The 41,756-nt window shown below is 60.6% G+C and carries 29 protein-coding genes and 2 pseudogenes (1 of these 31 only partly in view); 8 read left to right on the top strand and 23 right to left on the bottom strand.

Features of this window, described 5'->3' with window-relative positions; translation table 11 throughout:
• The 3 genes and pseudogenes from AC0L18_RS05855 to AC0L18_RS05845 form a co-directional block, all read right to left on the bottom strand.
• Window positions 1-1,489, bottom strand: a pseudogene (locus tag AC0L18_RS05855) (OmpA family protein); the annotation flags it as partial.
• 7 nt (window positions 1,490-1,496) lie between these two features.
• Complete coding sequence (locus AC0L18_RS05850; RefSeq protein WP_473491005.1) at window positions 1,497-2,159, bottom strand: hypothetical protein; 663 nt, start codon at window positions 2,157-2,159, stop codon at window positions 1,497-1,499.
• A 600-nt stretch (window positions 2,160-2,759) separates the two neighbouring features.
• Window positions 2,760-2,914 (bottom strand): annotated as a pseudogene (locus AC0L18_RS05845) (IS110 family transposase); the annotation flags it as partial.
• Between the two features lie 160 nt (window positions 2,915-3,074).
• On the opposite strand from AC0L18_RS05845, the gene AC0L18_RS05840 reads away from it, so the two are divergent.
• Window positions 3,075-6,041, top strand: coding sequence for a trifunctional glycosyltransferase/class I SAM-dependent methyltransferase/polysaccharide deacetylase (locus AC0L18_RS05840; protein WP_473491003.1), 2,967 nt, complete (start codon window positions 3,075-3,077; stop codon window positions 6,039-6,041).
• Between the two features lie 38 nt (window positions 6,042-6,079).
• On the opposite strand, the gene AC0L18_RS05835 is transcribed toward AC0L18_RS05840, so the two are convergent.
• From AC0L18_RS05835 to AC0L18_RS05815, 5 genes are all read right to left on the bottom strand, one after another.
• Window positions 6,080-6,760 (bottom strand): peroxiredoxin-like family protein, encoded by a 681-nt coding sequence (locus AC0L18_RS05835; protein WP_473491002.1) that lies wholly within the window; start codon window positions 6,758-6,760, stop codon window positions 6,080-6,082.
• 19 nt (window positions 6,761-6,779) lie between these two features.
• Window positions 6,780-10,079 carry an ATP-binding protein gene (locus AC0L18_RS05830; RefSeq protein ID WP_473491162.1) on the bottom strand — a complete coding sequence of 1,100 codons (3,300 nt, stop codon included), beginning with the start codon at window positions 10,077-10,079 and terminating at the stop codon, window positions 6,780-6,782.
• 287 nt (window positions 10,080-10,366) lie between these two features.
• The gene (locus AC0L18_RS05825; RefSeq protein ID WP_473491000.1) at window positions 10,367-11,752 is read right to left on the bottom strand and encodes a hypothetical protein; all 1,386 of its coding nucleotides are present in this window, start codon (window positions 11,750-11,752) and stop codon (window positions 10,367-10,369) included.
• 102 nt (window positions 11,753-11,854) lie between these two features.
• A complete protein-coding gene (locus AC0L18_RS05820; protein WP_473490999.1) occupies window positions 11,855-12,379 on the bottom strand; it encodes a GNAT family N-acetyltransferase in 525 nt (174 codons plus the stop codon).
• A 74-nt stretch (window positions 12,380-12,453) separates the two neighbouring features.
• Window positions 12,454-13,278 carry a hypothetical protein gene (locus AC0L18_RS05815; protein ID WP_473490998.1) on the bottom strand — a complete coding sequence of 275 codons (825 nt, stop codon included), beginning with the start codon at window positions 13,276-13,278 and terminating at the stop codon, window positions 12,454-12,456.
• Between the two features lie 187 nt (window positions 13,279-13,465).
• Between AC0L18_RS05815 and AC0L18_RS05810 the strand changes: the two genes are divergently transcribed.
• Window positions 13,466-14,881 carry an adenylate/guanylate cyclase domain-containing protein gene (locus AC0L18_RS05810; protein WP_023797974.1) on the top strand — a complete coding sequence of 472 codons (1,416 nt, stop codon included), beginning with the start codon at window positions 13,466-13,468 and terminating at the stop codon, window positions 14,879-14,881.
• A 51-nt stretch (window positions 14,882-14,932) separates the two neighbouring features.
• On the opposite strand, the gene AC0L18_RS05805 is transcribed toward AC0L18_RS05810, so the two are convergent.
• The 8 genes from AC0L18_RS05805 to AC0L18_RS05770 all read right to left on the bottom strand — a co-directional run bounded on the left by AC0L18_RS05805 (window position 14,933) and on the right by AC0L18_RS05770 (window position 25,936).
• Window positions 14,933-15,412, bottom strand: a complete 480-nt coding sequence (locus AC0L18_RS05805; RefSeq protein WP_128173712.1) for a class I SAM-dependent methyltransferase — start codon at window positions 15,410-15,412, stop codon at window positions 14,933-14,935.
• Window positions 15,413-15,621: 209 nt separating this feature from the next.
• Window positions 15,622-16,803, bottom strand: a complete 1,182-nt coding sequence (locus AC0L18_RS05800) for an ABC transporter permease (RefSeq protein WP_473490997.1) — start codon at window positions 16,801-16,803, stop codon at window positions 15,622-15,624.
• Window positions 16,800-17,798 (bottom strand): ABC transporter permease, encoded by a 999-nt coding sequence (locus AC0L18_RS05795; RefSeq protein ID WP_473490996.1) that lies wholly within the window; start codon window positions 17,796-17,798, stop codon window positions 16,800-16,802. Before AC0L18_RS05795 ends, AC0L18_RS05800 begins: the two co-directional genes overlap by 4 nt.
• Before the next feature lie 2 nt (window positions 17,799-17,800).
• Window positions 17,801-19,699 carry an ABC transporter substrate-binding protein gene (locus tag AC0L18_RS05790; RefSeq protein ID WP_473490995.1) on the bottom strand — a complete coding sequence of 633 codons (1,899 nt, stop codon included), beginning with the start codon at window positions 19,697-19,699 and terminating at the stop codon, window positions 17,801-17,803.
• Window positions 19,696-21,591, bottom strand: a complete 1,896-nt coding sequence (locus tag AC0L18_RS05785) for an ABC transporter ATP-binding protein (RefSeq protein WP_473490994.1) — start codon at window positions 21,589-21,591, stop codon at window positions 19,696-19,698. Before AC0L18_RS05785 ends, AC0L18_RS05790 begins: the two co-directional genes overlap by 4 nt.
• A gap of 165 nt (window positions 21,592-21,756) precedes the next feature.
• Complete coding sequence (locus AC0L18_RS05780; RefSeq protein ID WP_473490993.1) at window positions 21,757-23,097, bottom strand: adenylate/guanylate cyclase domain-containing protein; 1,341 nt, start codon at window positions 23,095-23,097, stop codon at window positions 21,757-21,759.
• A 205-nt stretch (window positions 23,098-23,302) separates the two neighbouring features.
• Window positions 23,303-24,646, bottom strand: coding sequence for a nucleotide sugar dehydrogenase (locus AC0L18_RS05775; protein WP_473491160.1), 1,344 nt, complete (start codon window positions 24,644-24,646; stop codon window positions 23,303-23,305).
• A gap of 111 nt (window positions 24,647-24,757) precedes the next feature.
• Entirely contained in the window at window positions 24,758-25,936 is a 1,179-nt protein-coding gene (locus tag AC0L18_RS05770) for a DUF3095 domain-containing protein (RefSeq protein WP_473491158.1), read from the bottom strand.
• Between the two features lie 73 nt (window positions 25,937-26,009).
• Between AC0L18_RS05770 and AC0L18_RS05765 the strand changes: the two genes are divergently transcribed.
• A complete protein-coding gene (locus AC0L18_RS05765; protein ID WP_473490992.1) occupies window positions 26,010-27,098 on the top strand; it encodes a glycosyltransferase family 4 protein in 1,089 nt (362 codons plus the stop codon).
• Window positions 27,095-27,880, top strand: coding sequence for a polysaccharide deacetylase family protein (locus tag AC0L18_RS05760; RefSeq protein ID WP_473490991.1), 786 nt, complete (start codon window positions 27,095-27,097; stop codon window positions 27,878-27,880). Before AC0L18_RS05765 ends, AC0L18_RS05760 begins: the two co-directional genes overlap by 4 nt.
• Here AC0L18_RS05760 and AC0L18_RS05755 read toward each other — a convergent pair.
• The 3 genes from AC0L18_RS05755 to AC0L18_RS05745 all read right to left on the bottom strand — a co-directional run bounded on the left by AC0L18_RS05755 (window position 27,860) and on the right by AC0L18_RS05745 (window position 32,316).
• A complete protein-coding gene (locus AC0L18_RS05755) occupies window positions 27,860-28,714 on the bottom strand; it encodes an MBL fold metallo-hydrolase (RefSeq protein WP_473490990.1) in 855 nt (284 codons plus the stop codon). The two genes, AC0L18_RS05760 and AC0L18_RS05755, sit on opposite strands and share 21 nt — an antisense overlap.
• A gap of 135 nt (window positions 28,715-28,849) precedes the next feature.
• Window positions 28,850-29,299: a cyclic nucleotide-binding domain-containing protein gene (locus AC0L18_RS05750; protein WP_091594718.1), complete on the bottom strand. Its 450-nt coding sequence runs from the start codon at window positions 29,297-29,299 to the stop codon at window positions 28,850-28,852.
• Between the two features lie 302 nt (window positions 29,300-29,601).
• Window positions 29,602-32,316, bottom strand: coding sequence for an ABC transporter transmembrane domain-containing protein (locus AC0L18_RS05745; RefSeq protein ID WP_473490989.1), 2,715 nt, complete (start codon window positions 32,314-32,316; stop codon window positions 29,602-29,604).
• A 29-nt stretch (window positions 32,317-32,345) separates the two neighbouring features.
• On the opposite strand from AC0L18_RS05745, the gene AC0L18_RS05740 reads away from it, so the two are divergent.
• On the top strand, window positions 32,346-32,837 hold the full coding sequence (locus AC0L18_RS05740) for a hypothetical protein (RefSeq protein WP_287219930.1): 492 nt from the start codon (window positions 32,346-32,348) through the stop codon (window positions 32,835-32,837).
• Entirely contained in the window at window positions 32,779-33,453 is a 675-nt protein-coding gene (locus AC0L18_RS05735) for a methyltransferase domain-containing protein (protein WP_473490988.1), read from the top strand. Before AC0L18_RS05740 ends, AC0L18_RS05735 begins: the two co-directional genes overlap by 59 nt.
• Before the next feature lie 91 nt (window positions 33,454-33,544).
• On the opposite strand, the gene AC0L18_RS05730 is transcribed toward AC0L18_RS05735, so the two are convergent.
• The 4 genes from AC0L18_RS05730 to AC0L18_RS05715 all read right to left on the bottom strand — a co-directional run bounded on the left by AC0L18_RS05730 (window position 33,545) and on the right by AC0L18_RS05715 (window position 38,524).
• Window positions 33,545-34,735: a glycosyltransferase family protein gene (locus tag AC0L18_RS05730; protein WP_473490987.1), complete on the bottom strand. Its 1,191-nt coding sequence runs from the start codon at window positions 34,733-34,735 to the stop codon at window positions 33,545-33,547.
• Window positions 34,732-35,976 (bottom strand): glycosyltransferase, encoded by a 1,245-nt coding sequence (locus tag AC0L18_RS05725; RefSeq protein WP_473490986.1) that lies wholly within the window; start codon window positions 35,974-35,976, stop codon window positions 34,732-34,734. The genes AC0L18_RS05730 and AC0L18_RS05725 overlap by 4 nt, the downstream gene beginning before the upstream one ends.
• A gap of 1 nt (window position 35,977) precedes the next feature.
• Window positions 35,978-37,192, bottom strand: coding sequence for a glycosyltransferase family protein (locus tag AC0L18_RS05720; RefSeq protein ID WP_473490985.1), 1,215 nt, complete (start codon window positions 37,190-37,192; stop codon window positions 35,978-35,980).
• 465 nt (window positions 37,193-37,657) lie between these two features.
• Window positions 37,658-38,524: a helix-turn-helix domain-containing protein gene (locus AC0L18_RS05715; protein ID WP_473491157.1), complete on the bottom strand. Its 867-nt coding sequence runs from the start codon at window positions 38,522-38,524 to the stop codon at window positions 37,658-37,660.
• Window positions 38,525-38,754: 230 nt separating this feature from the next.
• Between AC0L18_RS05715 and melA the strand changes: the two genes are divergently transcribed.
• Window positions 38,755-40,227 (top strand): alpha-galactosidase, encoded by a 1,473-nt coding sequence (gene melA, locus AC0L18_RS05710; protein ID WP_473490984.1) that lies wholly within the window; start codon window positions 38,755-38,757, stop codon window positions 40,225-40,227.
• 225 nt (window positions 40,228-40,452) lie between these two features.
• Window positions 40,453-41,756, top strand: the 5' portion of a protein-coding gene (locus tag AC0L18_RS05705) for an ABC transporter substrate-binding protein (RefSeq protein WP_473490983.1). 781 nt of this gene lie beyond the right edge of the window; the window shows 1,304 of its 2,085 coding nt (coding positions 1-1,304); it begins with the start codon at window positions 40,453-40,455; its stop codon lies beyond the right edge, outside the window.

Raw genomic sequence — 41,756 nt, 5'->3', positions numbered from 1 at the left:
CATAGGCCTGCCAGTGCTCCGCCGCGCGTGCTTCGGGGCTCACATCACGAACCTTGGAGATGTCGAATACCGGTCCGCCTGCCGAAAGCTGTCGGGCCGCTGCGCGTGCCCGATCTATCCAGGTGTCAGGAGCCTCACCCTCGGCAACGATGCGATCCTCGACGATCGAAAGCCGAACCGATTTCGGCGGGGTCAGCGACGCCGTTAGCCGCTTCAGCACGAATTCCGGATCAAGGCTCTGATAGAATTGCCACTGTGAATGAACGCGGGCGGGATCGACCTGCGTTCCGGACAGCAGCGACTGCGGGTCGGCGGCAAGCGGGTCTCTCAGGCCGGCAATATAGAATTGGCCATCGCGCATCTTTTGTTCGGCAACGATGATGCCCGGCTGGGTACTCAGCCGCGACACATAGGCCTGCCAGCGTTGCCCGGATTGCCAGGAAAGAAAGAACCAACCGCCTGCTGGAATCAAAACCAGCAGGACTGCAGCCACCACCAGCCACGGAAATCCCTGGTTTGAGTCCTCCTGCTTCAGTTCAACGCAGGATTGCAACTGCGTCTCTATGCCGACCAACTGCGAACTGTCGCCGTCAAACTGCTCTAAAGCCTGGGAGTATTCATCATGGATGCGAAACAACACATCGCGAACGATTTCATGTAATTCCTCTGGCGGATTTCCCCGGATCACCGCGACCAAGGTCGCAAACGGTCCAACTTCCGACCAGAGCCGAAGCTCCCCGAAACGGATAGTGTCCAGGCCGCTCTGTTCTTTCTCGTTAAATGAGTCCTTCACAAAATCTTGAATTGCACTAAGCATCGAAGAAATGAGTTGAGGATCTTCGCTCGTTGCGTTATCGGCAGTTACATGCGCGATCAAAATCCCGGAATTGCGGTTGATAAGAAAGACATGCTCTACACGGTAGACAAGAGAATGCTTAAGAACAACTTCTGAGAAGCTTGCACCCGTTCTCCAAGCTTCAAATCTCCACTTCAGCCCGTGCCAGGTAAATATATGTCTTAAAGTTTCATTCAGCGACTGAAAGGTCTGATCGATCTTTTCCCCGATCGACTTGCGAATTGCCGGCAGAAACACCGGGTATAATATATCCGTAAGCGTGCGCGGGCTCTTCTGGATGGACCGCTGCACGGCCCTCTCGACAGCTGGCGCAAGGGCCTCGCCGAGTTGCGCATGAGGCGCACGTGCGGCTGCACTGGGGAGAACACCCCCCACTGCAGCCGCAAGCTGCTCAGGTTCGTCGAGCAGGTGCGCAACTCGTGAAAGCTCCGAAATTTCGCGGCCGACCAGCAACTGGCGCAGCGTCTCCATGCGAGGATCGGCGGTTGGAACTCCGTAGAGACGCGCACGATAGTCCGGATCGACGTTCCGGGCAATTTCGACCAAAAGATTAGCCAGAGCCTCGCGATCAATCTCTGGATCGTTCGAAGCTGCTCTTTGAGGAAGGCTGATTGGGTCGACGGTCGACGTCAAGTTCCGATCAACTCACTTTCCAGTTGCGTTCCGAGTTGTGCTTGCTGCCGACGGGATCCTGATTTAGACATTTTGCAACCTCGACAAACAGGCCGGCCAAAAGATTTCGGTCGGTCTTGACGTTGCTGAGATCGGAAAACATTTTCTCAATCAGCATCTGAATGCTTTCATTCTTTTGCTTGATTTCCTCACGCAGCAATTGATCGCTTCGATTTATCCGGTCCGCGACTTCGCGCTCAAGCTCGCTCAATTGATCCGACAACGCGCGCACCTGCTTTTCAAGCGCCTGATTTTGCTCGCGAAGATTCCGGTCAATCTCCTTGTCGGCCTCGGCTCGTGCATCTTTTTCGTTCCGCAATTGCGCCGCGAGCGATTCGACCTGCTTTTTTGCATTTGACTCGTACATTTCAAGATTGCGCTTGGCCTCGGATTCGACATCCTTGAAGCGCTGCAAGAACCGTTCTTCAAGCTTGGAAAAACGGCGGTCGTAGTCCTGCATCTGGTTGCCGAACAGCAGATCACGTATCTTGTCGACACCTACAGCGTCGCCGGAGACGCCGGCCTCTCGGGCCTGGACCCCCATGAAGGCCAGCCCGTTTCCATCTGCATTACCTATCAGATTTTCGTCCGCTTTACTTGCTGAAGCGGTACTCGAAGATTCCTTAGCCATCCTTATGCCCCTTCATTTGAACACCTGCCACAGTGCAAAACTCAAAAACGCCCAAACATGTCAGCAAAATAGCCGGCTCGCAAGCCGGAATCTTCTTGCCTTAAGCCAATTCGTGGGTCCCTTTTACATCTCTTGACTAGCGGCAAATGAACGGGTTCCGAGTTACGTCGCTCGCACATCTCTTCGTGATAGCAGGCACAACCGGCTAATCTAATCGACCATTTGACGCAATCTACTATAGAAATGAGTAATACAATGTCAATCTATAGCTACTGGGAACTCAATTAAGTAGCGCATATTCATTAGAAGTATCTAAAGTAGCCGGTCTGGCGGTGCACATACTGTCTCGCACCCGGCTGTATACTGCGACGATCAGCTTCCGGTGCGGGCCCAACGGTAGAAGGAAGGTCTTGTTTCGCACGGAGAATGGCTGTTCGAGAATGCACCTCGGAATCGAGGCGTTTCGATCGATAGCAGGGGAGCAATAGTCCCAATCACTGCAGTCATTCACACCAACGCTTCAGTGGGCTTGCATCTATTGCGTCCCGATTGCAAAAGACGTCAGGTTGCCATAGCTATTGCACGATGCCAGGGACCGCAGCTCGTGGTCATGGCGCCGACTCCGGGGATCGACGACATGAGTATGCGGCACGCTTGGCCTTGACGTCCCTCTGCGACAGCTGGCGCCCAAGCTCGGCGGCACGGATGCGAATGCTGCGCCCGGCTTCCAACATCGGTAGCACGACAGGAGCAAGCTCGCTCTGCAGCCAAATGGCGGCGTCGCGGCGGCTCGGAAGCGTTCGCAGGAGACTGTTTGGACGCAGTGTCGCTGAGGACCTTTTCCTTTGGCAGGAAATCGCCGGCTATGTTTCGGGACTCTTGTTCTGCCTTCGAATCAGGCGCGGGTAAGACGGCGTGGCGCATAATCCCTTGGTTTCAATCGTGGTTCCTGCGCACAACGCGGAGGTAACGCTGCCGCGCGCACTCGATTGCCTTGTCGATCAGGAAATAGTGGATTGGGAGGCGATCGTCGTCGACGACGTCTCCACGGACGCTACCGCCGCGATCATCGCCGGCTATGTGGAGCGCGATGCCCGGTTTCGGACGTTGAGCGCTTCTGCGTATAGCGCCGCCGGCGCGCGCAATAGCGGGATTTCGACAGCGCGCGGACGCTGGCTCATGTTCCTGGATGCGGACGATTGGGTGGACGCCGGCTTCCTTGCGAAAATGCTGGCCGCACTTGAAGCCGCGCCCGATGCGGTCACCGCCTATTGCGGTTCCCGGCGCGTGATGCCCGATGGCGAACTCACCCCGTCGAGCATCCCGACGGAGGTTGCGATCCAGCCCTTCGAAACATTCGCGCGCCGTTGCCCCATCCGCACTCACGCGCTGCTCGTCGACCGGAAGACAATTGTCGAGTTGGGCGGCTTCGATGTTTCGTTGCGCACCTGCGAGGACTGGGATCTGTGGCAGCGTCTGGCACGTCTAGGCAAACGTTGGGTGATGGTCGACGAACCGCTCGCTTTCTATCGGACCAGTCCCAACTCGCTCACCCGCAATTCGACACAGATGCTGGCCGATGCGGAAATCGTGATCGCCCGCGGCTTTTCTCCTGATCCCAGGGTCAAAAAGCCAGCATCGGCTCACGCCAATGGTGCGATCGAAACGAACGGCCGCACCGCTTCCGAAGCACTCGCGTGGTTCGCGTTGTGGAACGCCGCGTCGGATTGCGGCAGCGGCCGCCGCTCGATCAGCCCGCAGACCCTGCGCGCGCTCCCGGCAGGACGTAAGTGGGCGCGTGAGATCGCCAAGGTGGCCTTCGATGGCCTTATGGTAGAAAGCCTATCGGTGCCAGCGCAATTGGCCGCCAGATGGGACAGGTTCGGCGGCTCCCTCACCGAGTTGATCACCGAACTCGGCAAGGTCTGGGACGATCCCGTCGCGGGTCGCCGCGTCCAGTATCACCTTGAGGAAATGCTTCTCGACTTCGACGATCTTGCCGCGCCGCGCCGGCTGGCGCGGACGCTTGGAATTCGCGTCGATATTCGAAATCCGACCTCGATCGAAGTTCCGGAAGGAATCGATCAAATTTATGCCTATCTGATGATGGATAGCCAGATCGAGGCTGTCGTGCAGTTCGGCGTACTCGGGAAAGTGACAAGGCGCCATTGGATTGAATTGATCCAGAATGTCGTGGCCGCTGAGCGGCTTGTAGACAGTGCGGCAAGGTTTGCGAGACGATCGCCTGTACCGCAACAGGCCGCCGGCGCCGACACGTCAAACACGCTCGCAGCCGAGGCATTGTCAGCCACAGCTGAACGCGGACCCGATCCGGACAGCCACTTTGGCAAACTCGCGCGGTTGGCCGCGGAAGCGCGGAGGCTGGTTCGGTCGAGCGCCGAAGCTGCGGCGCTTCCTGCGGCGCCGCGCCGCGCACGGCCCAGGCACGACATGGATCGCACGTCGTTCTGGAATGGCTATTTCGCGACCGAGGATCCCTGGAACTACGGTTCCTCCTATGAGCAGGAAAAATATGAGCGGCAGCTCGAAATTCTGCCTGCCGGCCCGATCGGACGAGCGCTTGAGCTGGCCTGCGCGGAGGGGCACTTCACGCGGCAGCTGGCGCCGCGAGTAAGCCATTTGACCGCAACCGACATCTCCGCCGTAGCTATCGGGCGAGCGCGCGCGCGATGCAGCGATCAGCCGAATGTCGAGTTCGGCGTATTGGACTTTTGCGCGGACACGCTGCCTGGTGAGATGGACCTGATCGTCTGTTCGGAAGTGCTCTACTATCTGGATGATCTCGCCGAGCTGCGGCGCTTCGCCAAAAAAATCGTTGAGGCATTGGCGCCTGGCGGCAGTTTCATCAACGCACACGCATTCGTCTTACGTGACAATGTTGAAAGGACCGGCTTCGACTGGAACACATTCGGTGCACAAGCGATCTCAGAGACGCTGGCAGGGACCGAAGGTCTCGTCCTCGATCAATCGATCCAGACCGAGCTCTATCGCGTAGACCGCTTCCGCCGCCAGTCACCGGACGAGGCGGCGACGGAACCGATGATTGATCATGCGCCAATCCGCGCGCGCCTCGAAATCGGGGTCGCGCGAAATATCGTCTGGGGCGGGGCGCGGGCCCTGCGCCGCGACGTTGCGCGTAGCGAGCGGCGGCAGCGTATCCCTGTCCTCATGTATCACAGCGTCGCCGACGAAGGTCCGGCCGCGCTCGCCCGTTTTCGGCTCGCGCCCGCCGCATTCCATGGCCAGATGGCATGGCTGCGCGCCAATGGCTTTCACGCCATCATGTCCGAGCAGCTGGAACGGTTCATCGCCAACCGTCAACCTGTCGCCGGCCGCCCAGTGCTCATCACCTTCGACGACGGCTTCCAGAACTTTGCCGACCATGCCTGGCCGATCTTGCGGGCCAACGACCTGACCGCGGAAGTGTTCCTGGTGACGGACCTGGTGGGGGAAAGTGCACTGTGGGACGCCGACAGCGGCCCGCCGACGCCGCTTATGGACGCCGGCACGGTGCGACGTCTCGCCGCCGAAGGTGCGTTCTTCGGAAGCCATCTGGCGACGCATCGCGCCATCGATGGTCTGTCGAGTTCTGACCTGGCCGCCGAGCTCCTGCGCTCTCGCATGTTCATCGAACGGTGGACCGGTCGGCCAACCACGGCGTTCGCGGCACCCTTCTCTGTCACCGACCGACGGCTTGGCCGGCTGGCCAAGGAGTGCGGCTATCGGATCGGCTTCGGCGGCAGACACGGGCCGGCGGACCTCGATTGCGATCCCATCGACCTTCCGCGCTTCGAAATTCGCGGGGATCGCTCACTCGATGACTTTGTTGCCAGGGTCGAGGCGGTGCTCGAAGAGCGGTGAACTTGTCAGTGTCCCGCCTGTTTACCTCGTTCGCTAGTCTATTGGGCGACTTGGGAAACGGCTGACATCAGCTCCTGCGGGTTTGGCGCCCCAAACATGTATCGCCCACCCTCTGGAATCTCGGTGAAGCTCCAGCGGACGATCCCCTGCCGGTCCAGCAGGAACTGACCGACCAGTTGTCCGTGTCCGGTTGCGATCATCTGCTCGTCGGCTTCGGTCAGTTCGTAATGGTCCCTCTTGTTGAGGAGTTCGCTGGCCGCAATAGGATCCATAGGACCAGGCAACTCGCCTGGTATGTCGACCCGCATATCCTTTGCCGCTGCCATCGAGACCTTGTACGGCCAGTTCGTCTCGTTTTCGGTGAATTCGAGATTGGGCAGTCCAAAAGCACGATGTGATGCGCGTTCAGGGTCGGAGGCCGCAAGCAGATTCGGCATCGGGTGGTAGCGGAAATAGAGACGCGCCCGTTCGATCGGCGTGTTGACCACCGTCAGGCTCTCCACGCCCTTTTCGCGCAGCTCCGGATCAAGCCGCGCCTGGGCGGCGATATGGCGCCGGCAAAACGCACAATGCAGACCTCGAAACAGGCCGACCAGCACCGGCTTTTGTCCGCGAAAGTCGTCAAGCGCGATCTTGCCTTCCTGGGTAATGGCGTCGAGTACCACGTTCGGCGCACGGTCGCCCGGTCGAAGCGGTACCAAGTCGCTACGCGCGGACATTTCCAACCTCCGACCCCGGTTAATCGAGAAAAGGCAGCACCACAAGCGCTTCCGGGTCGAGCCCGTGCTGGGCGCATATACCCTGCGCCAAGGAAAAGTAGCGTTCGGCCTCGGCCAGATTGTCGAGGTCGAGATTGAGCGTTGCGAGACCATCATAGCACGGAAACAGCAGTTGGGGTTCGCCCGTTTCGCGGGCTACGTCCAGTGCTTCGTGGAACAAGCCAACCGCTAGTTCCGGATGGCCGTTGCACTGGTGGATCTGCCCAAGCACGATCAACGGCACCGGCAGGTGCTCGCGCTGGTCGAGCGCCCGGTCGATCTCGATGGCCTTCTCGGCAGCAGGCACGCCCTCCGTTGGACAGCGATCCGTGAAAGTACAACAAGCGACCGCCAGATTGGCGAGGAGGCGCGCCTGGAAACCCAAATCACCAATATGGCGCGCCACTTCAAGACCGCGCCGACAGACCTCCATCGCCTGTGCGGGATCGATGGTCGTGTAAAGCACGCCCAGATTGGTGTAACCGCGGCAGGCCGCGCCCAGCAGACCGGCGGCTTCGGCCAATTCAATGCTACGCTCAACCTGACGCACGGCTTCACGGTTTCGCCCAAGGCGAGCCAGCGCGACAGCCTTGGTATTAAGTGCCTCGGCGGTCACAAGGGTGGCATCACACCCTACCTCGGAGACATGCTCCGTCGTCAGAGAGCGTACGCAATCCAGCGCCGCGTCTGCCCATTTTGCCGCGAGAGCGTGATCTCCGCTACGGAACGCCTGTCGGCCACGTTCTTGCCAGAGATGCGCCTGCTCGATCGGGGCATCCGCTCCATCGAGGAGCGCTGCCGCTTCAGCATAGCGGGATTCTGCGTTGTCCCGCTTGCCGACGTCCCAGAGCAGCCGACCCATCTTTCGCAAAACGCGCGCCGACGCGACACGATTGGCTGACTCGCGGTATGCCTGCAACACCGTTTCGTAGTGGCGGTGCGCGATCTCGCGGCGGCCCATCGGCCCGCTCAAATCGGCAATGCGCTCTGCAATTTCCAGTTTGAGCGGTGTTTGCCCGATCGCGCTCAACGCAGTCAGTGCTCGCTCGTAGAAACGAAGTGCGTCGTCGTTGGCGTATATCATGCGAGCGCGATCGCCCGCCGCCTGCAGGTAATGCGCGCCTCTCTCCCGCTCGGCGCTCTGTGCGAAATGATGACCGAGCACGGTCAAATCCTCGAGCCGTTCCGGCTTGTCGCCGCACAATTGCTCCAAGGCAGCACCGACCCGCCCGTGGATGTCGGTCCGGCGTTGCAGGAGCAAGTTCTGGTAGATCACATCCTGCAGCAATGTTTGCGTAAAGCGGTAGCTTTGCGACGAGACCGAGCCTGATCCGGCAACTTCCTCGATGATTTCCGCATCGCAAAGCAGTTCGCAGCCGGCTTCCAGCCGGCCGGGGTCGGACGTCACGGCTTTCAGAACTGTGGCATCGAAGCGCGGGCCGATGACCGCGGCTTCCTGGGCCAACCGGCGCACCTCTTGGGGCAGCCGGTCGACGCGAGCAAGCAACATCGCCTGGATAGTGGCGGGAATGCCGGTTGCGACTTCGCCTGCCGCAGTCCGCCATCGCTGGCCCTCGCGCATCAGTACGCCGCGATCGATAAGGCCGCGGACGATCTCCTCTACAAAGAGGGGGTTGCCACCCGCGCGCTCGAGGATCTGGTCGAGAAGCCCTCCTGCGGAGTTTACCCAGCTTTCGCCGAAAAGCGCCGCCAGCAGGCTGCGACCTTCATCATTGTTGAGCGGCGAAAGCCTGAGCGCTGTGTGACTGACCCGGCTTGAGCCGAGCTGGTCGTTGTCCGGCGCCGGACGATGCGTGACCAGCAACATCAAGCGCGTCCGTTCCAACCTGTCCATCACGAAACGTAGTGCCTCGAGCGACACGGCGTCGGCCCAGTGCAGGTCTTCGACGACAATCAACAGCGGCGACAACGCAAGCCGCCGTTCGATGATTGTGCGGACTGCGTAGAGAATTTGCCGCCGCAGCTGCTCGGGCTCGACATGCTGCAAGGTGGCATCGGGGTCGCCAAGGCCGAGCACATGGTAGAGCAAAGGCATCAGCCGCTTCGCCTCCTCGCCCTCCAGGCCGAGATTCGCAAGCAAGCCTGCGAGCTTCCCCCGCATTTCGTCCCCATTGTCGTTCTGCATCATCCCGGCAGCGCTGCGCACCACTGCGCCCAAGGCGCCAAATGATTGTTCGCCCAGCGGTGAGCACGTGGCCAGCCGCACGGCGACGTTGCGAAAACGATCCTCGTCGCCGACGCGGGCGACGAACTCCTTCACCAGCCGCGATTTCCCGATACCGGCTTCTCCGACGAGGCGGACAAGTTGGGCCGAGCCGCCGCACGCCTGGTCAAGGCTGGCCAGCATTCTATTGAGCTCGGCACCACGACCTATCATCGGCGCACTGAGGCCGAGCACCTCGAGCCCACGTGCTGCACGCGGCGCCGCAAGCGGTGCATCCAGCCGATGGACGAGCACACTGCCAGCCTTGCCGCGAAGCACGACATCACCCAGCGACTCGTAAGAGAAGGCATGCCGGGTCAGCCTGTGAGTGAGCTCGCCTACCAGCACCTCACCCGGTGCGGCCAGCGATTGCAGGCGTTGCGCCGTATTCACTGTATCGCCGGTCACCGAATAGGATTTGGCCGTGCCGACGCCAAATCCGCCAGTGACGACCGGACCAGTGTTTATGCCGATATGGAGTGACAGAGGCGGGCCGGAGTGGCGGGTGCTTTCGCCGAGCCGCGCCGTCCGGGCGATCATGTCGAGAGCGGCGCGAAGCGCACGTTCCGGATCGTCCTCATGCGCGACTGGCGCACCGAACAAAGCGAGCAGTGCATCGCCGATGAATTTGTCGACGAAACCACCAAAGTTTCGCACGGCCGCCGTCAATTCCTTGAACAGTTCGTTCTGCAGCGCTTGCATGACCTCGGGGTCGAGCTGCTCGCTGAGTGTCGTGAAGCCGCAAAGGTCGGCGAACAGGACCGTTACCGTCCGGCGATCGGCGTCAGAGACGGGATACAGCCCATCTTCGCTTTCGATGTTCGGAAGCAGCGACGGATTTCGAGAAGGCTGCACAATGGTCCGGCTTGGCGTCGGAGCAGGCCGTTCGACGGCTTTTGCGGGCGCCCCGACGCTTGCCCCACATTTCGGACAGAACTCGAAATCAGGTGCGCAGCGGTAGCCGCAACTGGCGCATGGCACGGGCTGGCGCCTGCCACACCTCGGACAGAAAGCGTAACCGCCCTCAACCTCGAAACCGCAGCCCGAGCAGTCCATCGAACAAGACCTCACTAGGGGCCGTGACGGCGTGATCTCGCTACGCACTTCACGGCCAAGGTTCACAAGAATGAACCGATAGCCGTCGACCAGCAAGCGGCAGCGCAAATTGGCATCGAGCGATCCGTGTGGGTCCGGTGGCATAGCGCTGCCGATCGAGGCGGAAGCCGTCGTCGAAATCCCGAAAGGCATCAGCGTCAAGGAAGCGGCCGGATCAGACGCCAGAGGCTCACCGATAGATCGCCGTCGCTTGCGGTTGCGCACCGGAAAATCAACCTGAAGTAGGCTCAGTTCGCCTTGATCTCTGCCTGGCCGATCTTGCGCCATCGGGCGTTTTCGCGAACCAGCTTCAGGTCGTCGGTCGCCTCGGCAAACGTCCGCAAACGGTATTGCCGGAGCAGGTCCGGGAAGACCGCCCCTTCCGGCAGGCCGGCAAGCTGCTCGCGGACCGAGATCTTTTCGTCGATGACCCGCATGCCCCAGGCATTTTCCCGAACCTGCAACTCCGCAGCCAGATCGCGCTCTTCCGGCGCGTTTTCATCTAGCGCAGCCAGCAGGATCGAGTGGAAAAGCGCTACATAACCAATCTGTCTCAGGCCGCCCACAACCCGCACGCGCGGCAATATGGCAAGGACCAGGAACATCAGGAACAAGTTCGGCAGCAGCATGCCGTCCAGCAGCGCCTGCCTGAGATGCGGTCGCTCGAACGGGATGGAAAGACCATGCGGCCTGCCAGGCTCGATCAGGTGCCCGTTATCGAGGACGAGCTTGCGCACGCGCTCCTCGCGGATACCCCAGAAATAGGCCGTGGCATTGGGCAGGAACCTGCCAAATGGGCTCGATGCGGCTGCTTGCAAGGCACGTTCGAGACGCTGGCGCCTTGCGGGCTCAAGGAGCAGCCTGGAAACAAGGCTGCCGTCATTTTCCAGATGACGCGCCATGGCAGCCGCGGCGAGCCGATCATCGATGAAAATCGGCTGTGCCATGCCGGAACGATCCCAATCGGCGACCAGATCCTCGTTGAGGGCCGTCAGCGCATCGGCGGCGGTTCCAAACACCTTCTGCTGGCTGGCAAGCAGTGTGCCCAGCCAGCGGCTGGCATCCGTTTCGTCGCCCACCGCTTCGAGCGCGCGCTTGTTGAGGGTGACGGGACCGGCCACGCAGGCGCTTTTGCGGCACAGTTTGTGGCGCCCCATGCCAAACAGGTTGACCTTGTCGTCACCGACATCGAGCCATCCCGGCCCCTCCCGGCCAATTGTCTCCATGGTCATCGTCGTTCCCATGAAGCTGAAGAAGGCCGACAGCCCGTTTTCGACCGCGCCGAGCCAGGCAAGCAGGAGGGCATCGAAGGTGATCCGGTCCATCAGAAGCAGGCAGTGCAGGCCGGACTGAATCACCGGTCTGGACTCGAACTCGTCGAGGACCTTGCCGATCTCTTCAGGCTGCATGATCACACCAAGGCGCTGATGCAGGACTTCGCGCAGGATCGAGCGGGCAGCGATCGCCGGGCCCGATGCAGGCCTTGCCACTGGCCGCCACAGATGGCGGGCGTAATCGGAAACCGGTGCATTCCAGTTCTGCTCGATGTCGCGCACGACTTCCGGGCAGAGCAGCGACAGCACTGCCAGAATTTCCGCCGGAGGCGTAGGGGATGGGTCAAAGACGGCGGTCATTGGTCCCGTCTAGCCGCTTGCCGTGCAAACGCCAAGGGAGACCAGACTTGCTGGATGCGACCAAATGGTGTGAGACGAAATTGACAGGCCAAATAGCGGATCTCAGAACCGCAGCCGGGCCATGCTCAGGAGGTCATGGTACTGGCCGTCGGTAAAACCGGCCTTCACATGTCGGCCTTCGACCTTGAAGCCATGTCTTGTGTAGAGACGGATGGCCGGTTCGTTGTCGGCATAGACGGTCAATTCGACCCGCTTCAGGGCGCGCCAGTTGTCGGCCACGTCAAGCAGCGCGCCAAGTATGGCAGAGCCGATACCCTTGCCGACAAAGGCATCGTCAAGCCCGATATTGATCTCGCCGATATGCGAACGGCGCGGCGAACCCTGCACGACCAGGCTGCCATGGCCGACGACCTTGCCGTCCAACTCGGCAACGATCCAGGTGGTTTCCTGGCCGGACTTGGCGATGCGCCGTTCCACCTGCTCCACCATCTCGAAGGGCATCCTGAGCGTGCCCCTGCGGAAGCCCGGCATGTTGAAGATAGCGCAAAGCGCCTCCGCATCGCTTGGCCGGACGGACCGGAGCTGCGGCTGGATTTTCTTTGGGGATGGCGAGGTCATGCTGGTCATGGCTTTCCCGGCGAAGGCAATCGGCCCGCCACGATGCACCGGACGTCACCTGAAAATCCAGCCGTCTCTGCAACCTATGATGCCGGTTGCGAGCTAAAATACCGGGAGGCGGCGTAGAGTTTGAAGACGCCGCTGATGCCGATCCAGCCGAAAAGGGCGAGCCAGCACAATGTTCCGGTCGCTGTCCAGTCGATCCGGTGCACCGCAGCGTCGGTGATAACGAGGCCAAGGATGGCAAGCAGGCCAGTGAGAAACTGCGCCAGGCCGAGCACCAGCAGTTCCTCGCGCGGCGCGCTTTTGCAGACGAGATATATACCGCCCGCACCGGCCAGGAAGATGGCGCTGTAGACCTGAGCGTGGAAGGCATCGATCGGCCATGGCCAGATGCTGCCGAATGTCAGGGGAAACAGCAACAGGCCTAGGCCATAGAGCCCAAGCATCGCCGATTCCACCGGCATGTAGCCGCGCCATGCCGGATTTAAGGTCACGCCTTTTGCTGAAGGACGGGCCCTGGCCCGCCACAGGAACAGCCCGGATACCGCGACCGAAGCGAGATAGACCAAAAACCAGAGCCAGGGCGCTTTGCGTTCGAAGTTGAAATAGCCGAGATTGATGAACGAAGCCACCGACACGATGACGGTGAAGATGAAGGCCAGGACGAGCACGAGCCGGCCGGGTGACCAGCGATTCCAGACCAGCAGCGCCGCCATCACGACCATTTCGGCGGTGTAGAAGCCGCCGAGGAAGCGGGCATTGAACGGCGTGACGGCCCAAGGCCAGCGCGGCTTGACCAGCACAGGCGCGAAAAACAGGCCGGCGCCGACGATCAGGACGATGATGACCACCACGGAGAAAAGGCGCAGGGCCGCGGGAAATGGCGGGTTGTTGGATGTCGGCATGGGAGAAGACCCCAAAGATGAATGCCCCGCCATCCTAGTGCCGCTTGCGGCCAGTGAAAATCCGCCGAATGGAAATTGAACTGTCACCATGCCCATCTATTCGATTGGCCGTAGGATGCGTTTCGAAGTAAGATGGAGTACTGGGACCAAAGACGCCTCCGGGGGCGCATTTTCCGGAGCCTGCACGATGAACGAAGCTCAGGATCTGTTCTCGCTTCTGCGGCAATCGACCGGTGTCGATCCGCAGGCAATCGACGCGATCAAGCGAACCATCGCGGAGGGCAAGGACCGCGAACTTTGCCGCATCAATGCGCCAGCCTTCGCCAGCAAGCATGGCCTCGACGAGGAACGCGCCATAAGCGCCTTTCTCCATGCGGCGCGGGTAGGCATCTTCGACATTTCCTGGAATGTTCTATGCCCCGGCTGTGGCGGCGTGCTCGACACAAACGCCACGCTGAAAACCCTGCAGAAGGACGAATACACCTGCGCGCTGTGCTCCGAGGGCTATTCGCCGACCCTCGACGAGATGGTCGAGGTGACATTCACCGTCAGTCCCCGCGTGCGCAGGATTGCCGCCCACAATCCACACGAACTGCCCTTGCTGGAATATTACCGGCAGATCTACTGGGCGTCCGGCGTCGATCTGCCGGAAGAGGATTTCGCGAAAAAGATCGAAGCGTTCTCGCTGGAGGATATCGAGCTTGCCCCCGGCGAAAAGGCGGTTCTGCCCATCCAGCTTCCGTCTGAATTCGTCATCGTCTTCGAGCCGGTCACCCATTCAGCACAGTTCATCGACGTGAAGGGCGAACCAACAAAAGAGCGCCGAAGCCTCTCTTTGGTCTTCGACCGCGACCATGTCCAGAACCAGACGCTGGAGATGCAACCCGGCCCGTTGCGCATTTCGCTGGAGAACAGGACCGACACACGCGTGCTGCCGACAGTCTTCATCGCCGGCCAGGAATTGCATGGTCTCCTGGGTAAACGCCGGCCCTTCCTGACCGCCAAGCGCCTGCTCACCAACCAGACGTTCCGCGATCTCTATCGCACGGATACGCTCGACATCGACCAGCGCCTGAAAATCACCAGCCTGACCTTCCTGTTCACCGACCTGCGCGGATCGACCGAGCTTTACGAGCGGGTGGGCGATCTTTCGGCCTTCGATCTCGTGCGCGTGCATTTCCAGGTTCTGCACGAGATCGTTGCGGCGGAGGCAGGCGCGGTGGTCAAGACGATCGGTGATGCGGTGATGGCGACCTTCGCGACGCCTGATCGTGCGATTGCTGCGGCCCTCAGGATGCGCGATGCCATGCGTGAGCTCAACGACAAGAGCGGGCGCGAGGATCTGCTGCTCAAGATCGGAGTCCATGCCGGCCCGTGCATCGCCGTGTCCATGAACGAGCGACAGGACTATTTCGGCCAGACGGTCAACATTGCTTCGCGGGTCCAGAACCTTGCCAATGCACAGGCGATCTTCGCCACTCGTGCCGTGGTCGGCGACAATCTCACCGCCGATCTGTTGAACAGGAACGCGCTGACGCCCGTGCCCCACGAGGTCTCGCTGCGCGGCATCGAGCGGGAGATAGCAGTATTTATGATCCCCTGAAGATTTGGCCCCGAAGATTTGGCCGCCAAATGTTTGGGCCGTCTCGGCCCCTCACACGCGCCTGCAGACAAAATAACGATCGGCGGGCACCGAAGGCGGCGGCTGGAGGCGTTGCAACAGCGGGTGCTCGAGGGGCGTGCCGCTGACCGCGAAGCCGCCGACGCGAAGCAGGCGCGCGATCAGATCGGGAAGCCAGGTAGAGGTCACTGCGTCGCGATCGTCATAGCCGGTGCCGATGTCAGCATGAACGAGAGCCGCGTCGATGCCAATGAACCTCTTCGCCGTCTCGCGTATTTCGCCGAGCACGAAGTCTTCAGCGTCGGGAATTGAGCTGGCGTGTGCGCTAAGTTCACGGTCGAACACCACGATCCGGCGTCCGGGCAGGCGCTCGCGCAGATGGTGGTACGTCCGGCCGTTGCCGAGGCCGAGCTCGAGCACCGGCCCTTCCATCTTCGCCACCTCGGGGCAAACCTGATCGAGAATGTCGCGCTGTGCGGTCATCCTGCTGATGAAATTCTCAAGGCGAGTCATATGCGTGTGTGTCCTGAAACCAGCTCAAGAGATCAGCAATGCCCGCGACCAGAGCGGTTCACGGGTGAAACCCGAGGGCGACATGTTAACCGCCGATCGCGTCCCGGCACGTATAGAGGCGAACGATGAACCCTGCAATAACCGAACAGGCTGCCGACAGGATCATACCGGGTGGAGCGGGTGGCCCGGCGCGCGGCGGAATAGCGATCTCACTTGTAGGGATCTGCGGCGTCCCGCAGGCCGTCGCCGAGGAAGTTGAACGCCAGGATGACGAGAATGACGGGGAGCATCGGCAAAAGCAGCCATGGATAGAACGCGATGACGCTGACGCTGCGCGCCTCCGTGAGCAGGATGCCCCAGCTGGTTATCGGCGCCCTCAGGCCGAGCCCGAGGAAGCTCAGCGCCGTCTCGCCCAGGATCATGCCGGGTATGGAGATCGTCGCCGTCGCGATCAGATGCGACATGAAGCCGGGAATGAGATGCCGCCCGATGATGCGGCTGCTTCTGGCGCCCATCAATTGCGCGGCCAGAACGTAATCCTCCTCGCGCAACGCTAGAAGCTTCGAACGCACGGCCCGCGCCAATCCGGTCCAGTCGAGTAGCCCGAGGATGACGGTGATGCCGAAATAGATCAGGACCGGACTCCAGGTTATCGGCATGATCGCCGCCAGAGCCAGCCATAGCGGAATGCTGGGGATTGACTGCAGAACTTCGATTATCCGTTGAACGATCAGGTCGAATATACCGCCGTGATAGCCGGCCAGTCCGCCGATGACGATGCCGAGCAGGAAGCTGAAACTGATGCCGACGAGGCCGATTGTCAGTGAAATGCGTGCGCCATAGATGATGCGCGAGAGCACGTCGCGCCCTAGCCTGTCAGTGCCGGCCAGAAAGAGCTGGCCGTTTTCGGCAGGGCAGACAAAATGCCTGTCACCTTCGATCAGGCCCCAGAACCGATAACTGTCGCCCTTGCAGAAGAAACGGATCCGCTGAACATCATCTTGATTCTCGATGTAGTTCCGTTTGAGCGTGTCCATATCCAGCGTCATCTGGCGGCCATAAACGAACGGCCCGACGAACTGGCCGTTGTGGAACAGGTGCACCCGCTGCGGCGGCGAATAGATGTAGTCCATGTTGCGCGTGTGCAGATTGTAGGGGGCCAGGAACTCGCAGATCAGTATTCCGAAATAAAGCGCTGCCAGGAATATGCCTGAAATAACGGCAAGCCGGTGCTCCCGGAATTTCCACCACATCAGCCGCAACTGCGACGCCTGAAAGACCTTCGACTGCTCCGGCGTCATCGCCTCGACCGACTCCAGGTCAAAGGGCGCGGTGGAAACGTAGTGTTGCAGCGGAGCACCCGGAGCGGGCAGCGGCGAATGCGTGCTCATTTGGTGCTACCGCCCTGCAAACGAATTCTTGGATCAAGCAGCGCCAGCGCCAGGTCGGAAATCAGGACACCGATGACCGTCAGGAAGGCGAGGAACATGAGGAACGACCCTGCCAGGTACATGTCCTGGCTTTGCAGCGCCTTGATCAGCATCGGTCCGGTCGTTTCCAAAGACAGCACGATCGCCGTGATTTCGGCGCCGGAGATGATGGCCGGCAGGATAGAGCCGATGTCGGAAATGAAGAAATTGAGCGCCATGCGCAGCGGATATTTGACCAGCGCCTTGAACGGATGAAGTCCCTTGGCGCGCGCGGTCACGACATATTGCTTGTGTAGCTCGTCGAGGAGATTGGCGCGCAGCCGCCGGATCATGCTTGCCGTGCCCCCGGTGCCGATGATCAAGACCGGAATCCAGAGATGGGCGAGGATCGACTTCGCCTTGGCCCAGCTCATCGGCTCGCCGAGATATTGCTGGTCCATGAGATGGCCGATGGATGTGCCGAACCAGATGTTGGCGAAATACATCAGGATCAGCGCCAGCATGAAGTTCGGAATGGCAAGGCCGAGAAGGCCGAAGAGAGTCAGGCCGTAGTCGCCCCAGCTGTATTGATGCGTGGCGGAGTACATGCCGATCGGAAAGGCGATGAGCCAGGTAAAGATGATCGTGACGAAGGAAACCAGCACGGTCAGCCACATTCGGTCCCCGACGACGTCGCGGACCGGCAGCTCATATTCGAAGGAATAGCCAAAATCGCCGCGCAGCATCCCGCCGACCCAGTAGACGTAGCGAATGACCGGTGGCTGGTCGAAACCATAGTCCTTGCGCATCATCTCGATGCGATCGGAATCCACCGCTTCGCCCTGAGCCCGAAGCTCGGCAACATAGCTGTCGAAATAGTCGCCAGGGGGAAGTTCGATGATCGTGAACACCAGTGCCGATATGACCAGCAGCGTTGGAACCATCACGGCAATGCGCCAGACAAAATATCGAAGCACGCTCAGGACTCTCCAAGCCAGAATGTATCCGGCATGTAGACGCCGAAATAGGCGGTCGGGTCGTAGCCGTAGAGTGCCTTGTCAGGCAGATTGCGCAGCCGCGAGGACACCAGAACCGGCTGATGCGTTCCGTTCACGGTGCCGATCGAAAACACCTGATCGGTGTAGATCGACAGCATTGAATTCCAGATTTCGGCACGCTCCGTGGCTTCGGTCGATGCCTTCCAGCGCTTGAGCAAAGCCATCAGCTCGACCACAGGCGGAAGATCGGGCGCCTCACCGACCTTGCCATGAGACAAGTGGTGAGCACCCCAGAGCGGCCATTGCAGCTGGTCGTCCATAGTTGGGGCCAACTGGTACGGGTTCATGTCGGCGGTCGGCACGCCATTGTCGATTCCCGACCACATCGACATCATGATCTGGCCGCCAAGCGCGCGGCTGCGGAAGATATCGCGCTGCGAAGTCCGGATGAACAGGGCGATCCCGATCTTGCGCCAGTGATCGGTGATGAGTTCGAGCGCGTCGGTTTCCAGCGTGCTTTCGCCGGCCGTTTCCACTATGATCTGCGCAGGGCGTCCATCGGGAAGTATCCGCATGCCTTCATCGTCACGCGTCTGAAGCCCGGCCTCGTCGAGCAGGGCATTGGCCTGGTCGGGATCATGGGCGACCCAGGCTTTCGCGAATTCCGGCCGGTAGAGCGGGCTCTCCGGCAGGACCGTATCGGCACTTTCCTGCCCCAGTCCGTAGAACACGGCCAAATTGATCTCGCGCCTATCCACAGCGAGCGAAAGGGCGCGGCGCACGCGAACGTCACGAAGAAGGCCACGCCACACCTGGTCGGCACAATTCAGATTGGGCAGCAGCGCCAGCCGCGAACCCTGTGTGCGTTTCCAGAGATGCATCTTCACCGGGTAGCGCTTCTCCGCATCCTTCAGGAAGGAGTAGTCGGTGAAGTCAATTCCCATGCTTTGCAGGTCGCTCTCGCCCGCACCGGTCTTGGCGGAAATGATCGCCGGCGAGCTGACATTCATGACAATCCGGTCAACATAGGGCATTTGCCGGCCATTCTCGTCTACTCGATGAAAGAACGGGTTGCGCTCGAAGACGAATTGCTCGGCCGGGGGCTTGGTCCGGTTCCGCCATGGATCGAGCGTCGGCAGTTCCGGGTTCTCCGGGCGATACTGCCGCGACATGCGGATATGCAGGAGCGTCCATTTCTTGGCCCGGTTCTCCTTCATCAGGCCGGCGAGCCGAAATGGATCCTGGTATTTCTTGTGGAACTGCTTGAGATAGGTGGCCGGCAGAACCAGCGATAGCGGCGAAGCAGCAGCAAGCTTGGGCAGGAAGTCGGGATTGGGCGCATCCCAACTATAGCGGACCGTCGACGGATCGACGATCTCGAAGCGTGGCGGCTTGGCGTTCGCCAGCAGGGCAGGGGCAAGCCCGCCTTGCGAAAGCTCATCGTTCAGCCAGACATCTTCCCAGCAATAGCGAAAATCCTCCGGCGTCAGCAGGCTACCGTCAGACCATTTATGGCCTTCCCGAATCTTGAAAGTGAAGACGCGATCATCCGCTACGTCGAAACTTTCGAGAATGTCGGCTTGCAAGTTGAGCTTTTCGTCATAGCCGACCAGGCGAGCATACCCGTAGATCGTCATCATCCGAATATCTTTCTGGCTGCCGATGATCGTGCGCAGCGTGCCGCCATACTGGCCGGGCTGCCGGCCCATCGCGGCGAGGTTCAACGCGCGCGGGCTCTTGGGCAAGCGTTCGGCGAGTGCCGGCAGCGCCTTGGCCTTCAGCTGCGGCTGAAGAAATTCCGGCTCCAGATCGCCGGCGCGCGACGTGCCCGGCAGAAATGCCGAAGCCATAAGTCCAAGGACGGTGCGCCGGCTGATCAATGGCGTAACTCGCTGACATCGGCCGTACGCCGGGCCAGCACGAGGTGGCCGCCGCCAAGGTCGAGCGGCGACAGCATATCCTTGTCGCTCTCGTCGCGGAATTGCGGTCCCCATGCGCTGGTGTCGGAAGCGCCGTCGAGCTTCAGCGTTTTGAAGTCCATCGGCCTGTCGAGATCGGGGAAAGGTACTGCGGCGACCAGTGAGCGCGTGTAGGGGTGGACCGGTTTCCTAAGCAGAATTTCGCGCGGCGCGAGCTCGACGATACGGCCGCCGCACATCACCGCGATGCGGTCTGCCATGTAGTCCACCACCGCCAGGTTGTGGGATATGAACAGGTAGGTCAGGCCCAGTTCCTTCTGCAGGTCCTTCAGAAGGTTCAGGATCTGCGCCTGGACGGAGACATCGAGTGCCGAAACCGGCTCGTCGCAGATCAGGAGTTCAGGCCCCAGCGCCAACGCGCGCGCGATGCCGATACGCTGACGCTGCCCGCCGGAGAAACTGTGCGGATAACGCTTTATGAAGCGCGGATCGAGCCCGATTGCCTGCATCAGGCTCTTGACCGTGACGAGTCGGGACGCGGCATTGCCACGTTGATGGATTTCCAGCGGCTCGCTCAAGATGTTCTCCACCGTCATGCGAGGTGAAAGCGACGAAACCGGGTCCTGGAAGACCATCTGGATTTTCGCGCGCAGCATGCGCAGGGCGTCTCCCTCGGCTTCCAGGACGTCGATCGGACCATCGCTGCCGTTGAAGATCACAGAGCCGCCGCTTGGTGTGACAGCCCGCATGAGGACTTTGCTGACGGTGGTTTTGCCGGAGCCGCTTTCGCCGACAAGACCCAGACACTCACCCCGCCTGATATCGAAGCTCACGCCGTCGACGGCGCGAACAGAGGTTTGATGATCTCCGCCGAACCATCCGGACTTGCGGATGGTGAAGGTCTTTGTCAGATCCCTGACCGACAGCAGGATGTCGTCCGGCCCCTTCGATGCCGGCGCCGTCTGCTTGCCGAGCAGGTTCCCGACATTCACCGGCACCTCGCGGAGCGCCTTTAGCCTTTCGCCAGGCTTCAGGTCGAAATGCGGAACGGCTGCCATCAGGCCCTTCAGGTAAGGGTGGCCTGGCCGGCGGAATATCGCCTCGACAGGTCCCGCTTCCATGATCTCGCCATGGTACATGACCACCACCTCGTCGGCGACATTGGCGACCACGCCGAGGTCGTGCGTGATCAGCAGCATCGCCATGTTCAGCTTGGCCTGAAGCCCGCGCAGCAATTGCAGGATTTGCGCCTGGATGGTGACGTCCAACGCCGTTGTCGGCTCGTCGGCGATCAACAGGGCGGGCCGGCAGATAAGCGCCATGGCGATCATGGCGCGTTGACGCAATCCTCCCGAAAGTTCAAACGGATACATGTCATAGGCGCGCTTGGCGTTGGGAAAGCCGACAAGGTCGAGCATTTCCTCGGCCCGCGCCTTGCGCTCCGCCCGCGCCATGGGCGTATGAATCTGCAGGGATTCGCTGACCTGATTGCCGACCGTGTGCAGCGGCGACAGTGATGTCATCGGCTCCTGAAAGATCTTGCCGATGCGGCTGCCTCTCAACGCCCGGATTTCGGGTCCGTCACGCGGCATCTGCAGGATATCCTGCGTCGTGCCGGGCTTTTCAGGATCGGAAAACAGGATACGGCCGCGAACATGGGCTGTGTTCGGCAAAATGCCCATCACTGCCTGGCTGAGAACCGATTTTCCGGAACCGGACTCGCCTACAAGCGCAGTGACCTTGCCGGGCAAGACGCGAAGATTTGCACGTCTGACGGCATGCAACGGTCCGCCGATAATGGCAAAAGAGATGCCAACATCCTCGATCCGCAGCAGATCAACACCCGAATTCATTCTCACACCAGCCCCACTCTGGCAGCCCGCCGGGCGGCGGGCCCAGAAAGCGAGACTAACGCATTGGCAGCGCAGAGCAACTTGGATTCGAAATCGGTCGCCAGTTCCCTGGCGGAACCGGCGACCGGACTGCGCACCAAAGGCGTTCGGATCAGATCGTGGCGGTTACTGGAGCTTCCTCCGGTCGGTCGCCGACAGCCGCGCTGCATCGCGATGAAGCAGCATGACCTGCTCGGCGTCGGATATTCGGTCGTGAATCGGCTCCAGCGCACCGTCTTCATCGAGTGCGAGAGCACCCGACAGATCGGGTGAAAGCACCGTCAGCTTCTGTTTGACGCCCGCCAGTTCCTCGTTGCCGAGCGTCAGCCAGCTGTTGGCGCCGCAATAGCTGGCGAAGTCTTTGCTGGCGAGAACGCTGTGCGGATATTTCTTGGTCAGGGTCTGGAGGCGCTGGACCTCGTTTACAGCCGAGCCGAAGACAGAGAATGTGAGCCGGTCCGTAAGTCCGACATTGCCGAACATCACATTGCCGACATGCAGGCCGATGCCAAAGTTTATGTCGCCCAATCCCTGCTCCTTTCTGCGCAGATTGAGATCTTTCATGCGCGCCGTGGCCTTGTGCGCTGCCGCAAGAGCAGCCTGGCAGGCGATCTCGGACTGCGAGCGGTGCCTTTCGCAAGGGAAGACGGCAATGAAGCCATCCCCCAGGAAACTCATGATCTGCCCGCCTCTGCGATTGAAAGGTGCAGCAATGGCATCGAAGAACTGGTTCAGCGTATCGATGTAGATTTCGCGGCCGGAAGTTTCGGCAAGCCTTGTCGAGCCGCGCATATCGGCCATGACCAGTGCGGCCCGGATTGTGTCGCCCTCGCCGCGCTTGATCTGGCCGTCCAGCACGCGCCTGCCGGCATCGCCGCCGAGATACGTGGTCATCATGTTGTCGGCCAGCTTGGTGAGCACCGCCATCTTCGTTGCGATAGCGAGATGGTTCTGGATGCGCAGCAGCGCTGAAATCATGCTGTCGCTGAAGCCTGCAGCGCTGTCGGTCGACCAGGACCCGAGCATGCCCTGACTGGTATTGCCGTTGAAGGGATGCACGAATGCCATGTAGTCGGTCACGCCCATAAGCCTGAGGTCATCGAAAACAGGAAATTCCGACGGTACCGACGGGTCGAGCCGGCGCCGCAGATGGTCGAGCTTGTTGCTGAGCAGATGGTAGTATGGGCTGGTCAGGAATCTGTCAGAATGAGCGCCGTCCTCTTTGCGGAAGCCTTCCACTTCCATGCCCTGGCCGCGAAGCCAGGTGAAGCCAAGCGCGTCATAAAGCGGATGAAGCATCGAAAAGCTCAAATGCACCCGCTTCAGCGGCAGGCCGGCAGCAGCCAGCCGTTCACAAAAACCCTTTACCAATGTTTCCAGGGCGTCGCCCGCCAGCGCTGATTGGGTCAGCCAATCGGCAACCTTGTCCATGAGAATGCTGGAAATTTCTGCTTGCGCTGTGCTCATGCTGTCTTGAGACCCGTCGAAGACGAGCCATTCTCCTTTGATCCGCCCCAACACGCTCCGCTAACGACCCCAGGGATAAGTCCCTCGAAGTCAATGAAGCCGGCTTTGGGCAAAAACCGGCGAGGGGCATTATGTGGCGAGGCTGCCGGGGGAGTGCAATCACGATCCTGACATCAGGCAAAAAAACTCGCCGGCTCAGACGCGGTCAGGCCTTCACCACCGTCTCTCGGGCCAGCCCGAGGCGGCCAAAAACATTGCGTGTGTCGATGATCAGAAGAGCGTGATCAGCGATCGCCTGATAGTCGATCGCGTCGTGGTCGGTTGCAATGACGACAGCATCGAAATCCTTCAATGCCGCCTCGGTCAATTCGACCGAGCGCCGCCCCTTGATCGTCATATGCTCCCGTGTGGCCGGGATCTCGGTAACATGCGGATCGTGAAATTCCGCCTTGCCGCCCCATTCCTCGATGAGTTCAATGAGCCGCAATGAGGGGCTCTCGCGGATGTCGGGCACATTCTTCTTGTAGGCGAGCCCGATGATGAGAATGCGCGAGCGGCTGAGCGCCTTGCCGCAGCGCTGGTCCAGCGCCTTCGCCAGTTCATCGACCACATGACGCGGCATGGCCGTGTTGATCTCTGCCGCCAGCTCGATGAAGCGGGTCGGCATTTCGTATTCGCGCGCCTTCCACGTCAGGTAGAAGGGATCGATCGGAACGCAGTGCCCGCCGAGTCCGGGGCCAGGATAAAAAGGCATGTAGCCGAAGGGCTTGCTCTTTGCCGCCTCGATCACCTCCCAGATGTCGATACCCATCGCACCGAGCACGACCTTCAACTCGTTGACCAGGGCTATGTTGACCGAGCGGAAGATGTTTTCCGTCAGCTTGACCGCCTCGGCGGTCGCCGTGGTGGAAACCGGAACGACGGTCTTGACCACGCCCTGGTAGAAAGCCTGCACGAGTATCGCCGCTTCAATGCCGTCGCCTGCCACGACCTTGGGGATTGTCGCGACTTCAAAGCTGCGGTTGCCGGGATCCTCGCGTTCGGGCGAGAAACCGAGGAAGAAGTCTATCTTGGACTGCAAGCCGGTTTCTTCCAGTATCGGCTTGATCACGTCGTCGGTGGTGCCGGGATAGGTGGTCGATTCCAGCACGATCAGCTGGCCGAGACGCAGATGCTTCGCGACGGTGCCTGCCGTGTTCCTGACAAAGGAGAGGTCCGGCTCACGGTTTTTCGTCAGCGGTGTCGGAACGCAGATGATGATGACATCGCAGACGGCCAGTTCGGCAAAATCCGCAGTGCCGCGGAACCGTCCGCTCGCCACCTGGCCGGCAAGGGCTGTCGACGTCACCGCCTCAATGTAGGATTGGCCGTTGTTCAGGCTCTCGACCTTCTGGGCTTCGATGTCGAAGCCGGAAACCGGGAAGCCGGCGCGTGCGATCGCAACTGCCAGCGGCAACCCGACATAGCCCAGCCCGATCACGCCGACTTGCGCGGCGCGCGTCGAAATCAGGTTCAGAAGACGGTCATATGTCGATCGTGAGGCGTCCAAAAATCTGCTTTCCGTCAATTCGGACAGGCCGTCCGCGCCCATGGCGAGGCTCACCTGGTTCCCCAAGAACCCCGAGGCATATTGCGGAAAATCGATTTCCGCAAGCTGTCGTCAGACCGGCACCTTCGCCTTCAGGCTTGCGGCGGCCATCGCATAGCCGCCGGCGGCGCCATCGATGAAATGAACGTGATCGCGCTGCAGTGGCGAGGCGACGAGGCATGTCATCAAGGCCGATTTCTGGCGGTGCAGGCCATAGTTGCAGATGCCCGCCTCTTCCGCCTGTTTCAGCCGGTTCTCGATCCGCAGCAACACGCCCGCGTCAACGTCGATAGTCATCTTCAAGCCGTCGTCGAACTTCCGGAAATCCGAATTGCTGGCCACGTCGCGTTTGTAGATCTTCGGATCGAAGCTGGCGATCGTCCAGCCATATCTATCGGTGACAGCCGTAAGCGTCAGCTGGAACAATATCCACAGCTTCGACAGCCACCGCCATCCTGCCGGCGCCATGGCCCGCGCCTCGATATCGAGGCCGGCGGGCGAAAAACTGTAGGCCGGACCGTTCACCGGCAACGGGTGGCCATCGCGTTCCTGCCCCCCGGCAAGGGCGATGATGTCGGAAGCCAAAGACTGAAAACCGCGCAAGTCGCGCGACGGCCCCGGGATGGCTATGATCGAGACGATTTCGCCATGCCGGGCGTCGATCGGGTTCCAGCGGCAGGAGAGGCCGGTAAGATCCGGCCGTGTGCCGGCCGGCGCAGGATCGACGCGGTAGCGCCCCGCTTTCATCTCGGCTTCCGCCCAACTGCCGCCACCGCCCGCGAACATGGCATAGAAGACCGCTTCGGAGGCCCGGAACCTCGCCACGCGAACGTCGAGGCCTTGCGCTCTTATATCCTCTATCGGCACGATTGCGGCACGCAAGGTCAGGTCCAGTTCGTCCGCCACCCATCTCTGGACAGCGGCCAGCGCGTTGCGGGTGATCTCCAGCGCTGAGCCGGGAAACGCCACGAGCGCGCCGTCGCCGCCGAAGACAAAGGGAAGATCTCGCCGACCCAGCGCATTGAGCAGCGCCGAGATAACGCTGGCGCCGGCCATATTGACGGTTTTATAGCGCCCAGCGTCGATCGCCTTGGTCGAGCCGACGATGTCGGCGGTGGCCAGCGCCCAGCCATCCGGGAGGGGCCGATAGTTATCGATATCGGCAACGCTTTCGAACCTTGCGAAGACCGGCAAAGAAGCGACAAACGGATCGGACGCTGCAGCTGTTTCCATGAGCATCAGATACCACATTCCACTGCTTGAAAGTGAGTCGATCATGCTTCGAAATTGACTTGCGCAGGCTTTCCGATGATAGGGTCCGACGATGCGAATTGCCTTCTACGCGCCGCTGAAGTCGCCCAATCATCCCGTTGCCTCCGGCGACCGCCAGATGGCACGGTCGCTGGTCAAGGCGCTGGAGCATGCAGGGCATAGCGTCGAACTGGCATCCGAATTGCGCTTCTATCTACGCGAACCGGTTCCGAAAATTTTCGATGCGCTCAAGATCGAAGCCCGAGAGGAAGCCGCGCGGCTGACAAAGGTTTGGGATCGTGACGGCAAGCCCGATCTCTGGTTCTCCTATCATCCCTATTACAAGGCGCCCGACCTGATCGGACCCGAGCTGGCGTCGGCCTTTGCTATCCCCTGTGTGACAGCGGAAGCCTCCTATTCGAGGCGGCGCAACGCCGGTTTGTGGGCCGACACGCAGGCGTTGGTGGCGCGAGCCGTCGAACAGGCAGCGCTGAACATCTGCTTCACGCAAAGGGATCGTCAGGGACTGGCAGATGCGATTCCCGACGCCGCTCTCGGTCTGCTTTCGCCCTTCATCGACACATCGGCATTCGGGGAAATGCCGGCACGGGGTTGTCCGACGCGCCTCGTTACCGTCGCCATGATGCGCCCGGGCGACAAAGTCGAAAGCTATCGCATGCTGGCGCAGGCGCTCGGTCCGATCGGCCACCTGCCCTGGACCATGTCGGTCGTCGGGGATGGGCCTGCCCGTGACGAGGTCAAAGCGCAATTCGCCGGCTTGCCCGCCGACCGTATCGTATGGCTTGGCGCGATTGAGCCAGCCGCCGTGCCGGATGTCCTCTACAGTGGGGGAATTTACGTCTGGCCGGGTTACGGGGAGGCCTATGGCGTTGCCTATCTTGAAGCACAGGCCGCCGGCCTTCCGGTGGTGGCTCAGGACATCGCCGGCGTGCCGGAGGTCGTGCGGGATGGCCAGACCGGGTTTCTCACCCCGCCGGGCGATGTGGCGGCATTCGCTTCTGCCATTGAAAGGCTTCTGGCCCGTAACGACGAAAGAACCATCATGGCCGCGGAAGCCAGACGTTTCATCCTCGAAGAACGCTCCCTCGGTGTTGCGGCGGGGCGTCTGGCCGAACTTCTTGCGAAGATCCCGGTCTCATGACATCCGATCGGATCTGGCAGCCCTTGGTGGAAGAACTGGCGTGCCGGCAACGGGCGGACCGTAAGGCAGAGTTCTGGCTGCGTGACGATGACGCCGTGGATCCGACGCCTGCGCTCGATCGGCTGCTCGACCTCACCGGTGAATTCGCGGTTCCGGTCACTCTGGCCGTCATTCCGGCCCTGACTGACGAGAAGCTTGTCGTCCGGCTTGACGAGGCGCCGCATGCCGCGGTCGCCATCCATGGCTGGGCGCACCGAAATCATGCGCCCGAGGACCAGAAAAAGCAGGAGCTCGGTGCGCATCGGCCACGCGAGGCGGTGCTCGATGATCTGGCTCGCGGGCTGTCGCACGTAACCGGCCTGCACGGCGCACGTGCCGTTCCGATGCTGGTGCCACCCTGGAACAGGATCGACGCCGGCTTGGTACCCAACCTTGGATCGATAGGATTTGCGGCATTGTCGGTCTATGGGCCGCCGAAGCCGGCTCCACTGGCGGTCATCAACAGCAATGTCGACATCATGGATTGGCATGGCACGCGCGGCTGCCGCGATCATGGCCTATTGGTTCAGGCTATCATCGCGCAATTGCAGCGTGCAATCGACGGCGGCGAACCGGTCGGCCTGCTCACCCACCATCTTGTACATGATGAATCGGCCTGGCTGTTCCTCGAACGGCTGTTCACAGTCACCGCACAGACTGAAGCCTGCGCATGGCTTCCGATCGGGACATTGATCGGGCGCAGCGCCGGTAGAGGAAATAGCTCAGCGCTTTTTGTGCAATGAGCCCGGAAATTTGAGCGTCTGGCCATCCCGAGCGGCAAAAGCGCCGGCAAGCCTGTCTTTGGCCAGTTTCTCGATCTTGTCCAGTTCCTCGTCGGTGCGTGTCGGATCGTGGTGAAACAGCGCAAGCCGCCGCGCACCGGCCGCCTCACAGAGCTTGACGCCCTGTTGCCAGGTCGAATGCCCGTTACCGCGGCGGCGTTCCATTTCCTGGTCGGTGTAGGTGCAATCGTAAATGACGAGGTCGGCATCTTCGATCAGGGCGAGCACCGCCTGATCGAGTTTGTCCGGCTCGTGCTCAGTGTCTGTGATCACCGCCACGACCCGGCCGCCCCATTCGACCCGGTAGCCTATGCAGCCGCCCGGATGGATAAGACTGCCGGTTCGGACCACCACCCCTTCGCGCGGGCGAAGCACGTCTCCGGATACGAAATCGCGGCAGTCGAGGCTTGCCTTGCAGATCTCCAGTTTCACCGGAAACCACGGCGGCCGCATGAACTCATCGACCATCTGCCGGGTCGTCATGCGTCCTGCAAGATGCCCGGACCAAAGCGTAAGCTTGACGCTCCGGTCATAGATCGGCGCAAAAAACGGCAGCCCGATGATGTGATCGTAATGGCAATGGGTGAAAAACAGGTCGAAATCGGTCACGCCTGACGCCCGAAGTGCGGCGCCGGCAGGCCGTAGGCCAGAGCCCGCGTCGAATAGAAGCGTATGCTTGCCGCATCGCATCTCAATGCAGCTCGTGTTGCCGCCATAGCGAGAGAATTCTGGCCCTGATACCGGAGTGCTGCCGCGCACGCCCCAAAACCTGACCAGGAAAACTTCGTAGTCCATGCTACCCCTTCCCAGTCCCCGTCGCCCATCGTAGCCAAACAACTGCTGCTAGGCGAGACAGGTTTTCTCCGGGGTGACCTTCTCAGCAAGAGGCCAGTGCCATCGCGACGGCGAGGATCGAGCGCACGTCATCCGTTATTTGGTGCTTCGTGCGTCGATCAGATCCGCGGTCGTATGGCTTAGGCGATCGGCAAGAACCCGCAATATCTCGATGGTCATTTCCGGGAACTCCCTCATAAGCCTCAGGAAATGATCCTTGCGGATCCTCAAGACTTCCAGCGGACTTGCCGCTCTGACGGTGGCGGTGCGAGAGCTGTTGCACAATATGGCGATCTCGCCAACAATCGAATTTGGCTCCAGTTCGGCAACTTTTATCGGTCCGCTGTCGGAATCGACCAGAATATCCGCCCTGCCTGAAAGGATGACGTAGGCGGCGTCTCCCTCGTCGCCCTGCCGGAAAAGGATCTGGCCGGCGCTGTAGCTCACACGATCGGATGTGAACGCAAGCAGCTTGAGCTTTGTCGGGTCGATGGCAGAGAACAAGGGAACACGTTGCAGCATTGCAACTTCATCCTTGAGCAGCATTGTCGCAAACCTTCCCAAAATTCGCGTTTGCCAGACTAGAGCAATGGACGCCCAGATGGAATGAATTCTGTTTCCGGGACGGCGAGACGAGCCGCGCAAAAGGTGGCGAGCCCGATGTCGTGCGATCGGGCGATGCCACCTGGCAATGGCGTCCGCCAACCGGAAACTCGAAGAGCCGGATGAATCTGCGGCAAACCCTTCGGGTTTCGGCGGGATGTGGCCTCGCTGCGCCCGTCGTCGAATCCCTTGACCGTGCAGTAAATTCCCACCGGCAGAATGATCCCATCTGAATGTCCGCTGCTCTATGACAACAGTCCCTTGAATGTACCGTTCCCTGCCAAAAGTGTCTCGGGTGTTCCGTCTTCCACCAATTTACCCGAGTCGAAGACGATAACGCGATCGAACATCATCGCCATCGCCGGATTCGTCACGACCCACACAATTGCCGGCGAATGGCCGTCGCGCCTGGCTTCCTCGAGCACGTTCCGCAGCACCTTGTCCTGCATGCGCTGGTCGAGCGCCGACAGCGGCCGGTTGAGAATGAGAAAATCAGGACGCTTGAGCAGGGCCCGGGCAACATCGAGTTTCTGTCGCTGCCCGCTGGTCAGCCGCCTGCCGCTGGAGCCGACGTTGAAGTCCAGGCCGACATCCAGAAGTTCGGCATAAAGCCCAAGTTCGTCAAGAATGTCATAGACGATGGAGCGTATGCGATCCGGCGCGTCGGGATGGTTGTTGCCCACACGCCCGAACAGGACATTATCCATGACGGTGGCCGCGGCAATGTATTTGGCGGGATCATACCGTTCGATGGCATTCTGCAGCTCGGGCGGCAGGTTTTCATAGAACAGGTTGCGTGCAGCGACGATCTTGCTCATCAGTTCGTCGCTCAGCAGGCCGAAGCGGTGCCGGGGCTCGATATAGGCGAAGCTCAAGGTGACGATCATGGCGCGGTCGCTCTCCGAAACCGCCTCGTGGGGACGGTTCTTGAGCCGTTGCAGCAAGGTTTCGTAGGTGGGTATCTCCTCGGCGCTCATGAAGGCAAGTTGCTGGAAGAACGGGTGATCGGGCGGCAGGTCGGCAAACAGCTCGATCGCTTGTTCGGCGATCTCCATGCCCATTTCGTAGAGCGTGCGGTCGAGGCCGGCTTGCCTCAGAACAGAAGCAAAATAGGGATTGGCCGCCAGAGCCCTGTCGGCCAGTTCGGGGCCGGCGGCAGCGCCGAAGAGCAGGTTTTGGCCGATCGTTGCTTCCTTGTTGTAGGCGCCCGGTTCGAAAGGAACCACCAGTCCGCTCAGCCCTTCGTGTTCCAGCCGGGTTCGCAGCGCCGCACGCAGTTCGACGATCCGCCGGGCAAGCTCGCTGTGACGCGTGAGATCGGCCGAAGAGCGCAAGCCAAGATCCAGGATATCGCGCGATAGAACAACCGCGTCGAGTACCCGGCGCACGGCTTCAAAGAGGTCGTTCGGGCCGGTAGCGCCGGCGGAAACATAGTTGATCCAGTCGCTGTGGATATCAAGATCCGGATTGCCCGACAGGCGCGCCTCATGCATGTTCCAGCGGTGCTGGTCTGCCGCAGCATCGTCATAAGCCACCGATGTCAGCGGCGCATGCTTCAGCCCGTAGAGCAGGTTATCGCGCAGGCTTGCCTGGAACAGGAAAACATCCGACGAGGCATAGGACATGCGCCGGCCGGTCACTGCTTCGGGGAGTTCAAGCAAGTCGTCGGCGCCCGAAGCGACCCTTCCGCTGTCCGGCCAGTTCAGCCTTGCGAAGGCTTCTGCAAGCGCCTCGGCTCCACCTGTTGCGGTACTGAGCAGCGCCACCGTCTCACCCGGCTTGATCTTGAGGGAGACACGGTCGAGGAGCATTGCACCGCCATCATCTGCTATCGACAGACCGATCGCCGACAGGGGCTTGGTCATCGGATCGGGATCGTCGATCGTCAATGCCCCGATCCTCGGCGCAATGAGCCGATCGACGGTGAATTGTTCAACGACCTGCTGATATTTGACCTGGACATCCTGCCGCGCCTGATCCCAGTCGATCAGTTCCTTCATTGGTCCGGGCAGGTCCTTGTAGGCGCCGATCACGGCCACGAGCTGACCGACGTCCAGCCGCCCCTGGATGACCAGATACCCGCCGATCATGTAAAACAGAAAGGGCGTGAGCTGCGCGAGAAAATTGTTCAGAAACTTCACCATGAATTTCCATTGGTAAAGATCGAAGCGGATCTTGAAGATGAGCCCGAGCCGGGCAGCTATGTCGGCGCGCTCGTAGTTTGATGTGTCGTGGACGTGAACCGCGCCGATGCCGTCGACGATTTCGCCAACCCGGCCCGAAAGCGCGCGCGCCGTCAACTGCCGTTCGCGCCCGAGCACGATCAGCCGCCGCCGCATTCGCGGGATGAGCACGATCTGGACCGCCACGATCCCGGCCGCGATCATTCCGAGCCAGAAATTCTGGACCACGATGAACAGCATGGCCGTCAGCGCCTGGCCGCCGAGCAGCACCGGCTGCACGAAGGCATCGCCGATGAAGCCGCCCAGCGGCTCCACCTCGTCCTTCACCATGGTCGCCACTTCGGCGGATTTCACCCGCTTGAAGTAAAACGGCGGAAACCGCAGCACACGATCGACCAGATCGAAGCGGATACGCCGCAGCATGCGTTCGCCGAGGCGGCCCTTGTAGGTGTTGATATAGAATTTGAACAGGCCGTTGATGACGACCAGCAAGAGGAACACAAGGCTCAGCGCAAACAGCGTCGCCACGCGGTCGAGCTGAAAACCGGAGAAGAACTGGACCTCTCCGATGAACGGCAGGTTATAGTGCAGCCTCATGAATGGCTGGGTCGCGCCCGGTTGCTCGAACCCGCTACCTTGGATCGGGCCGTTGATGATCAGCTTCGGCAGGTCGAAGGACATGAAATACGGGATCATCGAAAGCACGACGATCATCAATATCCAGAGCTGCTGCTTCTTGGTGTGCGTCCAGATATAGCGGGCTAGGCTGGGTTCCATATGCGGCTGTGGACCCTTCAGTTGGAACGATGCAGGATGTAAAAGCACCTGCTGGCGAATGGCGTATCGGCAATTTCTTCGTCGCCAAAGACAAGCTCGAAGCTGCAGCGCACGGAGATTGTCCTGCGCTCAACGATGGAAGGAACATGCGAGGCGGCGCGATCCAGTTCCGGCGCATGATCGACAACAACGACATCGGCATTGCTGATCATCGAAGAATGCGGCTGGCCAAACGGTTCGCGGCTTCGGTAGGGTTTCGGCGAATAGCCGAGCAGCACGAGGCAGCAGCTGCGCGGCTGGTGCTGGCGAATGGACGCCGCTGGTCCGGACAGATGCAACAGGCTCTCTCCGGCACCGGGCAATGGCGAAGCGGCTTGCAGCATAATCACGTCCGCGAATCAACAGCCTTCCGGGAGGCAAGATTGCGTTGTGTCGCCCGAAATCCCAACCTACAAGACGAATATGATGGATGTCACGCAACCACGCAATGCCGGCATGGACTGGCACGAGCAAGCCTTTGACCTGACGCGGGGAATTGCTGCCTATGTCAAGTGCCCCCTGGTGGCAGCGCTGGCGCGCGTCATCACCAGGCATCCGAACGCCGATATCGCCAACGCCTTCAACCACAAGCAGGTCGCCTGCAAGATGTGGGCGCTCGACAGGCTGTTCGAAAGCTGCGGCGGCCGCTTCGGGCGCATATGGGTTCTGGGTGGATGGTACGGCGTATTGCCGGCAATGCTTTTCAACGACGCCCGCTTCGACGTCGCGGCGGTCGATAGCATCGACATCGATCCCGAAGTCGCGCCGGTCGCCCGGACCCTCAACCGGGAAGCCGGCGACCGGTTTCGGGCGCTGACGGCGGATATGTACGCACTCGACTATGCGGCCGGGCGGCCCGACCTGATGGTCAATACGAGCTGCGAACACATAGCCGATCTGCGCGCCTGGCTTGCTCTGCTTCCGCGGGGCACGACCGTACTGCTGCAATCGAACGATTATTTCAGCGAGCCGACGCACATCAACTGCGTGGCTTCGCTTGCAGCCTTCGAAGCAATGGCGGCGCTACGGGCGGTGCGGTTCTCCGGCGAACTGCCGACAAAAAATTATACGCGCTTCATGCTGATTGGAACCGTTTGACGCATTTCGCCCGGTTTGGGACAACGACATGCATAAACCAGGAGTTGAAGCGCGTCGCACGAATCTCGCCAGATGCGATGCGCGTTAGCATCTATCGTCTGTTTTGATCATGAACTTCTCCGAAACCGGGCCCCACTTTTGGGGACCATGTTCGATACCGCTGGCGCAGAATTTGCGCCGAGCGATGCGCGCCTTCCAGATCGAGACGATGCGCGGCTGGCGTCGGTCCCGCAAGCGCCTGCTCGATCGCTTGCGCCAAACCTTCAGGCGTTAGGTCCTTCTCCATCAGCACCGTTGCAAGACCGAGTTCTTCGAGCCTCAGGGTGCGAACCGTCTGTTCAGTTTCCCCGCCGGCTGCAAATGGAACGAGCAGTGAGCGACAACCCGCGCGCAGGACATCGCAGACCGTGTTGTAACCCGCCTGCGAGACTGACAGGCGGGCGCCGGTCAGCAGGCTGGCGAAATCCTCGCGGAACCGGAAGATGGACAGGACCGGCGAGGCATCGCGTGTGATCGCGTCAAACTCGTCTTTCGGCAGGTTGGGGCCGGTGATCAAACACCATTTCCCAGCGTTGTTGGCATGCCGCGCCGCTGCGATGGTGGAACTGACAAGGCTCTTTCCGGCAGCCCCGCCGCCAACCGACACCAGAACGTCGAACCGCGCGGAGGCCGCGGGCGATGGCGGCGCGGCAACGAGCCCTGTGTAGGTGACCTCGGCCTTGATCGCCCCAGCCAGTGGAAATGTCTTGTCGATGGTTGCGAAAGCCGGATCGCCGTGGACCATGACAAGGTCGAAATGCCTGTTGATCAGATCGACCGTTTCCTCGTTTCGGCCCGGCTTGACGCGCTCCTGAAGGATATCACGGACGGACGTCGCCAGCAGCGGTCTGGGCGACGTCGCGTCGATGGCCTCGATCAGCGGCAGGAGTTCGAAACGCATCTGCCGGCGTCCAAATGGAAACGCCTCGACAATGACGATATCAGGCCTGCAATCCCGGAACGCCTGCAGCAGCATCTCTGAACGCCATCTCTTGAAATCATCGTCGATGGGTTTGCCCCGCAGGTCGACAAGTCCGGAAAATCCTTCATCACGGGAGGTGACAGGTGGCAGGGTTACAGATTTCACACCCACTCCCGGAAACCCCGCGATCGGCGCTCCGCCGGTCACGACGGTTACGTCAAACCCGTCATCGACCAGAGCCGCCGCAATGCGGCTGGCGCGCGCGAGATGGCCGATACCGAGCAGGTGCTGGACATAGAAGAAAGCGCGCAGCCGCTTCATTCGGCGGCCCGCCACTCCCGCTCGAACAGTTCCTTGAGCTGTCCAATGCTTGCCAAATGATCGAAGTTGCCGCGCACGCGCCGCTCTGCGGCGTCGCCGAGGCGGGCGCGCAGCACGGGATCACGGATCAGGCGCTCCAGCGCCTGCGCCAGGGCAATTGGGTTTTCCGTCGGAACCAGCAGCCCGGTTTCATCCGGCGATAGAAGCTCCGGCACGCCGGAAATATCGGTCGACACGCAGGCAAGCCGCTGGCTCGCCGCCTCCACCAGAACATTCGGCAGACCGTCCCGGTCGCCACTTGCTGTGATCCTGCAGGCCAGGGCGAAGATGTCGGCGCAGCGGTAGTGCTCAAGCACCTCCTCCTGCGCAAGCGCGCCTTTCCAAAAGACGCGGCCATCCAGGCCGAGCTTTTGCGCCAGCGCCTTGAACCGTTCCAGTTCCTCGCCGCCGCCGATATGCTCGAAACGCCACGCCAAATCACCAGGCAAGAGGGCAAGGGCCTCCAGCAACGTATCGTAACCTTTCTTTTCAACGGCGCGCCCGACACTCAGAATGATAACCGGTTGGTCCGGCGCCGAGCCGTCATGCTGTTTTCGCGCCTCGCCGAAACTGCCGAAGCGATCAAGGTCGAGCCCATGATAGCTCAGATGCACAGACGCGTTGCCGTTAGCGAGTTTTTTCAGGCGGTCGAAGCCGGTTTTCGTGCAAGTGACCGTCCAGCGGGCCGAGGAAAGCTTGCCAGCTAGATCCCAGTCCGCCGAAGTCCAGATGTCCTTGGCATGGGCCGAGCAGCTCCAGGGCAGGCCACGAAGCTGGCTGGCATAGCGCGTCACCGATGCCGGTGTGTGCGCGAAATGTGCGTGCAGCCAGCCCGCGTCTTCCGGCCATTCGGCCGCCAGCACGAGCGCTTGCCCGAAGCGGCGCGCGCGATTGCGCGTAAAGTCGCGGCCGAGGTCGATAGCCAGCGATCCGAGCGCGCGCCAGAAGCCCGGCCGAAGCAGATAAGCAAACAGCGAGCGAACCACGCGCAGCGGCTCTTCATGCAGATATTCCGGCAGATAATGGACGGGCGCTTTGATCTCGTCATGCACGGGGTGGCGTTTTGCGTCGGTCGGCCGCCTGAGGGCGAAGAGTATCAGGTCGAACCCCGCACGCTCCAGACCGAGCAGTTCCTGCGCGATGAAGGTTTCCGACAGCCGCGGATAGCCCTTCAGAACCACGACGATCTTGCGATGTTGCAACTCAGATCATGCCTTCAATGACCGAAAGGTGATGGCCGCCCCGCCGGTCGAGCAGTTCCGCGACGATTTCAGAAATGTGAGGCAGCCCTTCCAGCGTCAGATGCGGATGGCTCTGCGATGGGCCGGGCCGGGCCGGCAGCACCTCCAGCGCATTGGCAAACCGCTGGGAATCCTCGGCTTCTTCCGGCAAAAGCATCTCAATGAGGCCGAGTTCGGCTGCGCGCCGTGCTCGAATCAGTTGTTCCTCGCGGGGCTTGACGCGCGGCACGATCAGCGCCGGCTTGTCGAAAGACAGTATCTCGCAATAGGTGTTGTATCCGCCCATCGCCACGACCGCCTTGGCGCCGGCAATGAGATCTTCCATGCGGTTGTCGAACTCGATGATCTTGATATAGGGGATCTCGGCCCCCTTCTTGAGCAGCTTGTTGCGCTTGCGCGCCGGCATGTAAGGCCCAAGCACGATCAGCGCCCTATGCTGCAATTGCGGATCCTGCTGATAGGCATCGATGACACTGTGGATCAGGTCGCCGCCGTCACCGCCGCCACCGGTGGTTACGAGGATATAATCGCCCTCGGGCCGGTGGCCGGGCAACTCGTTCTTCTGCAGGCTCCGTTGCAGGAAACCGACGAACTTCATCTTTGCCCTGACAGCCGGCGGCACGTCCAAACCGATCAGCGGATCGTAGAAATCCGGCGGACCATAGACCCAGACCTTGTCGTAGAACAGGCCTATCTTGCGCATCACATCCCTGTGTGCCCACTCTGCTTCGAGCAGATGCGGCGCGTCCATCACCTCGCGCAGGCCGAGCACGAGCGTGGTGCCCCGCGTCTTAAGGTAGGACAGCGTGTCCTCGATCTCACCGCGCAGGCCAAGCGGTTCCTTGTCGACGATGAAGATATCCGGCCGGAAGGTCTCGGCTGTGTGGCGGATGATCGACTGGCGCATCCTTAGCGTCTCATGCAGATCGATATCCTTTTCCAGCGAGGTGTATTCGCCGTTGCGCAACTTGATGACGCTGGGGATCTTCACGAAGTCGACACGGGCGCGGTAGTCGAAGGCGCCAGCGATAGTCGCACCCGAAATGATAAGCACCTGAAGTCCGCGGAAATCCTCGACCAGCGAATGCGCGATCGTCCGGCAGCGCTGCAAGTGGCCGAGCCCGAACGTGTCGTGGCTGTACATGAGAATTCGAGCATTTTGTACGTGCTGGGTCATTGTTGAACGTCTTTTGGAATTCTCGCCTGAGGACCGTGGACGACCCCGCACGAAACCATCCTCGCGGGTCTGCCGACCTGTTTTGGAACATGACGGCGCAATTATCAATTACCCAAGAGGGTCCATATGCAGAAGCCAGGAAGCTGCGTCTGCTCAGCAGCCACGCTGGTCCAGAGAACCTGCATCATTTTCTGGTCTTGATTATCTCGGATTAGCAGCGAAGATTCGGATAAGGCGGCGTTGGCAGAAATAGACGTTTCCAAGGTTGGGGTCGAGCTTTCGAATCGCTTCATCCGCTCCAAGTTCTCTCAAGGGAATCAAGCTATTGAGAGGCGCCTTTCGGGACGCTTTTTGCTTACAAGGCCAGCTTTGCCGCCTCCTGAAAGCCGATGTCCGAGTGACCAGGTTGACGGTCTCTTTCGCGCTAAAAGCAGCCATCAAAGGATGACAGGTCAGCGCTATTTGTCATCTGTCCAAAATCTGCCCCTGCTGATAACCGGCGCTTGCATACATGCCAGTGGTTCTGAATTCTGTCGGACTGACGCCGAAGCCACGTCGGAATACCTTGGCGAAGTAGTTGGGATCTTCGAAGCCGCACATGCCGGAAATATCCTTCACCGGAAGGTCGGCGGACATGGTCAGTAGCTTTGCGGCGCGGTCGAGGCGTCTGTTGAGGACGAACTCAGCCGGAGGAATACCTTCATGCGCCGCGAACACACGCGAGAAATGCGCGCGACTGAGACCCGAAAGCCGCGCCAGCTCATCGACCGGCAACGGCAGATGCAGATGCGCACCGATATAGTCAGTCACCTGACGCACTACCGAATTCTCCGCCACGTCATTTCCGTGCAGTTGGAACACGTCGTCATAGAGTGCCATGGCAGCCTCGTAGGAAATTGCCGAGGCGCGTGCCGGCGTTGAGCCGTCGCCTTTGACCAGCCGGTAGGCGCAGTCGGCCAGACTATCGACGGTCGCTGCCCGCAGGCTGAACACCGGTCCTTTCGTTGCCAGGACCTCTCTATGGATGCGCAACGCTTCCGCCCCATGCATCGATATCCAGAAAAACTCCCAGCGCCCGCCTTTTTCGACCCAGTAGCGGTGCGAATGCGGAACAACCAACAGCATCGTCTCGCCCGGAGCGATGCGGTAGGACCTGGTTCCGTAACGCAGGTTTCCGGTGCCGCTGATGGTGTGCTGCATCACTGTGAACGGCGTCTGCCCGCGCCTGCGGCCATCCCAGCTGTAGCCGGCATCCGTTCTCACGTCGTAGCCGGTGCTCGTCGGCATGGTGTGCAATCGCTGCCGAGCGCGCGGCAGGGAAATCATCTTCATCACCGGTCCAAGGTCGACGAGTTTTTGCAGCACAAAATTACCCTACAAAGCACATCTACGCCCTACCGGAGGGGCGTGATCTTACGCATATTGACCAAAAACAAAAGAGATGAGGATGAAATCCCGGTTGCACGCCGCCTGGTTGCGTGTCTTCCGAATAACACGCCCGGACTGGATTTCCACGAACCGATTTTACCTATCGGTCCAGTCCGCTTGCGGAGAAGGTTCGAATGAGCAGATTTAAGATCGCAATCATTGGCGCGGGCAGCGTCGGTTTCACCAAAAAGCTGTTCACGGACATTTTGTGTGTGCCGGAGCTGCGCGACATCGAGTTCGCACTGACCGACATCAGCGAGCACAATCTCAAGATGATCGAGTCAATTCTCCTGCGGATCGTCAAGTCGAGCCAGCTTCCTGCACGGGTGACCGCGACGACCGACCGCCGCAAGGCGATCGAGGGCGCGCGCTACATCATTAGCTGTGTGCGCGTCGGAGGTCTCGCCGCCTATGCCGACGATATCCGCATCCCCTTGAAATATGGCGTCGACCAGTGCGTCGGCGATACGATCTGCGCCGGTGGCATTCTCTACGGCCAGCGCAACATCCCGGTCATTCTGGATTTCTGCAAGGACATTCGCGAACTGGCCGAGCAAGGCGCGAAATTCCTGAACTATGCCAACCCGATGGCGATGAACACCTGGGCGGCGATCGAATTCGGCAAGGTCGATACGGTCGGTCTCTGCCATGGGGTCCAGCATGGGGCCGAGCAGATTGCCGAGATCCTCGGCGCCGGGGAAGGCGAGCTCGACTATGTCTGCTCCGGCATCAACCACCAGACCTGGTTCGTCGACGTTCGCGTCAAGGGCCGCAAGATCGGCAAGGATGAGCTCGTCGCCGCCTTCGAGGCGCATCCGGTCTTCTCGCGGCAGGAGAAACTCAGGATCGACGTGTTGAAGCGCTTCGGCGTCTATTCGACCGAAAGTAACGGCCACCTGTCGGAATATCTGCCCTGGTACCGCAAACGGCCTGAGGAGACCGCCAAGTGGATCGACATGTCGGACTGGATCCACGGCGAAACCGGCGGTTATCTGCGCTATTCGACCGAAACCCGGAACTGGTTCGAGACCGAGTTCCCGCAATTCCTCGAAGATGCGGGAAAGCCCTTCGATCCCGGGCGCCGCTCGAACGAGCACGCCAGCCACATACTGGAGGCGCTCGAGACCGGCCGGGTCTATCGCGGGCACTTCAACGTCAAGAACGAAGGCGTCATCACCAATCTTCCGTCCGATGCAATCATCGAATCGCCTGGTTTCGTCGATCGCTTCGGCATCAACATGGTGGCCGGCATCACGCTTCCGGAAGCCTGCGCCGCGACCTGCATTTCGTCGATCAATGTCCAGCGCATGTCCGTCCACGCGGCAATCTCCGGCGACATCGACCTCCTGAAACTGGCCGTGCTGCACGATCCGCTGGTTGGCGCCGTCTGCACGCCGGAAGAAGTCTGGCAGATGGTCGACGAGATGGTTGTGGCGCAAGCGCAATGGCTGCCGCAATTCGCCCATGCGATCGACAGCGCCAAGGAGCGGCTGAGCCGCGCGACGGTAAAAACGCGGGAATGGAAGGGCGTCGCCCGCCGCGAGGTTCGCTCGATCGAAGAGATCAGGGCCGAAAAGGAAGCCATGAAGTTGCGCGCGGCCGGCTGAGACATTGGTTGCGATAAGCCAATGTTCCGGAAAACCGGGCGGATAAGATCGTGCCTCGGCGAATGCGCCCGGGCAGCGCGGCACTGTCATCCGAGAAGCGGAATACCGCTTCTGAGAAAGCGGAATACCGCTTCCGAGAAAGCGGAATACCGCTTCGTTCGATGCTTGTAGGAGGAGAGCCATGCCATCGCGGCAGGCCCGAAGCATAAGGGAGAAATCAGGACAATGAACATTTTTGGCCGCATGAAAACCGCCGCCGCGCTCCTGTTTGGTGTATCGGCGTTCGTGATCCAGGCCGTGGCCTCCGAGCCGACGATCGTGCCGGAACAGCCGCCGTTTCCGGCGCAAGGCAAGATCAATTACGTGCCGCGCGATTCAATTCTGGAATTCAAGGCGCTATCCGAATATCTCGAGCCGGAGTGGGTCACCGAAAAATTCGTCAAGACCGGGAAACTGCCTCCGTTGGCCGAGCGGCTGCCGAAGGAGCCGATGGTCTTCAAGACAGGCAACATGCCCGACGGGATAGGCGTCTATGGCGACACGATGCGCCACGTCATCGGCGGCCGGCCGGAAGGCTGGAACTACAGTGCCGGGCAGACGCAAGGCTGGGGCGGCATTGACATTGCGATGTTCGAATGCCTGACGCGCACCGCGCCGCTCTTCCAGGTCGATGCCAAAGACGTCGAGCCGCTGCCCAATCTTGCCCGGAGCTGGGAGTGGTCGGAAGACGGCCACACACTGACGATGAAGTTGATCGAAGGCGCAAAGTGGTCCGACGGAGATCCCTTCGACGCCGATGACGTGATGTTCTATTGGGACGACAATGTCGTCGATCCGAACGTCTCGCCGCTGAACGGTGCAACACCGGAAACGTTCGGAGAAGGCACCACCCTGAAGGCGGTAGACAAATATACGATCGAATGGACTTTTAAGGACGCGTTCCCGCGCCAGCATCTCTATGCGATGGCCTATGGAACCTTCTGCCCTGGCCCCTCGCACATTTTGAAGACCAAGCATCCGAAATATGCAGGCACCACCTACGACGAGTACAAGAACGGCTTTCCGCCGGAATACTTGAATATGCCCGTCATGGGCGCCTGGGTGCCTATCGAATACCGTTCGGACGACGTCATCGTGCTTCGCCGCAATCCTTACTATTGGAAGGTGGACGAAGTGGGAAATCAGCTGCCCTATCTCAACGAGCTGCACTACAAGCTTTCGACCTGGGCCGATCGCGACGTGCAGGCGATCGCCGGGTCCGGCGATATCTCGAACCTGGAGCAACCTGAAAATTTCGTGGAATCGCTGAAGCGCGCCGCACAGGAAACGGCTCCCGCGCGGCTGGCCTTTGGCGCCCGGCTGATCGGCTACAATCTGCGCATGAACTTTTCAGCCAATGGCTGGGGCGAGCCGGACGAGCGGGCGCAGGCCGTACGCGAGCTCAACCGCAACGTCGATTTCCGTAAGGCCGTGACCATGGCCATCGATCGCAAGAAACTCGGCGAATCCCTCGTCAAAGGACCCTTCAC

The sequence above is a fragment of the Mesorhizobium sp. WSM4819 genome, assembly GCF_055811215.1.
Note: the sequence above shows the minus strand (reverse complement) of the source record. Positions and strands in the feature narration are given on the sequence as shown.

What these genes read in the sequence shown, in the direction of transcription:
- AC0L18_RS05850 (WP_473491005.1), bottom strand. Translation starts at nt 2,159, where the DNA reads ATGGCTAAGGAATCTTCGAGTACCGCTTCAGCAAGTAAAGCGGACGAA.
- AC0L18_RS05835 (WP_473491002.1), bottom strand. Translation starts at nt 6,760, where the DNA reads ATGTCCGCGCGTAGCGACTTGGTACCGCTTCGACCGGGCGACCGTGCG.
- AC0L18_RS05830 (WP_473491162.1), bottom strand. Translation starts at nt 10,079, where the DNA reads ATGGACTGCTCGGGCTGCGGTTTCGAGGTTGAGGGCGGTTACGCTTTC.
- AC0L18_RS05825 (WP_473491000.1), bottom strand. Translation starts at nt 11,752, where the DNA reads ATGACCGCCGTCTTTGACCCATCCCCTACGCCTCCGGCGGAAATTCTG.
- AC0L18_RS05820 (WP_473490999.1), bottom strand. Translation starts at nt 12,379, where the DNA reads ATGACCAGCATGACCTCGCCATCCCCAAAGAAAATCCAGCCGCAGCTC.
- AC0L18_RS05815 (WP_473490998.1), bottom strand. Translation starts at nt 13,278, where the DNA reads ATGCCGACATCCAACAACCCGCCATTTCCCGCGGCCCTGCGCCTTTTC.
- AC0L18_RS05810 (WP_023797974.1), top strand. Translation starts at nt 13,466, where the DNA reads ATGAACGAAGCTCAGGATCTGTTCTCGCTTCTGCGGCAATCGACCGGT.
- AC0L18_RS05805 (WP_128173712.1), bottom strand. Translation starts at nt 15,412, where the DNA reads ATGACTCGCCTTGAGAATTTCATCAGCAGGATGACCGCACAGCGCGAC.
- AC0L18_RS05800 (WP_473490997.1), bottom strand. Translation starts at nt 16,803, where the DNA reads ATGAGCACGCATTCGCCGCTGCCCGCTCCGGGTGCTCCGCTGCAACAC.
- AC0L18_RS05785 (WP_473490994.1), bottom strand. Translation starts at nt 21,591, where the DNA reads ATGAATTCGGGTGTTGATCTGCTGCGGATCGAGGATGTTGGCATCTCT.
- AC0L18_RS05780 (WP_473490993.1), bottom strand. Translation starts at nt 23,097, where the DNA reads ATGAGCACAGCGCAAGCAGAAATTTCCAGCATTCTCATGGACAAGGTT.
- AC0L18_RS05770 (WP_473491158.1), bottom strand. Translation starts at nt 25,936, where the DNA reads ATGTGGTATCTGATGCTCATGGAAACAGCTGCAGCGTCCGATCCGTTT.
- AC0L18_RS05765 (WP_473490992.1), top strand. Translation starts at nt 26,010, where the DNA reads ATGCGAATTGCCTTCTACGCGCCGCTGAAGTCGCCCAATCATCCCGTT.
- AC0L18_RS05760 (WP_473490991.1), top strand. Translation starts at nt 27,095, where the DNA reads ATGACATCCGATCGGATCTGGCAGCCCTTGGTGGAAGAACTGGCGTGC.
- AC0L18_RS05755 (WP_473490990.1), bottom strand. Translation starts at nt 28,714, where the DNA reads ATGGACTACGAAGTTTTCCTGGTCAGGTTTTGGGGCGTGCGCGGCAGC.
- AC0L18_RS05750 (WP_091594718.1), bottom strand. Translation starts at nt 29,299, where the DNA reads ATGCTGCTCAAGGATGAAGTTGCAATGCTGCAACGTGTTCCCTTGTTC.
- AC0L18_RS05745 (WP_473490989.1), bottom strand. Translation starts at nt 32,316, where the DNA reads ATGGAACCCAGCCTAGCCCGCTATATCTGGACGCACACCAAGAAGCAG.
- AC0L18_RS05740 (WP_287219930.1), top strand. Translation starts at nt 32,346, where the DNA reads ATGCAGGATGTAAAAGCACCTGCTGGCGAATGGCGTATCGGCAATTTC.
- AC0L18_RS05735 (WP_473490988.1), top strand. Translation starts at nt 32,779, where the DNA reads ATGATGGATGTCACGCAACCACGCAATGCCGGCATGGACTGGCACGAG.
- AC0L18_RS05730 (WP_473490987.1), bottom strand. Translation starts at nt 34,735, where the DNA reads ATGAAGCGGCTGCGCGCTTTCTTCTATGTCCAGCACCTGCTCGGTATC.
- AC0L18_RS05720 (WP_473490985.1), bottom strand. Translation starts at nt 37,192, where the DNA reads ATGACCCAGCACGTACAAAATGCTCGAATTCTCATGTACAGCCACGAC.
- AC0L18_RS05715 (WP_473491157.1), bottom strand. Translation starts at nt 38,524, where the DNA reads ATGAAGATGATTTCCCTGCCGCGCGCTCGGCAGCGATTGCACACCATG.
- melA (WP_473490984.1), top strand. Translation starts at nt 38,755, where the DNA reads ATGAGCAGATTTAAGATCGCAATCATTGGCGCGGGCAGCGTCGGTTTC.